Origin of the sequence: Citrobacter portucalensis, assembly GCF_023374935.1 — a bacterium.
GTDB classification, from domain to species: domain Bacteria; phylum Pseudomonadota; class Gammaproteobacteria; order Enterobacterales; family Enterobacteriaceae; genus Citrobacter; species Citrobacter portucalensis.
Genome location: NZ_CP092467.1, coordinates 171,940 through 228,628, shown reverse-complemented (window position 1 = coordinate 228,628; position 56,689 = coordinate 171,940). Strand labels below are relative to the sequence as shown.

General features: G+C 51.2%; 59 protein-coding genes and 4 pseudogenes (2 of these 63 running past the window's edge). 38 read left to right on the top strand and 25 right to left on the bottom strand.

Annotated elements, in window-relative coordinates; translation table 11 throughout:
- Together LY264_RS25860 and LY264_RS25855 are read left to right on the top strand one after the other, a co-directional pair.
- A protein-coding gene (locus LY264_RS25860; protein WP_032430841.1) for a universal stress protein crosses the window boundary here: on the top strand, positions 1-758 show its 3' portion. It extends 70 nt beyond the left edge of the window; 758 of the gene's 828 nt are visible here — the last part of the coding sequence; the start codon falls outside the window, past its left edge; its stop codon occupies positions 756-758.
- Between the two features lie 81 nt (positions 759-839).
- Positions 840-1,043, top strand: coding sequence for a hypothetical protein (locus LY264_RS25855; protein WP_022652307.1), 204 nt, complete (start codon positions 840-842; stop codon positions 1,041-1,043).
- A 277-nt stretch (positions 1,044-1,320) separates the two neighbouring features.
- Here the strand turns inward: LY264_RS25855 and LY264_RS25850 are convergent, their stop codons facing one another.
- The 4 genes from LY264_RS25850 to LY264_RS25835 all read right to left on the bottom strand — a co-directional run bounded on the left by LY264_RS25850 (position 1,321) and on the right by LY264_RS25835 (position 4,773).
- The gene (locus tag LY264_RS25850) at positions 1,321-1,551 is read right to left on the bottom strand and encodes a thioredoxin family protein (RefSeq protein WP_021314637.1); all 231 of its coding nucleotides are present in this window, start codon (positions 1,549-1,551) and stop codon (positions 1,321-1,323) included.
- 13 nt (positions 1,552-1,564) lie between these two features.
- On the bottom strand, positions 1,565-2,533 hold the full coding sequence (locus LY264_RS25845) for a permease (protein WP_225986354.1): 969 nt from the start codon (positions 2,531-2,533) through the stop codon (positions 1,565-1,567).
- A gap of 189 nt (positions 2,534-2,722) precedes the next feature.
- Positions 2,723-3,265 carry a sigma-70 family RNA polymerase sigma factor gene (locus LY264_RS25840; RefSeq protein WP_022652305.1) on the bottom strand — a complete coding sequence of 181 codons (543 nt, stop codon included), beginning with the start codon at positions 3,263-3,265 and terminating at the stop codon, positions 2,723-2,725.
- 557 nt (positions 3,266-3,822) lie between these two features.
- Positions 3,823-4,773 (bottom strand): IS110 family RNA-guided transposase, encoded by a 951-nt coding sequence (locus tag LY264_RS25835; RefSeq protein ID WP_249457703.1) that lies wholly within the window; start codon positions 4,771-4,773, stop codon positions 3,823-3,825.
- 187 nt (positions 4,774-4,960) lie between these two features.
- On the opposite strand from LY264_RS25835, the gene LY264_RS25830 reads away from it, so the two are divergent.
- The 6 genes and pseudogenes from LY264_RS25830 (at position 4,961) to LY264_RS25805 (ending at position 10,256) form a co-directional block, all read left to right on the top strand.
- Complete coding sequence (locus tag LY264_RS25830; protein WP_004393990.1) at positions 4,961-5,569, top strand: TetR/AcrR family transcriptional regulator; 609 nt, start codon at positions 4,961-4,963, stop codon at positions 5,567-5,569.
- A complete protein-coding gene (locus LY264_RS25825; RefSeq protein ID WP_022652304.1) occupies positions 5,566-6,717 on the top strand; it encodes an efflux RND transporter periplasmic adaptor subunit in 1,152 nt (383 codons plus the stop codon). Before LY264_RS25830 ends, LY264_RS25825 begins: the two co-directional genes overlap by 4 nt.
- Positions 6,714-7,919, top strand: a complete 1,206-nt coding sequence (locus tag LY264_RS25820) for an ABC transporter permease (RefSeq protein WP_022652303.1) — start codon at positions 6,714-6,716, stop codon at positions 7,917-7,919. The genes LY264_RS25825 and LY264_RS25820 overlap by 4 nt, the downstream gene beginning before the upstream one ends.
- A 1-nt stretch (position 7,920) precedes the next feature.
- A complete protein-coding gene (locus LY264_RS25815; protein ID WP_022652302.1) occupies positions 7,921-8,631 on the top strand; it encodes an ABC transporter ATP-binding protein in 711 nt (236 codons plus the stop codon).
- Positions 8,632-8,659: 28 nt separating this feature from the next.
- A pseudogene (locus tag LY264_RS25810) lies at positions 8,660-9,100 on the top strand (hypothetical protein); the annotation flags it as partial.
- A 151-nt stretch (positions 9,101-9,251) separates the two neighbouring features.
- Positions 9,252-10,256, top strand: coding sequence for an IS110-like element IS4321 family transposase (locus LY264_RS25805; protein ID WP_000427623.1), 1,005 nt, complete (start codon positions 9,252-9,254; stop codon positions 10,254-10,256).
- Positions 10,257-10,619: 363 nt separating this feature from the next.
- On the opposite strand, the gene virK is transcribed toward LY264_RS25805, so the two are convergent.
- The 9 genes and pseudogenes from virK to LY264_RS25760 all read right to left on the bottom strand — a co-directional run bounded on the left by virK (position 10,620) and on the right by LY264_RS25760 (position 22,762).
- Positions 10,620-11,576, bottom strand: coding sequence for a virulence factor VirK (virK, locus tag LY264_RS25800; protein WP_153754015.1), 957 nt, complete (start codon positions 11,574-11,576; stop codon positions 10,620-10,622).
- A 4-nt stretch (positions 11,577-11,580) separates the two neighbouring features.
- Positions 11,581-12,669 (bottom strand): putative hexosyltransferase CapU, encoded by a 1,089-nt coding sequence (gene capU, locus LY264_RS25795; protein WP_153754016.1) that lies wholly within the window; start codon positions 12,667-12,669, stop codon positions 11,581-11,583.
- A gap of 2 nt (positions 12,670-12,671) precedes the next feature.
- Complete coding sequence (locus tag LY264_RS25790; RefSeq protein WP_172694119.1) at positions 12,672-13,463, bottom strand: polysaccharide deacetylase family protein; 792 nt, start codon at positions 13,461-13,463, stop codon at positions 12,672-12,674.
- A gap of 367 nt (positions 13,464-13,830) precedes the next feature.
- A complete protein-coding gene (locus LY264_RS25785) occupies positions 13,831-15,072 on the bottom strand; it encodes an IS91 family transposase (RefSeq protein ID WP_153754018.1) in 1,242 nt (413 codons plus the stop codon).
- Positions 15,032-15,151: pseudogene (locus tag LY264_RS25780) on the bottom strand (hypothetical protein); the annotation flags it as partial. The gene LY264_RS25785 and the pseudogene LY264_RS25780, both read right to left, overlap by 41 nt.
- Positions 15,147-16,049 (bottom strand): annotated as a pseudogene (locus LY264_RS25775) (Tn3 family transposase); the annotation flags it as partial. The pseudogenes LY264_RS25775 and LY264_RS25780, both read right to left, overlap by 5 nt.
- Before the next feature lie 253 nt (positions 16,050-16,302).
- The gene (locus tag LY264_RS25770) at positions 16,303-17,580 is read right to left on the bottom strand and encodes a DUF2254 domain-containing protein (RefSeq protein WP_153754019.1); all 1,278 of its coding nucleotides are present in this window, start codon (positions 17,578-17,580) and stop codon (positions 16,303-16,305) included.
- 63 nt (positions 17,581-17,643) lie between these two features.
- Positions 17,644-19,641, bottom strand: coding sequence for a BCCT family transporter (locus tag LY264_RS25765; protein ID WP_153754020.1), 1,998 nt, complete (start codon positions 19,639-19,641; stop codon positions 17,644-17,646).
- Between the two features lie 499 nt (positions 19,642-20,140).
- Complete coding sequence (locus LY264_RS25760) at positions 20,141-22,762, bottom strand: TrlF family AAA-like ATPase (RefSeq protein ID WP_153754021.1); 2,622 nt, start codon at positions 22,760-22,762, stop codon at positions 20,141-20,143.
- A gap of 686 nt (positions 22,763-23,448) precedes the next feature.
- On the opposite strand from LY264_RS25760, the gene LY264_RS25755 reads away from it, so the two are divergent.
- Genes LY264_RS25755 through LY264_RS25745 form a run of 3 tightly spaced genes read left to right on the top strand, consistent with a single transcriptional unit; the run spans position 23,449 to position 25,455 of the window.
- Entirely contained in the window at positions 23,449-23,799 is a 351-nt protein-coding gene (locus LY264_RS25755) for a hypothetical protein (protein ID WP_115490264.1), read from the top strand.
- Between the two features lie 58 nt (positions 23,800-23,857).
- On the top strand, positions 23,858-24,679 hold the full coding sequence (locus LY264_RS25750) for a hypothetical protein (RefSeq protein ID WP_115490265.1): 822 nt from the start codon (positions 23,858-23,860) through the stop codon (positions 24,677-24,679).
- Entirely contained in the window at positions 24,679-25,455 is a 777-nt protein-coding gene (locus LY264_RS25745; protein ID WP_115490266.1) for a site-specific integrase, read from the top strand. The genes LY264_RS25750 and LY264_RS25745 overlap by 1 nt, the downstream gene beginning before the upstream one ends.
- Before the next feature lie 93 nt (positions 25,456-25,548).
- Here LY264_RS25745 and LY264_RS25740 read toward each other — a convergent pair whose 3' ends face one another.
- Both LY264_RS25740 and LY264_RS25735 read right to left on the bottom strand, forming a co-directional pair.
- A complete protein-coding gene (locus tag LY264_RS25740; protein ID WP_087879547.1) occupies positions 25,549-25,833 on the bottom strand; it encodes a ribbon-helix-helix protein, CopG family in 285 nt (94 codons plus the stop codon).
- Between the two features lie 47 nt (positions 25,834-25,880).
- Positions 25,881-26,534 carry an AAA family ATPase gene (locus LY264_RS25735; RefSeq protein ID WP_115490267.1) on the bottom strand — a complete coding sequence of 218 codons (654 nt, stop codon included), beginning with the start codon at positions 26,532-26,534 and terminating at the stop codon, positions 25,881-25,883.
- Between the two features lie 277 nt (positions 26,535-26,811).
- Here LY264_RS25735 and parM point away from each other — a divergent pair, with 277 nt between their 5' ends.
- Complete coding sequence (gene parM / locus LY264_RS25730; protein ID WP_115490268.1) at positions 26,812-27,783, top strand: plasmid segregation protein ParM domain-containing protein; 972 nt, start codon at positions 26,812-26,814, stop codon at positions 27,781-27,783.
- Between the two features lie 70 nt (positions 27,784-27,853).
- Positions 27,854-28,177, top strand: coding sequence for a plasmid partitioning/stability family protein (locus LY264_RS25725; protein ID WP_242514876.1), 324 nt, complete (start codon positions 27,854-27,856; stop codon positions 28,175-28,177).
- Between the two features lie 3 nt (positions 28,178-28,180).
- Here the strand turns inward: LY264_RS25725 and LY264_RS25720 are convergent, their stop codons facing one another.
- Positions 28,181-29,452: a Y-family DNA polymerase gene (locus tag LY264_RS25720; RefSeq protein WP_153754052.1), complete on the bottom strand. Its 1,272-nt coding sequence runs from the start codon at positions 29,450-29,452 to the stop codon at positions 28,181-28,183.
- Positions 29,452-29,880 (bottom strand): translesion error-prone DNA polymerase V autoproteolytic subunit, encoded by a 429-nt coding sequence (gene umuD / locus LY264_RS25715; protein WP_087879554.1) that lies wholly within the window; start codon positions 29,878-29,880, stop codon positions 29,452-29,454. The genes LY264_RS25720 and umuD overlap by 1 nt, the downstream gene beginning before the upstream one ends.
- 455 nt (positions 29,881-30,335) lie before the next feature.
- Here umuD and LY264_RS25710 point away from each other — a divergent pair, with 455 nt between their 5' ends.
- The 18 genes and pseudogenes from LY264_RS25710 to LY264_RS25625 all read left to right on the top strand — a co-directional run bounded on the left by LY264_RS25710 (position 30,336) and on the right by LY264_RS25625 (position 42,559).
- The gene (locus LY264_RS25710; protein WP_153754022.1) at positions 30,336-31,079 is read left to right on the top strand and encodes a hypothetical protein; all 744 of its coding nucleotides are present in this window, start codon (positions 30,336-30,338) and stop codon (positions 31,077-31,079) included.
- 354 nt (positions 31,080-31,433) lie between these two features.
- A complete protein-coding gene (locus tag LY264_RS25705; RefSeq protein WP_110498936.1) occupies positions 31,434-31,895 on the top strand; it encodes a hypothetical protein in 462 nt (153 codons plus the stop codon).
- Positions 31,895-32,233, top strand: a complete 339-nt coding sequence (locus LY264_RS25700) for a hypothetical protein (protein ID WP_110498935.1) — start codon at positions 31,895-31,897, stop codon at positions 32,231-32,233. Before LY264_RS25705 ends, LY264_RS25700 begins: the two co-directional genes overlap by 1 nt.
- Positions 32,234-32,597: 364 nt before the next feature.
- Positions 32,598-33,377, top strand: coding sequence for a hypothetical protein (locus LY264_RS25695; RefSeq protein ID WP_153754023.1), 780 nt, complete (start codon positions 32,598-32,600; stop codon positions 33,375-33,377).
- Positions 33,378-33,784: 407 nt separating this feature from the next.
- On the top strand, positions 33,785-34,291 hold the full coding sequence (locus LY264_RS25690) for an antirestriction protein ArdA (protein WP_115490274.1): 507 nt from the start codon (positions 33,785-33,787) through the stop codon (positions 34,289-34,291).
- Positions 34,292-34,333: 42 nt separating this feature from the next.
- Positions 34,334-34,522, top strand: coding sequence for a hypothetical protein (locus LY264_RS25685; RefSeq protein WP_048227667.1), 189 nt, complete (start codon positions 34,334-34,336; stop codon positions 34,520-34,522).
- A 15-nt stretch (positions 34,523-34,537) separates the two neighbouring features.
- Positions 34,538-34,690 (top strand): hypothetical protein, encoded by a 153-nt coding sequence (locus LY264_RS25680; protein ID WP_153754024.1) that lies wholly within the window; start codon positions 34,538-34,540, stop codon positions 34,688-34,690.
- A gap of 618 nt (positions 34,691-35,308) precedes the next feature.
- A complete protein-coding gene (locus LY264_RS25675) occupies positions 35,309-35,641 on the top strand; it encodes a DUF905 family protein (RefSeq protein WP_077223967.1) in 333 nt (110 codons plus the stop codon).
- Positions 35,642-35,708: 67 nt separating this feature from the next.
- Positions 35,709-37,697 carry a ParB/RepB/Spo0J family partition protein gene (locus LY264_RS25670; RefSeq protein ID WP_153754025.1) on the top strand — a complete coding sequence of 663 codons (1,989 nt, stop codon included), beginning with the start codon at positions 35,709-35,711 and terminating at the stop codon, positions 37,695-37,697.
- A 43-nt stretch (positions 37,698-37,740) separates the two neighbouring features.
- A complete protein-coding gene (gene psiB / locus LY264_RS25665) occupies positions 37,741-38,166 on the top strand; it encodes a conjugation system SOS inhibitor PsiB (protein WP_153754026.1) in 426 nt (141 codons plus the stop codon).
- Positions 38,163-38,897 (top strand): plasmid SOS inhibition protein A, encoded by a 735-nt coding sequence (locus LY264_RS25660; protein WP_115490308.1) that lies wholly within the window; start codon positions 38,163-38,165, stop codon positions 38,895-38,897. The genes psiB and LY264_RS25660 overlap by 4 nt, the downstream gene beginning before the upstream one ends.
- On the top strand, positions 38,894-39,130 hold the full coding sequence (locus LY264_RS25655; RefSeq protein ID WP_040231234.1) for a hypothetical protein: 237 nt from the start codon (positions 38,894-38,896) through the stop codon (positions 39,128-39,130). The genes LY264_RS25660 and LY264_RS25655 overlap by 4 nt, the downstream gene beginning before the upstream one ends.
- Positions 39,131-39,304: 174 nt before the next feature.
- Positions 39,305-39,454: pseudogene (locus tag LY264_RS25650) on the top strand (DUF5431 family protein); the annotation flags it as partial.
- On the top strand, positions 39,396-39,521 hold the full coding sequence (locus tag LY264_RS25645; RefSeq protein ID WP_228553300.1) for a type I toxin-antitoxin system Hok family toxin: 126 nt from the start codon (positions 39,396-39,398) through the stop codon (positions 39,519-39,521). The pseudogene LY264_RS25650 and the gene LY264_RS25645, both read left to right, overlap by 59 nt.
- A gap of 902 nt (positions 39,522-40,423) precedes the next feature.
- Positions 40,424-40,780, top strand: coding sequence for a hypothetical protein (locus tag LY264_RS25640; RefSeq protein WP_040231230.1), 357 nt, complete (start codon positions 40,424-40,426; stop codon positions 40,778-40,780).
- Positions 40,781-40,822: 42 nt separating this feature from the next.
- Positions 40,823-41,641 (top strand): N-6 DNA methylase, encoded by an 819-nt coding sequence (locus tag LY264_RS25635; RefSeq protein WP_087879592.1) that lies wholly within the window; start codon positions 40,823-40,825, stop codon positions 41,639-41,641.
- Positions 41,642-41,720: 79 nt separating this feature from the next.
- Positions 41,721-42,212 (top strand): antirestriction protein, encoded by a 492-nt coding sequence (locus LY264_RS25630; RefSeq protein WP_115490306.1) that lies wholly within the window; start codon positions 41,721-41,723, stop codon positions 42,210-42,212.
- Between the two features lie 44 nt (positions 42,213-42,256).
- Positions 42,257-42,559: a DUF957 domain-containing protein gene (locus tag LY264_RS25625; protein ID WP_040231226.1), complete on the top strand. Its 303-nt coding sequence runs from the start codon at positions 42,257-42,259 to the stop codon at positions 42,557-42,559.
- Here LY264_RS25625 and LY264_RS25620 read toward each other — a convergent pair.
- Positions 42,556-42,813: a helix-turn-helix domain-containing protein gene (locus LY264_RS25620; protein WP_040231225.1), complete on the bottom strand. Its 258-nt coding sequence runs from the start codon at positions 42,811-42,813 to the stop codon at positions 42,556-42,558. The two genes, LY264_RS25625 and LY264_RS25620, sit on opposite strands and share 4 nt — an antisense overlap.
- A 754-nt stretch (positions 42,814-43,567) precedes the next feature.
- On the opposite strand from LY264_RS25620, the gene LY264_RS25615 reads away from it, so the two are divergent.
- From LY264_RS25615 to LY264_RS25605, 3 genes are all read left to right on the top strand, one after another.
- Complete coding sequence (locus LY264_RS25615; RefSeq protein ID WP_048227658.1) at positions 43,568-43,714, top strand: hypothetical protein; 147 nt, start codon at positions 43,568-43,570, stop codon at positions 43,712-43,714.
- A 54-nt stretch (positions 43,715-43,768) separates the two neighbouring features.
- Positions 43,769-44,338, top strand: coding sequence for a DUF5983 family protein (locus LY264_RS25610; protein ID WP_115490304.1), 570 nt, complete (start codon positions 43,769-43,771; stop codon positions 44,336-44,338).
- A gap of 406 nt (positions 44,339-44,744) precedes the next feature.
- A complete protein-coding gene (locus LY264_RS25605; protein ID WP_115490303.1) occupies positions 44,745-45,578 on the top strand; it encodes a DUF932 domain-containing protein in 834 nt (277 codons plus the stop codon).
- A gap of 79 nt (positions 45,579-45,657) precedes the next feature.
- Here LY264_RS25605 and LY264_RS25600 read toward each other — a convergent pair whose 3' ends face one another.
- Entirely contained in the window at positions 45,658-45,966 is a 309-nt protein-coding gene (locus LY264_RS25600) for a molybdopterin-guanine dinucleotide biosynthesis protein MobC (RefSeq protein WP_115490312.1), read from the bottom strand.
- Positions 45,967-46,196: 230 nt separating this feature from the next.
- On the opposite strand from LY264_RS25600, the gene mobA reads away from it, so the two are divergent.
- The 4 genes from mobA to LY264_RS25580 all read left to right on the top strand — a co-directional run bounded on the left by mobA (position 46,197) and on the right by LY264_RS25580 (position 50,115).
- The gene (gene mobA, locus LY264_RS25595; protein ID WP_115490302.1) at positions 46,197-46,532 is read left to right on the top strand and encodes a plasmid mobilization protein MobA; all 336 of its coding nucleotides are present in this window, start codon (positions 46,197-46,199) and stop codon (positions 46,530-46,532) included.
- A gap of 21 nt (positions 46,533-46,553) precedes the next feature.
- On the top strand, positions 46,554-49,253 hold the full coding sequence (locus LY264_RS25590) for a relaxase/mobilization nuclease domain-containing protein (RefSeq protein ID WP_153754027.1): 2,700 nt from the start codon (positions 46,554-46,556) through the stop codon (positions 49,251-49,253).
- Positions 49,254-49,345: 92 nt separating this feature from the next.
- Entirely contained in the window at positions 49,346-49,579 is a 234-nt protein-coding gene (locus LY264_RS25585; protein ID WP_040231217.1) for a hypothetical protein, read from the top strand.
- A 20-nt stretch (positions 49,580-49,599) separates the two neighbouring features.
- Positions 49,600-50,115 carry a type II toxin-antitoxin system YafO family toxin gene (locus LY264_RS25580; protein ID WP_167335593.1) on the top strand — a complete coding sequence of 172 codons (516 nt, stop codon included), beginning with the start codon at positions 49,600-49,602 and terminating at the stop codon, positions 50,113-50,115.
- Between the two features lie 62 nt (positions 50,116-50,177).
- On the opposite strand, the gene LY264_RS25575 is transcribed toward LY264_RS25580, so the two are convergent.
- The 6 genes from LY264_RS25575 to LY264_RS25550 all read right to left on the bottom strand — a co-directional run.
- Complete coding sequence (locus LY264_RS25575; RefSeq protein WP_115490299.1) at positions 50,178-50,447, bottom strand: hypothetical protein; 270 nt, start codon at positions 50,445-50,447, stop codon at positions 50,178-50,180.
- 72 nt (positions 50,448-50,519) lie between these two features.
- Positions 50,520-52,820, bottom strand: a complete 2,301-nt coding sequence (trbC, locus tag LY264_RS25570) for an F-type conjugative transfer protein TrbC (RefSeq protein ID WP_115490298.1) — start codon at positions 52,818-52,820, stop codon at positions 50,520-50,522.
- A gap of 3 nt (positions 52,821-52,823) precedes the next feature.
- Positions 52,824-54,023: a thioredoxin domain-containing protein gene (locus LY264_RS25565; RefSeq protein ID WP_153754028.1), complete on the bottom strand. Its 1,200-nt coding sequence runs from the start codon at positions 54,021-54,023 to the stop codon at positions 52,824-52,826.
- 52 nt (positions 54,024-54,075) lie between these two features.
- A complete protein-coding gene (locus tag LY264_RS25560) occupies positions 54,076-55,284 on the bottom strand; it encodes a secretion/conjugation apparatus DotM-related subunit (RefSeq protein WP_153754029.1) in 1,209 nt (402 codons plus the stop codon).
- 310 nt (positions 55,285-55,594) lie between these two features.
- A complete protein-coding gene (gene excA / locus LY264_RS25555) occupies positions 55,595-56,227 on the bottom strand; it encodes a plasmid IncI1-type surface exclusion protein ExcA (protein ID WP_153754030.1) in 633 nt (210 codons plus the stop codon).
- Between the two features lie 61 nt (positions 56,228-56,288).
- Positions 56,289-56,689, bottom strand: the 3' end of a protein-coding gene (locus tag LY264_RS25550; RefSeq protein WP_153754031.1) for a DotA/TraY family protein. Its footprint extends 1,759 nt past the window's final position; 401 of the gene's 2,160 nt are visible here — the last part of the coding sequence; its start codon lies off the right edge, out of view; it ends in the stop codon at positions 56,289-56,291.

Sequence of the window (56,689 nt, the reverse complement as noted above, 5' to 3'; positions counted from 1 at the left end):
GGATTGCCGGGAAGCTTGACGTTCCTCTTGCCCTGCTGCATGTGCTTGAAAAAAATGAACAACCGGCAGTTTCTGACCTTACGGGGACTATCGGTATTGACAGCCGGGAGCAACTGACGCAGGACCTTGTCCGAATAGAAGGGGAGCGTAACCGCCTGCTGATGACTCAGGGACGCGCCATTCTTGCCGGATGCGCGGAACTGCTCAGCCAGATCGGTATCCCGGATGTTCAGCAACTTCAGAAACATGGCGCACTGGATATCATCCTGGCTGACCTGAAGGGTATTCGTATGATGGTGCTCGGTCGCCGGGGAGCACAGAACCCGGTTGGCAGCAATCTGGAGAGCATTATCCGCCTGCAGAAAAAGCCGGTAATGATTGTACCTGAAACTTTTTCTGTACCTTCAAGAGTCATGTTTGCGTTTGATGGCAGTGAGGAAAGCCGGAGAAACCTGCGTCGACTGACGCTCAGCCCTCTGCTGCAGAGCCTGGAATGTCATATCGTAATGGTTAACGGCGATGCTCATACCCTCGAAGAGGCAAAGCGTAGTCTGCAGTGCGCTGGCATCAGTGCGATATCCCGGTTAGCTGAAGGACGCTCGGTAACGGAGGCGCTTTGTCGTTACGCCGCAGACAACGGCGTGGATTTGATTGTCATGGGGGCATATGGGCACTCTTCCCTGCGACGTTTTTTCATCGGCAGTAACACAACTGCGATGCTCGAACAGACCAGAGTCCCGCTGTTAATGCTCAGATAAGTCGGAACCCGGAGGAAAATCCGGGAAAACTTAATTCCAGACTGGCATTAAAACCCTGAGTCGGGAAGAAAAGGCGACATTATGAAGAAAATCCTTATGATTGATGAAGTTCTTGCGCTTGCCCAGCTTAGCCAGGTTGCATTTGATAAACCCATAAAATATATGGATGACACGGATGCTGAACTCATCGCTCGTTTTAAAAAAACCATCACACCAGAACTTATTGAGCAGATGTGTCTCAGAATACTTGAGCTTGAAGCGAAGTTTCAGACTTTAAACGAATAAGCGTCAGGAATATGATAACTAAAGGCTGAACAGGGACTGCAGTAAGACGGCCAGCTGTCAGAGAGCAAAAAACGGACCTGAACTGACTGTGATAAGTGAGATATCAGAGTGTAAACTTTACCTGCTGTGGCGGAGCTCCGCGACAGAGATGAAGGTATACCTTCATCTCTGGGTCTGAACTTTTCATTAAAAAAGGGGCTGCCGGAAGTCCTCTACAGAGATCAGAGCTTGATATTTCAGGCAATGAACGAACAGGAATTATTTCCCTGCCTGCAGGTCAGAGCCAGCTTTCGATAATGTCTCTTGATGGTATTCCTCCGGTATGTACAACGATGTTATCAACGACAACCGCCGGGGTCGCCATCACTTTGTGTTTCATTATTTCAGACAGTGACTCCACTTTTTCAAGCTGAATAGCGACGCCTCTCTCATCAGCCACCTGCTGGATAAGGCGGATGGTTGTTTTACAACCGGAACAGCCTGTACCCAGTACTTTTACATGCTTCATTTTATAATCCTCTTCAGGGAATTAACGGGAATACAACGTTAAAAATCCAGCCAACCAGTGTGAAAGAGGTCAACAACAGCAACAGCAGGGTGCACAGTAATTGCCACTTCATCACCTGTTTGAGCAGAATGAACTCAGGAAAGCTGGCAGCCACAGTGCTCATGCAAAAAGCCAGAGTTGTCCCCACTGGCAGGCCGTTCGTGATCAGACTCTCCATCACAGGGATCACACCGGTAGCATTGGAATAGAGAGGTATGCCAACCAGCACAGCTACAGGGACAGTCCACCACTGACCGGCACCGAGATGCGACGCGATCCATCCGTCGGGCACAAATCCATGCAATGCCGCACCAAGTCCTACTCCGAGAATGACCCAGAGCCAGACACGCTTAAAAATGGTGAGAGTTTCCTCTTTAGCAAAGGCATGTCGCTTTGAGAGAGGCATATGCGGTGCCATGGTAGATTGTCGGATCTCATCAGTTTGATGTTGCTGCCCGTCTCTGAGGGCATCGGCGGCAAAATCGGCTAACCAGCGTTCGGCCTTAATCCGATCAAGAAAAGCACCGCCAGCCATACCAACAGCCATTCCGACAGCAATATAAATGAGCGTGAACTTCCATCCGAGCAGGCTGACCAGAAGCAGGACGGCGACTTCATTGATAAGGGGGGATGTGATGAGAAAGGCCATGGTAATCCCGAGGGGGATACCAGCCGAAGTAAACCCCAGAAATACCGGGATACTTGAGCAGGAACAGAACGGAGTAACGGCGCCAAAGCAGGAGCCCAGTAAATACCCCATTCCACGGTGCTTACCTGCAAGATAGTTTCTTACCCTCTCAATATCCAGCGAGGCCCGTAGTATGGCCACAAAGTAGATCATGACCAGCAAGAGAACGAAAATTTTGCTCACGTCTTCGACAAAAAAGTGGATCGCCTCCCCGAGTTTGGTTGCAGGACTCAGACTAAGGCATTCATAGACCAGCTAGGTGGCAAAATCAGTGAAAATCTGGAACATAACGGACAGGCCTCACGACGGTTGTTTTTCGGGAAGACGCTGTTTGACAGAAAAGGATGCAGTTTTTTTCGATTTATTTCATTTGCTGAGAAATGTTATTGAACAGGATTTCACTGCAATAGCTTATCGGTAACCCCAGAAGGGGAAACAGATTCTTCACTTGGGAGTGAAACAACATACCCGACCATACTCATCCAGTCTGATCTGGCAATTGCTGGAAAGTTTCCTATGCAGCCTATCCCTCGCCCGGGATAAACGCGATTTGGTTGCCGCAAGTGTCAGACCATTTCGGTCTGCAAAATCAGCCTGTTTCATCCCCTCAAGATCACAGAGCGTAAGGATAATCCGATCAGACTCTGCCATTTTATCCAGGATGCGGGGCAGACAACCAGCCAGTGAGTCGACAGTTTCAGGCGTATTATCCGGCAATGATAAATCATCGTGGAGAGGCATAAATGGACGCTGCTGGCGGCTTTTATCAATAAGCAGATGCCGGGCAACCTCAAACAGCCAGGCTCTGGCATTCACGATGGCACAGAATTTCCCATGTTGTCGTATTGCCCGGAGAAAGGTTTCCTGTATCAGATCATCAGCATCAGCCTCATTACCCACTTGTCTGAGTAACCAGCAAAGAAGTTCGTGTTCATGCTTCTTCCACGCCTTCATAAGGCAAGGCGGCGTGCCGTTCAGTTGCTCCATTTATGACTCTCTCGTTAAATACACCGCATAGCGGGAGGATATTGGTTCTGATGCTGTCGGGGATGGGGTCCGGGAACTGTCGGTGCCATGATGATGTGATGGACTGATAGCATCCGATCAGTTATCCACCTTTCGGAAACCTCTTCCTGCAACAGGGTATGCTGTCTTGTGTTCAGTATCATGCAGTAAACCGTCATGCGCAATACCATCAATTTCCGCGCATTCGGTTCCGGATAAAACGTCAAAAAAGCGGTCCGGAATCTGCCTGATAAGCCAGCTAGGGGACGTCTCAGAAAACGGAATCTATGGTCACTCCCGTTTTTGCAACACCGATTTTGACGACAAGTTGGCTTGCTTGAATCTATCCGGCGTCTGAATGGGATTTTATTCCCGCGCCTTGATGAGTTCCGCGCCTGATGAACCTCCAGAAAATATACGGCTTCAATGAGCCTTTCCGTTTTACAGGTTCCTCAACAGGCCGGTGGGCCGTTAGTATCATCAATATCAGTATTCGCAAAACCAGATCAGTAATTCTTTAAACCGGTGTATTTCTGCCGTTATGCTACATAAGTTTGCTGTCGTGCCGTTAGGGCCCAGGCTATTCTGGCCAGCTTGTTTGCCAGAGCACAAGTGACGACAAAGTTGCTTTTCCGGCACAGTAAATCCCTGACCCAATCGGCCAATTTGCCAGACTGGTGTTCCAGTTTTTGTATGAATACCCTGGCACATTGAACCAACAAAGTTCGGATCTTTTTATTACCTCGCTTACTAATTCCCAGCAATGTCGTCCCTCCCGTGCTGTACTGCCTCCCGTCGCCAATCTCAGTTGAAATAGTACTCGCTGTCAGTGTTCCGACGCAGGGAATGCTCAGCAAGCGCTGTCCAACCTCATCTTCGTCCAACTTTCGTTTCAACTGGGATTCCAAATCTTTAATCTGCTCAACAAGATAGTGATAATGCTGTTGTAATTTCAGCAATAACTGGCTGAGGTAAAGAGGCAAACTATTATCCTCAAGAATGGTACTCAGTCGGCTAATAACGGCAGCTCCTCGGGGAACGCTAATGCCAAATTCCAGCAGAAAAGCATGCATTTGATTGGTTGTTTTTACCTTATCCTGAACCAGGGATTCACGGACACGATGCAGAGCCCGCATTGCCTGCTGAGATTCCGTTCTGGGCTGCACAAAACGCATAGACGGACGCGATGCAGCTTCACAAATAGCTTCGGCGTCGACAAAGTCGTTTTTATTGCTTTTAACGAACGGGCGGACAAATTGTGGTGATATCAGCTTTGGGGAATGCCCCAACTCTTCCAACTTGCGTGCCATAAAGTGAGAACCGCCACAGGCTTCCATTGCGATGGTTGTAGCGGGGCATGTCGCCAAAAATTCGATCAACTTTGGCCGGGTAAATTTTTTACGGTAAACAGCCTTCCCGCGACGATCCTGGCAATGAATATGGAAAGAGTTTTTACCCAGATCGATACCAATGAGCGCAATGTTTTCCATGATAGTTCTCCGAATGAAAGCCTGTCCTCAGCATAGTACCGGGAAGGAGGGAGTGACCATCTCATTAAATAAAGCACGTTAAGCCCATTGCAGACTCTAGATATTGACGAGTACGTCGGGTTTTCTCTTGTTTGAGTTGCCTCTTGTGGTAAGATAGTAATCAATTACTATCTTACAAGGAGTGCTCGTGGACACCCATCCAAAGCATCTGCCGGCCGATGAACGTCGTGCCGTAACTGTCGAGTCCGTCGTGGCGCTTGCCGGTTCACAAAACCCAAGCGAGATAACCACTGCGGCTATCGCTAAACACATGAACTTGACCCAGGGTGCGCTGTTTCGGCACTTCCCGAACAAGGAAGCCATTTGGCAGGCGGTCATGGAGTGGGTAGCAGAGCGCCTATTAGCCAGAATCGATCGATCCGCACAAGGAATCGAGTCGCCCTTGGCAGCCATGGAGGCGATGTTCATGAGTCATATCGAATTCGTAGCTGAGCACCCAGGCGTGCCAAGAATGATGTTTGGTGAGCTTCAGCGTGCCGAATCGACACCGGCCAAGCGCATGGTGCAAACCTTGATTCAGCGCTACGGCGAACGTTTGCATCGTCTCATCGAGAAAGGCAAGGCCAGCGGCGAGTTGTCTCCCTCGCTTGACAACGAGGCGGCGGCAACGCTGTTCATTGGCACGATCCAGGGCTTGGTCATGCAATCGCTGTTGGCGGGTGATGTGGGACGTATGCACCGCGATGCGCCGCGCGTCTTTGCAATTTATCGGCGTGGCATAAGGAGTGCGCAATGAAAAAGTTACCCTTGCAAGGCCGCACCCTGGCACTGCTTGCCGTCATCATTCCTTTGCTGGTGCTTTTTATTTATGTCGGTCTGCGATCAGGGCCGCTCGCCCCGGTCGCTGTGACGGTGGCAAGCGTGGAATCACAGGCTATCACACCGGCGCTGTTCGGCATCGGCACGGTGGAGGCGCGCTACACCTACAAGATCGGACCGACGTTTGCCGGGCGCGTCAAACGCCTGGAGGTGCATGTAGGCGACCAGGTCAAGGCCGGACAGGTGCTCGGCGAGATGGAGCCGGTCGACCTTGATGATCGGGTGCGCTCACAGGAGTCTGTATTCAAGCGGGCGGAAGCGGCTTTGCGCGAGGCAGAAGCCCGGCAAGCCTACGCGCAAACCCAGGCGCGCCGCTATGAGCAATTGTTTGCGGTGCGCTCGACCAGCGAGGAAATCGTCACCACCAAGCGGCAGGAACTGCAGATCGCCGATGCCGCCCTATCCGCCGCTCGGGAAGATATTGCCCGGGCACGCTCCGACCGCGAAGCACTCGTCGCGCAGCGGAGCAATCTGCGCCTGATCGCGCCGGTCGACGGTGTAGTCGCCGTGCGCGATGCCGATCCCGGCACGACCATCGTCGCGGGCCAGGCCGTGGTGGAAGTGATCGACCCCAAGAGTTTGTGGATCAATGTGCGCTTCGACCAGATCAGCGCATCGGGGCTGGCTGGGGGGCTGCCGGCTCATATCGTCCTGCGTTCGCGTGGTGGCCAGACCTTGAAAGGTCGCGTGCTGCGGGTGGAACCCAAGGCCGACGCGGTAACCGAGGAAACGCTTGCCAAGGTGACATTCGATAACAAACCAGAACCTTTGCCACCAGTGGGTGAACTGGCCGAAGTCACGGTTGACTTGCCGGCGCTTCCGGCCGCTCCACTGATCCCCAACGCTGCCGTCCAGCGTGAAGGCGATAAAGTTGGTGTCTGGCAAATCGTGGATGGTGATCTGCATTTCTCCCCGGTCAAGCTCGGCACTTCCGACCTCAATGGTTACGTGCAGGTGCGCGAAGGGCTCAAGAATGGGGACCAGGTTGTGACCTATAGCGAAAAGGCACTGACGGCGCGCAGCCGCATCCATGTGGTCGAGCATATCCCGGGAGTTTCACGATGATCAGCCTGGCCGGCCGCGACATTCTCCATGCCTGGGGGAAATTCGTCTTCACCGGCATCGGTCTGGGTCTGCTGATCGGCGTCACCCTAGTCATGGCTGGGGTGTACCGAGGCATGGTGGACGACGGCAAGGCGTTGCTCGACAACAGTGGCGCTGACCTTTGGGTGGTGCAAAAGGATACTCTGGGTCCTTATGCGGAGTCGTCCAGCCTCAACGATGACGTGTATCGCGCCATTCTCGCCATGCCGGGAGTCTCACAGGCAGCGAACGCGACCTACCTGACCATGCAGGTACGCAAGGGCGAGAGTGATGTACGCACCATGGTGGTCGGCATCGCGCCCGGTGCGTTGGGGGCTACACCCGGATGGCCTCCTTATCTCGTCGCTGGACGCCAGATCACGCGCGGTCACTACGAGGCTGTGGCCGACATCGCCACCGGCTTCAAACTGGGAGATCGTCTTGCCATTCGCCGCAATCATTACACCGTCGTGGGGCTGACACGGCGCATGGTGTCGTCCAGCGGCGACCCGATGGTATTCATTCCGCTCAAAGATGCCCAGGAGGCCCAGTTCCTCAAGGACAACGATGCCATCTGGCAAAGCCGGCGTCGCACCGAAGCCAACCCGGTCTTCAATCGACCCGGTGATCCAGGTTTGCTGGATGCCGTGATTGCTTCACAGAGCAGCAACGCGTTCGTCAATGCCGTGCTGGTCACTCTGAAACCTGGTCATGCGCCGGACGAGGTTGCCGAATCCATCCAGCGCTGGAAGCGTTTGACGGTCTACACCCGGGCACAGATGGAAGACATCCTCGTCGGCAAGCTGATCGCCACCTCGGCCAAGCAGATCGGCATGTTCCTTGTGATTCTGGCCATCGTTAGCGCGGCCATCGTTGCCTTCATCATCTATTCGCTGACGATGGACAAAATCCGTGAGATCGCGGTGTTGAAGCTCATCGGCACACGCAACCGAACCATCGCCGCGATGATCATGCAGCAGGCGCTCGCCCTGGGCGTGATTGGCTTCGTGGTCGGCAAGATCACAGCCACCTTTTCAGCACCGGCTTTTCCAAAATATGTCCTGCTCACGCCAATGGATTCTGTCGCCGGTTTTTTTGCCGTGCTCGTGATCTGCGTTCTAGCTAGCCTCGTCGCCATTCGCATAGCACTCAAGGTTGATCCGGCCGAAGCCATTGGAGGTTGAGATGAGTAGCAAAGGGATACACATCGAAAGTTTAAGCAAGCGGTATGGCGATGGTGACACCGCTGTCTTTGCCTTGAGAGACGTGAATATGCATGTTGCGCCTGGTGAAGTGGTGGGACTGATCGGCCCTTCCGGGTCCGGCAAGAGCACGCTGCTCAAGTGTCTGGGTGCGGTGATCGAACCGACCGCCGGTCGCATGACGCTGGGCGATGAAGTGATCTACGCCGATGGCTGGAAAGTCCGCGACCTGCGCGCCTTACGGCGTGACAAGATCGGTTTCGTTTTCCAGGCGCCGTACCTGATTCCGTTTCTCGATGTCACCGACAACGTGGCGCTGCTGCCGATGCTTGCAGGCGTCGCGAATGGAGAGTCGCGCGCGAAGGCACTGGAATTGCTCACAGCGCTTGATGTGCAACACCGAGCTCGCGCAATGCCCTCGCAACTCTCCGGTGGCGAGCAGCAACGGGTCGCCATCGCGCGCGGACTGGTCAATCGTCCGCCGGTGATCCTGGCCGATGAACCCACTGCGCCGCTGGATTCCGAGCGCGCCATGGCTGTAATCCGCATCCTCAACGACATGGCCCGGAAGTTCGAGACCGCCATCATCGTCGTCACCCATGACGAAAAGATCATCCCCACATTCAAGCGCATCTACCACATCCGCGACGGCGTGACCCATGAGGAAGCTGGCGAAGGGCGGGAGTTCGAATGAGAGAACGATTGAATTACAGGAGAATTTCATGACCCACCGCAAACACAGCCACGCATTTGGAACTATCACCCTGACCGTTACGGCCTGCCTGCTTTTATGGGGTTTTCTGTTGCCAGCTTGGGCTGGTGACGCTACCCAGGTTGAGCCACTGGCGCTACGCAAGATCATGCAGGAACTCGGGCGCAACATGCAGGCTATTACCGGTGCGATTTCGCAGGAGGAATGGGTTCAGGTCGTTCAGCTCGCCCCAAAAGTTGCTGCACACCCCGAGCCACCGCTTACTGAAAAAATGCGCATCCTTGCTTACCTCGGCGCTGATGCGACCAAGTTCAGAAACTTTGACGCGCAGACTCACGAGGCGGCGCTGGCCATGAAGCTGGCTGCTGCGAGCAGCGACGGCAAGGCGGTGATCCAATCATTCGCCCTATCTGTCCCCGCTGGGGTGGGAGCATATCAACCTGACCGGCGATTACCTATGGCGCAGCAGTGCCAAGGTCGGTGCGGGGAAGTTCAGGCCATTGCGACCGCTGCCACCGGCTTAGCGTGCTTTATTTAATGAGATGGTCACTCCCTCCTTCCCGGTACTATGCTGAGGACAGGCTTTCATTCGGAGAACTATCATGGAAAACATTGCGCTCATTGGTATCGATCTGGGTAAAAACTCTTTCCATATTCATTGCCAGGATCGTCGCGGGAAGGCTGTTTACCGTAAAAAATTTACCCGGCCAAAGTTGATCGAATTTTTGGCGACATGCCCCGCTACAACCATCGCAATGGAAGCCTGTGGCGGTTCTCACTTTATGGCACGCAAGTTGGAAGAGTTGGGGCATTCCCCAAAGCTGATATCACCACAATTTGTCCGCCCGTTCGTTAAAAGCAATAAAAACGACTTTGTCGACGCCGAAGCTATTTGTGAAGCTGCATCGCGTCCGTCTATGCGTTTTGTGCAGCCCAGAACGGAATCTCAGCAGGCAATGCGGGCTCTGCATCGTGTCCGTGAATCCCTGGTTCAGGATAAGGTAAAAACAACCAATCAAATGCATGCTTTTCTGCTGGAATTTGGCATTAGCGTTCCCCGAGGAGCTGCCGTTATTAGCCGACTGAGTACCATTCTTGAGGATAATAGTTTGCCTCTTTACCTCAGCCAGTTATTGCTGAAATTACAACAGCATTATCACTATCTTGTTGAGCAGATTAAAGATTTGGAATCCCAGTTGAAACGAAAGTTGGACGAAGATGAGGTTGGACAGCGCTTGCTGAGCATTCCCTGCGTCGGAACACTGACAGCGAGTACTATTTCAACTGAGATTGGCGACGGGAAGCAGTACGCCAGCAGCCGTGACTTTGCGGCGGCAACAGGGCTTGTACCTCGGCAGTACAGCACGGGAGGTAGGACGACATTGCTGGGAATTAGTAAGCGAGGTAATAAAAAGATCCGAACTTTGTTGGTTCAATGTGCCAGGGTATTCATACAAAAACTGGAACACCAGTCTGGCAAATTGGCCGATTGGGTCAGGGATTTACTGTGCCGGAAAAGCAACTTTGTCGTCACTTGTGCTCTGGCAAACAAGCTGGCCAGAATAGCCTGGGCCCTAACGGCACGACAGCAAACTTATGTAGCATAACGGCAGAAATACACCGGTTTAAAGAATTACTGATCTGGTTTTGCGAATACTGATATTGATGATACTAACGGCCCACCGGCCTGTTGAGGAACCTGTAAAACGGAAAGGCTCATTGAAGCCGTATATTTTCTGGAGGTTCATCAGGCGCGGAACTCATCAAGGCGCGGGAATAAAATCCCATTCAGACGCCGGATAGATTCAAGCAAGCCAACTTGTCGTCAAAATCGGTGTTGCAAAAACGGGAGTGACCATAGATTCCGTTTTCCAAGCGGACCCCAAAATGACGAAAGCAGGTATGCCTGAAAGCGTGCGTATTGCCTGAAAACACAACCCGCTACGGGGGAGACTTACCCGAAATCTGATTTATTCAACAAAGCCGTCCTGATGTTCTGAGTTTACAGGATATGCATCCAAAGAGCGGATAGTAGTTTCATGGATATAATTCAGCAAAGCGTATCGTTTTCGGTACTCAGAGCGTTTTTTACTGGCTATATCGCTTAGCGGCTTTCGAACCACCTGTGTTGGTAATCTGTACCAGTCACCACAGGTTTTTCCTGCTACAGACTCCCAGAAATCACTGTAGACCGCAACAAAGGTTTTGCGTTTCTGATACCGGTATCTCAATTGCCGGAAAACATGACTGTGCTCACTGACTGCCAGACACTCAGAGACATTACAAGCTTTCATCAACGCACAAAATGCTTCAAAAATAATCCGTTTTGGGAAAAGCCCATAACAGGCCCGGGTTGCGCACCGAATAACATCAGGTCCGGTATTTTTAGGGGCTCCCTGCAATCCGCCAATAAAAGCGGTGTATCCATTTTGAGTCAGAATGACTGAAAATGTTAACCGGGCAATCACTGTTTTATTGAAAAACAATGACAACGTCAACTCTCCTTCCCGGTCAAAACCACTGGGAGAACACTGGATATCAAAATTCTCTCCATCTTTCCCGATGAATTGGACTAATGATACCGATTTTTGTGGAAACAAAAATTCAGAATATTTTTCTGGCAAATTTTGCACAAAGCGATAATGCTCAAGAATATATTGTCCCCGGGTCCAGGCGCTTCCCCCTTTATGCAAATAAGGGCGATGAATTCTTGCTGGCAACGTGGGGTGTATTGCCAGAATATCCTCAATGCACTGCAAGGAACGCAGTTCGTAATAATATCGAATACTGGCAACCGGATTTATAGCACATCGCAAAATGTACATGAACCGAAATTTTCTGTGTTCCCACTTCCCCGGTAGTGAATCTGAGGAAAAAGCAATCCTTTTAAGGAAACCGATAAATGATAAGTTACTTACAGAAAACATATTGTTACTTGTGCTTCGCTAATGTGAGAATTTTTAACGCAGTTTTATTAATATCAAACCGCTCTTCTATATCCTGTTTTGCCAGGCGAGCCATCTGATAAAAACGCCCAGGGTCATTAAAAAAATCATTCAGGGCGCACATCCATGCGTGCTTATTACCTGCTGGTAACAATGTCCCGGTCTGGTTGTTCTGAATAACATCAGGGATTCCACCAATCTGATTGGCCACTACAGGCACAGAAAATGCCGATGCTTCTGCCAGTACCATACCAAAAGATTCGTTTTCTGAAGGCAGAACCACCAGACTGGCAACCCGATATACGGGGGCGGCAGGAAAAACATTGTCAGCAATAAAAACATCATCATGCATGCCCATACTGCCAATCTGATACTGTAAATGCTCCCGCAGTTCAGGCGAACCAAACCCCACAATCAACCAACAGAACTGTCGTCCATTCATTTTTAAATGGAACAGTAAATTCAACATAAATTCGTGCCCTTTTTCCGGGCGCAACATTCCTACCAGAGCAATAACGGGGCATCCCCTTCGGGACGCCAGCCAGGAAAGAACACTCGGAGGCAAACTGTTTCGGGAATCAACGTATAATTTCTGGAAATCAAAGCCTGGAGGCACAACAGTAACCCGAGTTCGACATCCTTCCTGCTCCAGATGTGTCTTCATACTTGTTCCGGGAACAATCACCTCATCGCAAAAATGATTTATTGAAAAAACTTTTGTTTTTCGTGTCAAATATGTCTTTTGCCTGATAATTCTGAATGGATGTTTCCTGGTGAATAACCGTACCAAACCAACAATATTGCTATCATGTCCACTGTGACAAACGATTGCATCGGGCTGAAAACTATGAACTATTCCGAGTAATCTCCATACAGTAGGAATGTGAAGACTGTTTCGAAATAACGCGAATGTGATATCAATTCCAAACTTACTGGCTTCAAAAGCAATTTTGCTGTTTTCCCTGCAGACAAGCATAACTGAATGCCCCATTTTCTTCAGGGCCTTCATTTGAGCAACAGCCTGTAATTCCTGACCACCTATATTCGGTGATGATTCCGTAAATAGTATATTCATTATTAATCATCCGGTAATCTTGGCCCCTTATGAAGGGCCAGCAACGATGAAAAAAACGGTCTTGTATAATAAAAAAGTCGTCTTTTCAGCCATGCACAATTCTCCCGTTCCTTGGTGCTTATTCTTCCTATCCGAGCAGTTCCTTTAGCAGGAGCATTCATTCTTCTTTCTGTTGTATATAAATAATAGAATCCAAGTTCTTCAGCGACCTGAATATAATCCTTGTTATAATAACCTTCCGGCCAACACAAATGTTTACTGCATTTCCCTGTCATTTCTTTTAAATATTCTTTCCCGCTCAATAAGTCCTGTCGAAGATGTTTACACTGTTCTTCTCGTGAACTGAACTTTTTATCCCAACGTGTATGAGTATGCGTATGAAGATGAAATTCGACCAGACCAGATTGCAACATTTCGTTCACTTCAGACCAGCGAAGCATAACATTATCAGCATTCCCGGTTGCTATTTGATGTTCGCAATCGCGATGAGAATATTCCTTTCCAGGAGAGTGACGAACCGGACCATTCCCAATAAAACCGGTAATTAAAAAAATATGTGCTTTAAGATTAAACTCTTTTAATAAAGGATATACCTGAAACCAGTTGTCAAGGTATCCATCATCAAATGTCAACATAACGCTTTTACGGGGAAGTTTTCCACCCCGATAAAAAAACTCCAGTTCATCTGATGACAGTGTTTTCCAGTTGTTTTCAGCCAACCATTTCATTTGTTTCCGGAATGTCTCGGGAGAAAGTGTAACCAGCCCAGGGCAATGGCTGACATGATGATACATTAATACCGGAACATGATTTGCCTTAAACAAAAGCCCCCTCCGTTTAAAATTTAACGTTTCTGGAACCCAGCAAGCAGAGATAAAAGGAAAACCCTATAAAGCTGCTGGATTTCATATGCTACTAAATCAAACATCAACAATTTATAAACAATGTTATCTTATCATTTCTTTTAAAAACGGCTCACTAAGAACCTTGACGTATAGTAAATTGAAAAACTAGGCGATACTGCTGTCCGCAACTTATGCCTCGTGCGGTAAACCGTTTTTCCCATCACTCCGGTATTTCTCTCTACACGAGGTCGATTTTTATACCGCGGCGGGCTGTTTTTTATACTCCCCCCCGAATTACAGGCACATTTATTCTGCATCAGCCTGGGATATACCTCAGCAGACTGATATCCCGCGCATTTTTCTTCAGCCCTGCCACATTCAGCCCCGATATTGCACGACGGTAGACCATCCTGCCTCCACACAGCACGCATTCAAACGGGTCTCGCCGCAGGAACTGCTTACTCATCTGCGCATAGCACACCTTCGGCTCCGGTTTTTCCATCCCCAGCGCGCTGTAGACCACCGGCAGCTTTTCTCCGCACACCCGGTTGGCCAGAAAACCAAAATAGCGCACCATCCGTAAAAACTTCTCCGGGATGTGCTGTTTCAGCAGCGCCACGATTTCCCGCTGCGTCAGCGTTTCCGTGGCCTGCTTTCCCGTATTGTGGTCGTGGTAGCGAAAGATCAGCATGGTGCCTCCGGCATAGTGTGCCAGCCGCGAGCCTGCAATCGGCGGCTTTTTCAGGTAACGGCCCAGGTATTTCACGGTGTTTTTGCCCCCGACCGTCTTTTTTGACATGTATACATGCCAGTAATCGCCGCCGGTGGTCAGAACCAGGCTGCGCCACTGTGATTCGGTGGTGATATGGGTGAGAGAGGATGGTATTGCAATACTTTCAGACCAGACGCTCAGCAGCAACTGGCGGATATTACACATCCAGCGGGTGCGCATGGCATCCTTGCGGAAGCTGATTTTCTTCCACTTTCCGAGCGCATTGATGCCGCCGCAGGTGGCAGATACGTGGACATGAGGGTGCCAGTTGAGACGACGTCCATAAGTGTGAATCGCGCAGAAAATACCGATATCCAGCGCCCTTTTGCCGGCGGCATTCAGCAGGTTATCGACAGCGAGGCGGCAGAGGTCGTTGAGCAGCCAGCGGTTGACCTCAAACAGAGTCCACAGCGAGTCGGGGAGGGTGAAGACCAGGTGTATCCAGTCGCAGTCCGGCAGGCGGTTAAGCTGAGCGGCAATCCAGAGGTCAGTGGCCTTTTTCCCGCAGGAGGGGCAGGTACGGCTGTGGCAGGCGTTGGTGATATATTTAACATGGTGGCAGTCAGGATTATCGCAGCCATATTCCTTCACGCCGCCGATGCGGGTCCCGCAGGCGAGCATTTTGGTGACGGCTTCGACTTCGATACCGCGCAAACCACCGGCGTCGAGGAAAGACGTCCAGCACTGGTTAGCCGTGAACAGTTTTTTAAGCGGGCGGGGGCTGAAACCGGAAAACACGGGTAGATTAATCCCCGGCTTCCTGCAGTCGGGCAAGAGCTGGAGCATCGTGGCGGTGCCCGAGAATGGCGCTGGCGACCATCGCCGGTGGCGGGTCCATGGGCTTCATCAGCTTAATCCAGTACCATTATGGCGCGGGCAAGCACTTGACGACTTTCACCTTTGTTAAGGATGGCATGCGATCTGCGACGTAAGCGGGTATCAAGCAGCCAGTCACAGATAAAAATAGAGCGTTCAATACGTCCCATTTCACGCAGGGCTTGGTTGAGCCTGTTTTGTCTGGGGGAGGCAGCCAGCTTTTTTAGTATCAACGACGGTGGCATCAGACCAGCTCCGATCGAAGCCTTAAGCCGCAGCACTTCATCCCAGCGTTGCTCTATAACATCCATCCTGGCCCTTCCGGCAATCAGAGCATCAAGTGGCCTGTACTCCTCTGAGGGCGTAATGACGTACAGCCTGCGACTCCCGAGGTTGTGAATGCGGGGTATGAGCCTGTAGCCAAAGGAGTGAAACATCGAAAATGTTGTTTCAGTCGCACCGGCAGTATCAGTGGCATGCTCATGAATCTCCACAGAACTTTCGTTGTGAAGCAAACCGTCGAGTACGTAAGGCGCCTCACTCTCAGAGGCCAGGATCATTCTGGAGAAAAAGGACGCAAACCAGTTCGACAAAAAGCCATAAATCGACGCGCCTGGCCGCTTGCCGTATTTTGCATTGTATTCAAGGCTGGCTTCACCCCGTCCGCCAGCCGGGAAGAACTGTCCGTCCGAGGATGATACGTGACCATCCCCCCAGATTGCGGCAAAAGGATGGTCCTGCTGCGCGTCGACTAGTACCGAGGTGGTAGATGCATAGATTGCAGCGCGTAAATGACGCTCCACCATGACCATCATCCGGTGAATGGTGACATCCCGTGAACTCTGTGCCATTCGTTCAGCTCCGGCATTCATTGCATCTGCAAGGATCGCTGCCATAAGCGCTGCTTCGTCTTCTGCCTGTTCTCCGGTGCGATAATGGGTGAAACAAATTCCCGGCAGCGACAATGTGGCTTCATATGCCACTGGACTGGAGTATTGCCTGTCGCCATGACACCATTGAAGGCTGGATTCTTAAATTTTCTAATCGAGGGCTGTGCAAAATTAGCTACGTCCGCTTCACGCTGTGAGTTCAATAATTGTGTTGCGTCCATCAGTTGAAATCACAGCTCAAAGTAGACGCTCATTCTCACTGGAATGCTTTGCTTTCACCTTGCCAGAGGACAAATCCTTTGTCCCGCAACTATGGTTTTTTATTAGGATTTTCGCCACTGAATAAATTATAATAAATTGATTTTATAAGATATTCGTCATGGGCTATATGATCAGTACGAGTTGCATGCTCTAATGTTTCAGATGCCAGTATATGTGCGGCTTCAGCAAACATCCCAGGCCAACCCTTACTCAGCATAGACAGTCCTTTAAGGACTCTTATCTGAATCTCCCTCATACTCGCACCATCACGTGCAACAGGTAAGAAAAAGTCTTCCAGTAGGTCTTTGATCTGAAGTGGCGCAACATGTACTGAAGGATATATCACTTCAGTTTCATCTATTTTATTCTGCGCGTAAGCGGAGAGTATTCGAACACCTCTGCCAATGACATCAATCGCAGTACCGGGATCGTTTACTGCGGGCGAAAGGGCCCTGCAGGCTATTTCGGCCATGACGCTGAGACAGAATCGGGGATCCTGAGCAAATGAACGCACATCCGAGACAATGATCGTTTCAAGTAAATCGGTACAGATTGATGACTCCTGACCAGAACTCAGGTACAAAACTGGCATCGATGGATGTATGAAACTGCCTGGCTGCGCCACAAGATATACATGACGAGGATCATTGCTCAGCAGACTGCCGAGCTTGACCATGTCAATATATTCAACATAGCCAATTTTCTCCGGATATACGGCAACAGTTCCTTTTGGTTGTTCATTGTTCTCAAGCCATGGATATCCGCCAAGACATGGACTTTTTGCTCTCGCAATAAATGTCTCGATCGCCGCCTGTTCTACTTTTGCTGTTGTCTCACCTACCCTGCCCAGAGAGGTCAAATGCTGTATCCAGCGAAGCAATGTGATGATTATTAAGGCAATGACAACCAGTGTTACAATGAATAAAATGACTCTACCCCTTTCTCCGTAGGCTCCCATATTGAGGGCAATAATCCCTACCAGGCTGAAGAGAAAAGAACCGATAAAAGTGGCCAGTACATTTTGTGTGGTTACGTCTTCTACAACTAAACGCGTGGCTCTGGGCGTCACATTAGTAGTGGCTGAACCGTAAGCGGTGACCATGATACTCAGTGAAAATGTGGTCACCGCCAGCATACTCGATGCCAGTATGTTCAGAATATTATCAACTGCTTCCGCACCAACCTTCACTGATACTGACTCTGGGATCATTGATCTAAAAAGAATAGATAAAAGGGCCGTTATTATTGCTACCATTGCGAATAACGTTGCCCTGAACCATAGCTTTTTAAGTGTCTGCCTGAGAATCCATTGCCAGCGTGAAATCATTCAGCATATCCTTGTATTAAGTTCGGGAAAATAAATGCCGCCCGGCAGGACGGCATTTTTGTATTAACGAACGAGGTGCAGGAAGTGCAGGTGTTTTTCGTACTGGTCCAGTATGTCATTAATCAGCTGTTCCTGATTCCAGCCCATCACATCATAGTTTTGACCGCCTTCTTTCAGATAGACCTCAGCGCGATAATATCGATGTTGCTCAGCTTGCTGCTCGTCATTGTCCATTGCAGCCATGGCGAAAGCCGGTGAGTTATAGCCACGAAGTCTCACTTCATAAATAAAGTTCAGCTCATTGCCCAAATCGACTTCAAGCCGAATTCGTTCGTCATCAGTATCACTTATATGGCTTATCGTTCCCTGTTTATTCAGTTCTTCCTGAACCAGCGTCATGGCGGGCTGGATAACGTCGCCCATAAAGCGTTTCACAAGAGAGCGCTTTGGCAGATAAGCGATATTGCGCAAGCGTCTCTGCCATGGAATCGGGTTACGCGCTGCAGTCGGAGCAATAGTCGCCATGCTCAGGCTTTCACGCTTGGTCAAATCCCGACGCAGGGCTTTTAATAATCCGTATATGGATATCAGTAAAATCACTGAGAAAGGTAATGCGCTCGCTATTGTCACGGTTTGCAGCGCGCTCAGTCCCCCCGCAATCAGCAGTGCGATTGCCACAATCCCCATGAGCGAGGCCCAGAAAATTCGCTGCCATACAGGCGTGTTAGCGACGCCACCCGATGCCAGCGTATCAACAACCATTGCCCCGGAGTCAGCCGAGGTGACAAAGAAGACAATGACCATCGCCATTGCAATAAATGACAGCACGGAAGAAAACGGGAAATGCTCCAGGAAATTAAACAGGGCCAGCGCGACATCCTGCTGAACGGTATTGGCGAGATCAGCCGCCCCCTGGTTCATAATGAGATAGATTGCGCTGTTACCAAACACCGTCATCCACATGAGCGTGAAGCCGGCGGGAACAAACAGCACGCCGGTGACAAACTCGCGAATGGTTCGACCGCGCGAGACTCTTGCGATGAACATCCCCACAAACGGCGACCATGAAAGCCACCATCCCCAGTACAGTAATGTCCAGCCCCCCAGCCAGTTGCTCGACTTAGGTTCATACGCATAAAGGTTAAAAGTTTTACTCACCAGTTCAGAAAGATAACCGCCCGTATTTTCCACAAATGACTTCAGCAGAAGCACGGTTGGTCCCAGACACAGGACCAGCGCCAGCAGCAGCACTGCCAGGCCCAGGTTGAGCTCAGACAGTATACGTATTCCCTTGTCCAGGCCGGACACCACCGAAATCGTCGCTAAACCAGTGATGACAACGATTAGAATCACCTGCACCGTTTCATTAATAGGCACCCCGAAAAGATGATTCAAACCAGCATTCACCTGCAAAACACCGTACCCCAGCGATGTCGCAACGCCAAAGACGGTGCCAATAACGGCGAAAATATCAACCGCATGGCCTACAGGTCCGTATATGCGCTCGCCAATAATGGGATAAAGTGCGGAACGCAGCGTTAAAGGCAGACCGTGACGGTAACTGAAAAAGGCCAGGATCAGTGCCACAATGGCATAGATTGCCCATGCGTGCAGGCCCCAGTGGAAGAACGTCAGGCGCATTGCTTCCTTCGCTGCCGCAACGGTCTCTGGAGTGCCGACAGGAGGTGAAAGATAATGCATCACAGGTTCAGCAACGCCAAAGAACATCAGGCCGATCCCCATCCCTGCCGAGAAAAGCATCGCAAACCAGGAGTGATAGCTAAAATCAGGCTGTGCATGGTCCGGACCCAGTTTGATATCACCGTAGCGTGAGAGTCCCAGGAACGAGACACTCAGTAGAATCAGGGCCACTGCAAGGATGTAGAACCAGCTGGCATTCGTGAAGATTTGTTGCTGAAGTAGTTTAAAATTTTTGTCGGCGACATCCGGGAATACGGCGGCAAAGGCGACAAGAAGGAAAATTAACAAAGCAGATGTAAAGAATACCGCTTTGTTAATCTGGCTTTTAGACTTCTTTTGGATTGTATCATTTTCACTCATAATCATTTATTCCATTAATTAAAATCCGCACTGTATAGAGGGTACTACATCTCAAAGATTAGCAAACTTCAACTTACGATGCGGCGTCAATCGGAATGCAGAGTGCAAGAGTGGCCATACAGATATCCTGTTGATAGTCTGCCAGCCGTCTTCTGGAGCATTTGATTTGCATAAATTGCATCAGATCTGGGGATTCACTTTGATTAGAGCAATATTGAGAATGACTTACTAACGTCTGATGTTGCGTAAAGCGGGCTTTAAGGATGGTCGCAATGTCAGAGGTAAGGACAGACGTTCAGGATGCAAATAATCAGTGCCGGTTCGTCGCTGATTTTCCTTCAGGCTGACTTGTCCAAAACGAGTAACAATCGTCTACCTATCCTCTCCAAAATGGAAATAATTCTTCTCAACTCTCTCGCAGATCCGAAAAGCGGTATAATCGGAAAATTGAAAAAGCCGCATTTGCGGCTTTTTCTGCATGCCCTTAAGCATGATGGAATCAGGTTTTGCTGAGCCACGAGCCATAAACTTCCCTGCGTCGCTCGAAGGCCTCACGCCCTCCCTCCATCACAGAAATGATGTGCTGTTGTACAGGCGGGGCATCCACGCCGCCAGCGGATGTCTGGATCTTTCCGCCTGCATATTTACAGGCACAAACATTCTCTGCATCTCCCAGCACCGGGATGTTGGCATTATGAGTGGCAAAGATAAACTGGGTACGGGGTTTCATTGCCCGGATGATTTTAATCACGTCGTCATAAATCGTCTGATTGTCCAGGTCGTCTTCGGGCTGATCGATGATAACCACATCATTATCCTGCTGATTCAGAACAAACAGCATTAAAGCGGAGGCGCGCTGACCCAGCGAATGTTGTTCAAGGGGCTTACCCCGGAATTCAATGGTGTAGGTATTCGGGATCTGCCAGACAATCAGCGATTCTATCTGCTGTTCCAGATACATGCTGAATGTCTCTGCAGAACCGCTGATAATCCCCGGCAGTTTATCCCTGTTCAGCCAGAGCTCGCCAAAATCTCTGAAGCTGTCAGCCACGGTCTGGTAGGTACTTTCCCGCAGCCGGCTGCCGGTGAAGGCCTCTTTCAGAACGGCCTGCATGGCTTTTTTGTCGTTTGCAAAGCACGGCACGATCTTCAGAGGCGAACCGGCCTGGCTGATGCCGGCCAGTACGGCTTCAATTTCCTGATATTCTTCCACCCACAGTTCATGTAATCGGCTCAGCGCTTCTGTCAGATTTTTCTCCAGTAACGCCTGACTGCTTTTAGCCCGGGTCAGCTCGGCAATTTTCTGTTGCGCAAGTTCCAGCCCGGCCTTCAGCTTCAGAAAGTCAGCCGGATCGGCTTTTTCCACGCCTGCCAGCCGCAGCTCTTCAGCTAGGCCACGCTCTATTTCGGCAAATTCCTCCGTCAGCGCCAGCTTTTTCTCCAGAAAAGCCTGCTGCTTCGTATCGAGTTCTCTGAGAAGCCGGCGGGCGCCGTCCACGATGGTGTTCAGGGAGCCGAGATGCGCGGTAAAGCGGTCATATCCCTCACGATAATCATCAATATCCGCCTGGTTATGGGCGGACTCATGTTTCTGATCCTGCTTCAGCTCATCGAGTTTTTCCCTGATCACGTCCTGCAGACTGTCCAGCGCCCGGGTTGCCCGTGCAGTGGTACTGCTGAGGTAGCGCTCATCCCGTCCGAAGGTGGTCTGACGCGCCAGTTTTTCTTCCATACCGTGCTGGGCATAAAAGCGCAGGCGAAACTGCGCATCCTTCTCTTTCGCCTGCCATTCACAGAGTGTTTCTCCTGATGTTTTCAGACGACGATACTCGCGTAACCTGTCAAGGACGGCGTCTTCCTGCTGGCGGATTTTGTTCCGCACGGCGGCCAGGCGCTCCCCGACCAGTTTTTCAATCAGGTCATGTTCAAATCCGGCACCGGTATTGGACAGATCTTTCTGGCCAAAATACACCGGCTTGTGCAGCACCGTTTCCCGCAGCGCCACCCCGTGCCGGGCCTGTCCGTCAAAAATGACCTGCGGCTCCTGACCGAAGATACGGACTATCTGATAGGCCCGCCCGTGACGGCATACGGCCTCAACGGTAATCTTCCCCCCGCTTTTGAGTAAATTACTGACCAGATTTTCTTTGTAATCGCGGTCAGAAGCCTTCTCGCCAAAGGGAATGTCCAGGGCATACCGGATCCCTTCAAGGATGGAGGATTTGCCGCTGCCGCGGATCCCTATCAGGGTGTTCAGCTCCGGAGATAATTTCACCACAGTTCCGCCCAGCGAACCGGCTCCCTCGAATGCTATCTGGCGGATATGGCTGTGGCTCAGTGCCGGTTTCTCCCTGCTGACGCGGTGCGGGAAATCCTGCAGCGCAAAGCGGACAGCCTCAAAACTGTAATCCCCCAGTTTCAGATAGCTGGCGACTTTTCTGACACCAATGTTATCCAGCGTTTTGGCATCGCATCCCTGGACTTCGGCAGGATAGCGTTCACCGAGCACGCCCTTAATTTTGATCCGCAGGTCGTGGGTCATCACCTTCTGAAATCCCGTCACGCGCCGGCGGATAAGCTCGTTATCAAAAAGCTCCCCAATCCTGCCAGGGCTCAGCCCGCCCCATAATCCGTTAGGGGCCTCCACGTGGGCAAACACAATAAAGTAATCCCGTTCGTACCGGTCAAGGCGCTGGATGGTCTGTGTGATATTTTCTGTTGAACGGGCATTTTCGTTCTCAAAATTATCAACGCCCGCAAACGTGGCCGTCAGGAAACTTTCAATATGGTTTGTCTGCTGCGGATTGATAAACCACTCATCAGCAAACACCACGAGCGTATGCACACCGGCCTGGCCATCATTAACGGACAGCTCCACGCCGGGAAGCAGCTCCATACCTTCACGGCGCGCGGCTTTGCGCAGTGCCTTAAACTCACCGGGATCGAATTTATTGTGATTGGTGATCACGCCGACGCCCACTCCAGCCGCTTTCAGGGCACTGACGTAGTCGCGAATATATCTGTCGGACTCTCCGGCATAGCGAAATTCTTTATCTGCACGGGTATGAAGATGAAAATCTACCTTGACCCAGCAGGAGCCATTCTCAAATACAGGATACATTCCTTGATACCTTTATTCAGTTGCTGATGAATGCCCGAAGGCTTTGAATAATTTTATTCATATTACGGCGATCCCGTACCGGCTTCATTTTATTTCCGTCAAGGGTTAATCAATATTTGATCTGAACCCGAAGCGCATGTAACGGGTTACGCATGAGAGGGGCGGCTTTCTTTTTCGGTGTGCTGATTTCTGCAACAGAGTGTGATGATTGTTGCCTTTCAGGCAATAATGTAATTAAAGCAACAATAACTGATAATTATTGCTCCAGTAGTATTAGTTTCTTTCTCTTCTCGCAGAGATCCGAAAACCCCTGGTTCCGGATCTTCCTCACCCGCCCCTCCGCGCGGCGGCCCACAGACACAAGATGTAGCGGTGTTTTCAGCTGCTAATGACGCTATATGTTGTGTTTCCGCACTCCCCCGTGACCCGGCGCGCGGCAGCGGATTTTGGCGCTTTGCTTATTCCGTGTGCGTGGTACACTTCCGGAAATATTGCTATAGCTAAAAAATCGGATCACTGGAAAACAGGTATCCGGTAATTTAATTGAGTGGCTATAAGCTTGGTTATTATTTCATTATGTGAAATTTAGTTTTGTGAAAGTCACTTGTGCAACAGAGTGCCTCTCATCCGGAGATGATTAAGGTGTGGTAAAATTGCACAGCTAATTAATCAACTGAGGAAAGAACATGTTTACCGCTCTGAACGATAAAAATACTTTCAGTTACGCGTTTGAGAAGATCCGTAATGCTATCGCTGTACCTAGCGAAAACAATATTTATGCTGCCACCAGTCTCGGCCTTGAAGTCCTCGGCCGGAAGTATGACGTCTTTCGCCAGGAACTGGATGCGGTCGGGGAACTGGGCGACTGGGAATACGATCTCGATACCTACAGTCACTGTATTGCGGTGCTGCAGCATTACTTCACCGGCAATCCATCAAAACTGACAGAACGTGATGCCCGGATTTACAGTCATTACCTGCAGACTGAGCACAAAGGGTTTGTGAAGCTGGCTGAAGAACTGGCTGCCGATCGCTGAATACATACGGAAGGCAGGATTTCTTCTTTATTAAGACACTATAAGAGGTCACAGCAATATGGGTAGCATGAAGGAATATATGCAGGATCTGGAAGCTGAACGGTTTAATGAATGGCTTGAGGAGAATTACCCGGATGTTAATCCCAACTCTGAAGAATGGGAGCAGGCCGCGAACCTGTACTGCTGGGAGCAGGAAGCGATGGCCGATCAGGCTCAGTGGGAACATGAACACGGGCTCTTTGTGGCTTCCCTGAACAATGTTCATCAGCGTTACATACACGCAAAGAAGGAGCTGAAGAAGCTGTATATCCTACTCGATAAGGAGCATCCTGAACTGGTGTACAGGATGTCTTTCGTCCATGCCGTGACTGTAATGGAGGCGTACCTGATGTACTGCGCCAGGGCTCTGCTTGAGCATGACTGGCCCCTTAAACGTTTCCTTAATGAGTACTATCTGAAATCCGCACCTAAGGTCACTAATAAAGATAAAACCGCCGCCCGCACAATGGATGTTGAACTGTTCAGGCCTGCAGCCCGAAATTATGTTTCCCGAATGACATTTCATAACGTTAAAACCATTGAGCGCTATTTCGGGGCCGTGCTGCACATCCCTCCCGTCTGGCCAACTGAGCCACTGGGCATCATCTCAGACTGGCGAAATGATCTTGTACACCGCAACGGCGTGGATGAACATGATGTGCCACGGGTGATATCAGCACAGCAGCTGCAGAATACCCTGCAGAAAATATCGAACCTGATAGAGGCTGCTGACATATCCCTGCGTCAGGAAGTTGACTATTTCGGTAACTGGCGTAATGAGGAAAACCGGGAAATCATCGCATCAGCACTGAATATATCGTCAGCCGGAGAGTCACACTGATGACCGGACTCGTTACCCTGGGGCAGCAGCCAGGAACGGTAGCTCAGTTGCCTGTGTCCATCGACTATCCGGCGGCGCTGGCCCTGCGTCAGATGGCTCTCGTTCAGGACGAACTGCCCAGATACCTGTTGGCTCCGGAAGTGAGTGCCCTGCTCCACTATGTTCCCGATCTGCACCGCAAGATGCTGCTGGCAACACTGTGGAATACGGGCGCGCGTATTAATGAGGCACTGGCGCTGACGCGAGGGGATTTTTCTCTGGCATCACCCTACCCGTTCGTGCAGCTGGCCACACTCAAGCAGCGGGCGGAGAAAGCGGCCCGAACGGCCGGCCGATCGCCTGCCGGCAGTCAGGTGCATCGCCTGGTTCCGCTTTCCGATGCGAACTATGTCAGCCAGCTGGAGATGATGGTGGCCACGCTGAAAATACCTCTTGAACGACGCAATAAGCGAAGCGGCAGAACCGAGAAGGCGCGTATCTGGGAGATTACCGATCGGACGGTCCGCACCTGGCTCAGCGAAGCAGTTGAAGCGGCAGCGGCCGACGGGGTGACGTTCTCCGTGCCGGTGACACCGCACACGTTCCGTCATTCCTACGCCATGCACATGCTTTATGCCGGTATACCACTGAAGGTACTGCAGAGTTTAATGGGGCATAAGAGCATCAGCTCAACTGAGGTGTATACGAAGGTGTTTGCTCTCGATGTCGCAGCAAGGCACAGGGTGCAGTTTCAGATGTCTGGGGCTGAGGCTGTTGCGATGATAAAAAAAATCTAAGATAACAGTAAGAATCAGAAAAGATTGATTTGATGTTGTTTTAATATTAAAACAACATCAAATAGATATTGCTTTCATTGTGTTTTGATGTTTTTAGTCGCTGATTTTCTTCTTGCCAGCAATTTGCAAACCATAGTCCAGTATGTTTATGCATGACATATTAATGAAAGCAGCGCGGGATTGCCCGTTCTCTGCAGCTGCTTCATCTATACGCTTAATCAGTTCAGGGTCCATCGTGATTGTGATCTGCTGTTTTTTACCTTTAACTACTCCCTTCGACGCGGGGATTTTTGCATCGGGGGCTGAGTTTATGAAGTTTTCTACTGCCTCATTATTTGAAACAGATTGCTGGTTTTTGGGTTTTTTTTGGAGCGCCATTTCATATCACCTATACATTACTTTAATATTATTTTGATTGCATTTAACTATTCAAATAGTGTTGATATGAGAGTATCTAGCTCTTGTACTGCAATCTTTTCATGCGAACGTAATTTCAGTTCACTTACGGTTCTTCCACTGCCTGCAGCATTGGCGTAGACTTTTCTTTGATAGATGACTTTGTCGAGGATTGGGATGTCCTCTTTGTACTCTTCCATCATTTCCAGCATATCTCTGTTGTAGGAGGATCTGGCTTGAGTATCTGCTTTGTTCAAAAGCGAATAGCAGACCAACCCATCTCTTATGCTCCGCGCTTCTTTGATTAGCTCGGCGTTGGCATCCATAGCCCAAGCTTCGAAACTTCCCGGTGCTGAAGGGACTAAAAGGACGTCTGTGATTGTCAGAGCTGCCCTCATAGCAGTGGAATCTCGGCCCCCGCATTCGATGATGATATCGTCATAGTTATCTTTCTGTTGTAAAACCTGGCTCCTTAATACCGGACCTTCAGGGTAATGCGAGCAAGCAATACCTGGCTCAACACCGTCCTCTGAACGAACCAAAATAGCTGTTTGCGACGAACCCTGTTTATCACCATCGACTAACCAAACTTTTTTCCCCTGAAGGGCTCTTTTTACGGCAATGTTGACCGCGAGCGTAGACTTACCTACGCCACCTTTTGTGTTAGCTATCGTAAGTATCATTGCAATCCCTTTTTAATATTAAAACAATATCATGATAATAGTTTTTTTGGCTGTCATGTCAACCGATAGCGATGCTTTTTGGTGAAAGTCATCTCAACTCACTTTGATGTCAAAGTAATATTAAAATAATGTGTTTTCGATGTTCAAATGATTTGATTATGAGTTTGTTTTGATATTATCATGCTCGAAGGAACTCAAAGTGAGTAGTTGCACTGCCGTGAGAATATTTGTTAATACTCACTTTGAGTGTTATCGATGTCTGGGCTAAGGAATGATAATGAATATTTTCTGTGATGACGGATCAACAAACGTAAAACTTGCCTGGTATGCCGGGAAGAAGCTGCAGACGTCAGTATCTGCGAACTCATTCCGTACCGGCTGGAAGGTAGAGGGGCTGGGAAATCGACAGACTTTTAACTACGAGCTCGATGGCAAGAAGTACACCTATGATGAAGTCAGCAATCAGTCTATCCTGACGACTCATATTGAGTATCAGTACACTGATGTGAATGTTCTGGCTGTACATCATGCATTACTTAACAGCGGGCTGAAGCCACAGGCTGTTTCACTGACGGTGACACTGCCTATCAGTGAGTTCTATACAAAAGAATGCCAGAAGAATGAGCTCAACATTCAACGCAAGATCGACAACCTTATGCGGCCGGTAAAACTGAACAAAGGTGAGACGTTCAGTATTGAACACGTTGAAGTTATGCCGGAATCCCTGCCTGCCGTGTTTACCCGTCTGGTAAAAGACAGTGTCGGGCCTTACGAGAAATCGCTGGTAATCGACCTTGGCGGAACGACTCTCGATGTTGGCGTCATTGTCGGGCAGTTTGATGCGGTCAGTGCCATTCATGGTAATTCGGGTATTGGTGTGTCAATGGTCACTCAGAGTGCCCTCAGTGCGCTTCGTATGGCTTCAAGTGATACCAGTGCCATGGTGGCTGATGAATTGATAAAACACCGCCATGATATGGATTTTGTCCGCCAGGTGATTAATGACGAGAGCAAAATCCCACTGGTGATGGATACCATTGAAAGCGCAATCGTCAGTCTGGGGGCTAGAGTGGTGGATGATCTTGCCGATTTCCGTCATGTAAACCGGGTTTATATTGTCGGTGGTGGTGCGCCGCTTATCGAAACGGCAGTCCAGGCGGCATGGCAACATCTGGGTCCGAAAGTGGTTATGATGTCCTCTCCACAGACCGCACTGGTAGAAGCGATCGCCGTATTTAAAGGGGAGTAATGAAGTGAGTGAGGAACGGAAAAAATTCACGTTATATCTGCATCCTGAGAGGGATGCAGACAGACAGGCTCTGGAAGTCATTGAAGCCGTTCCCCGTTCTGCCCGGGGCGAGTTGTTCCGGAATGCGTTTATTTCCGGAATGGCTCTGCAGCAACTGGACCCTAGATTGCCCGCGCTTCTGGCCGCAATGCTGAACAAGGAGTTTACAGCTGACCAGCTGACCGGGCTGCTCAGTCAGACTACCGGATGGAAACCTACGCAGGCTGATATTCGCTCAGTGCTTCAGGAACTGGGAGCAGGGCAGTTTGCTCCTGCAATCAAGCCCGAAGTCGTAGAGGATGATGAGCAGCAGCGACTGGAAGAAGCCCGAGAAAAAATGAAGAGCTTCCTCTGATACTCAAATTGAGGCGCACGGTATATCAGTCCATTTAGTTGTGTATGCCGGCGACAGCATTTCTCTTTTCATCTGCCAGTCCGGCGCTATTCCGCGCCCAGCAAACCATACCTTCCCGAGCCCTGAGTGGTTTATGCCATCCAGGGCTTTCATTAGCTCCTCGCTTCGTTCCTGCGGCTTAACGTCATCGAAAAGATTTAACTGTGCTACCCCCGTAGGAGTGAAGTCATTCAGCATTACTCCAGCCTTTGCATATCGATGCCCGTCGAGCCAGATACAGTCCAGGGCTTTTACTGAGGCTTTAATGATGTCCCGGGTGTCGCGTGTGGGTACTAGAAGCTTTTCACTGGCCACGTTGCCGTAATACGGTTCGTTGACTGCGAAAGGGGAGGTTTTGATAAAGACCGATATGTGCCGGCAGAACTGATGTTCTCCCCGCAATTTTTCAGCCGCGCGTTCGGCGTACTGGCAGATAGCCTGTCGCAACGCTTCGTAAGTCGTGATGCGCTCTCCGAATGATCGGCTGCAGACAATCTGCTGCTTCGCGGGCGGGGCCTCTTCAAGAGATATACAGGCCTCACCGTTCAGCTCGCGTACGGTCCGCTCCAGCACCACGGTAAAGTTCTTGCGTACAAAGGCAGGGTTCATGCGCGCCAGCTGCAGCGCAGTCGTCACGCCGTATGTATTCAGCTTTTTGCCTATGCGGCGACCAACCCCCCAGATTTCCTCCACTGGCTGCAGTGAGAGCAGTTTCTCCGTCCTACGGAGATTGCCAGTAGTCAGGGCCAGCACGCCACCAAATTGCGGCCACTCCTTAGATGCCCATTGCGCTGATTTTGCTAAAGTTTTTGTCGGTCCCATCCCGACGCCAATTGTCAGTCCGGTTCCTCTTAGGACATGCTCGCGCAGCTGCCGTCCGAAATCTTCAAAGTCAGTACAGCCATCGATGCCGCGAATATCCAGGAACATTTCGTCGATACTATACTGCTCAACGCGGGGCGCCAGTTCTTCCAGATGTGCCATGACCCGGTTGCTCAGACTTGCGTACAGCTCATAATTACTGGAAAACGTAAGGACTTTCTCCGGGAACTGCATTGCTTTTAGCTGAAACCAGGGGATCCCCATTTTGATTCCAAGCCGCTTCGCTTCCTTCGATCTGGCTATAACACAACCATCATTATTGCTAAGAACAACCACTGGTTTATCACGTAAGTCAGGACGAAAGACCTTCTCACAACTCGCATAGAAGCTGTTCACATCTGCCAGGGCGAACATCATTCATGTCCCCGGGTTTTGTGTACAAAGGCAGTTACGACACCGAAAATTTGCAGGTTCTCCGGGTCTGGCCATAGAGTTGGGTAGGCTGGGTTCATCGCCTGGAGTCCAGGCCGTGGCCTCAGCAGCAATCTCTTAACCGTGAACTCTCCCTCTATCTCAGCTATGACGATGTCTCCGTGTTGAGCCTGTTCGGCTTTATCGACGATCATCAAGTCGCCCGAATGCAGGCCGATGTCGGTCATCGAGTTGCCGATAGCTCGTACAAAATAGGTTGAGCTGGGCCGCGATATACAGTACTGGTTCAGGTCTAGTTCGGCCTCCACGTAATCCTGGGCCGGTGAGGGGAACCCGGCCTGGCAGCGATCGCTATAGAGAGGGATGGGCGTCAACTCAGGATTGCTGTCAGCACGTATAAACTCAAACATAACCACCTCAAATAATACTGTTTGCATATACAGTATTATTGCCTTATTGAAGACACTTTCAAGTATTGATTTTTTGCTGCCTTTAACCCTCTGTAGTTCCTGGAAAAACTCCACCGGTGATGTGGTATCTTGCTCTCGTTGAGAGCTGGGTTACTTATCCACAGAATCGGGGGATAACGATGTGGGTATATCCAATGAAGTCACTTTGCTGCTCTATTGCAGTCAGATTATCTCCAGCCATCGCTTAAACAGTTGCACCGTGCCGGCAAAAATAAAGTCGCCTGCAACTGCACCCGTTCGCACTCCCTCTGGTCGCTTGCGCTGCGGCTTTGCCTCCGGAACTTGATTTTTGCCTGATGGCACGTTGCCGCCTGTCACTTATGGCGGGAGACATCCTCCCGTACGTAAAAAGCTACGGCAGAAGAAGCCTGGTAAATCAAACGAAGGAGCACCCTATGAATCTTTATATGACTCTTGCACCAACCCGCAGCCGTCAGATCCTGTCAGAAAACAACTGGCCGTCGTCAGTCGTTGTCCAGCCTGATGCGAACTGTTATTGCTTCACTATTTCGGGCCATATCACTACCGAATCTATTATGGCGATGCTGCCGGCAATTGCTTCACGTGGCCATCTTGATGTCCGTGCGGTCCATGGCCTGCAGCAGATGTGCAGTGATCTCAATCTGTGTGCAAGCGTCAGCGGCGAAATCCTGAAAGGTGATCCCTGTTTTCGGATTGATTTTGAGGAGGCGAACCCGGTCGGTATTGGCCTGGCTGAAGCGATTGAAGCCGATTTGATGGTCCTGTGCCGTCAGATCTTCATTGATGCCGGCATTATTAACGACATGACCGGAGCCCAGTATGAAGGGATCAATATTTTTGAACGCCAGACACGCCACTTCTGGGTTTTTGGTGAAGCGTGGAATGATATGCCGCCGCTGATGCGCCCGGATGCTGAACAACAGCAACTATGGCTGACAGAAATTTTTCACCATGGGGCCGCAGTCGTTGCCGTTGGCCTCGCGATTTACCGTGATTTTGACATGGTCCGTGAAGGTGACCGCAGCGCCGGCATTTGCATTATTCGTCCGGGAGCGCCAGTACGCCATTGGCTACCTCTGAACGTACTCCATGATCTGGCTGATGAGGTGCGCCAACGCATCATCCACGACCGGGAACTTAGCGCTAGTTTTTCCTGAATATGTCCCCGGGAAACCGGGGCTCATCATCTCTCCCCAGCCATCCACTGCCGGCATTGAACCGGCAGCGTCTGGTTATCCCATCTTCAGGCATGGGTGCGCCGTGCCTTCACTATAGCCCGACTGTGGTGAATGCAAGGGAAGCTGCGCCGCCAGCTGCGCCCGGCCGCCTAGGATTTAACGTCTTATCGCCGTTCCTTCCGTCGGTTTTCCGCTCAATTTTCACGGAAAACCCGTCCGGAACGCCTCTGCTATTACCGGCTACCGGCCTTGCTGGCGCCCTTGCATTAACCACTGATCGTCGGGCTGTCGTGTCGGCACGGCGCAGATGGGTGCCGGGTTAAGGAGGGAAATATGTTTAAGCTGACGTGTATTACGCTGGATGATGGCCAGCATGCGGTGTTTCTCAATGGCCACTGTCTGGCCAGTGACGATGTAAGTGGCCATAAGTTTTCCCTGGGGGAGATCCTTGAGCGTCTGTCCCGGCTACCAGGCGTTCAGACCGAAATGGTGAAATGGCCGGTACCGCCAGGAGACTGGGAGTGGTTTGATGTGGCCAACGCAGTTTTCCCGGCACCTGGTCTGTGGCGTCGTGAAATGACTGTATCGGGGATGATTGCCAGATTGCAGCAACATCCTCTGGATGCACTTTGTACAGGGACGTTCTGGCTGGCCGACGATTTCCTTTCGCTCGATAACACGCTGGACAACGAGACGATTGAGGCTGCGATGGCACTCGCTGATGAATGCCATGATGCCAATATCGGTTTCAACTGGGATCACCTGCAGTGGGCGATTGAAGAGGCAAAGAAATAATGAATACCTGGTTGATTGGCGTCGATATCGAAGTTTCTGATCTTGAGTTTCCGTCATATTTCCTGATCCAGGCGGAGAGTCTGGCGCTGGCGGAAGCCGGGGTTGTTTATATGGGGAGAACCTGGTGGCAGGAATGCCTGGAAGAGAGTGATGGCTGCCGATGGGCTTATCGTTCCGGAAAGTCGGTCTGGTTTAACAGCATCACACTGCTTGATGATGTTGAAAGTTCTATCCTGCAGGGGCTTAAATTCCTGGATGCCTGGGTTGTTACCGGTGATCTGACAAGCCCGCGGGTTCAGAATCAGTTCAACGAACACTGGGACGAATTCACCCGCTAACCGTGGCCGGGCTGCATTGTCAGCCCGCCAAATCAGCCATAAGGATGTCGTGGACTCCGCTTTTTATGCCGCGCCGGTGTCGCGGCGGGTGTCAACGCCGTGCCTCCACTATAGCCCGACTGCGGTTAATGCAAGGGACATGGCCGGGCCATCTCCACCATCGCCCGGTCGCAGTAAATTTTTTATGTTTTTCAACGTTCTTCCCGTCGTTCTCTCGCTCAGGTTTCGCTCGATAACCGTCCAGACCGTTTCTGCTTTTTATCTGCGCTGCGGCCTCCGGTTCCGCCCTTGCATTTCCCGCGGATCGTCGGGCTGTCGTATCGGCACGGCGAAGCAGTCGCCGCGTCGAGACAAGGAGAAAACTATGACCACCGCTTATCGCTTTATGCACCGTCACACCCGTAACACGCTGGTTGCCCGTGGCTGGCCAGCCACGATGGATATCGATACCAGCCTGAATTATTCGCGTGGGGAAGGCGTCGCTTTCTATGGCCAACTGGGGGCGTCCGATCTGCTGCGCCTGTTGCCTGAAATTGCGCTGCGTGGCCTGATGCCGGATAGCGCACTGAATGAACTGCTGCCATTAGTTAGCGGGAGCGATCTGATTGTTCGTCTTTACCGCAACTCGCTGGGCCACCGCAAAGCCCACGCTGGCACGATTTCGCTGGAATACGATAACTGTCCTGCCGGGATGTCGGTAAAACAAATCCTGTGCCTCCTGAAAGCCCTGCGAGACGAAATCAACCATGTCTGTAGCTGTGTCGCCGCTGCCGGATACCGCCTGACAGAAGCCCTGCGTCCTGCTGCTGATCCTCTGGTGTTTACCCGCCGGACGCGCAACTTCACGCTCTCCGTGATTGAAGTGGAAGCCGGAAGCGATGATACCGAGTGGGATAACGACACTCTCGACGCGCGCCTGAAAGCCGTCCTCGACGGGCAGGAAACGTTTCGTCGCCTCCAGATCCGTCTCGAATGTCACGGTCGCGTTGTTGGTGTCACGGACGTACCGTTCGCGCTGCGTCACCCGGACAGCCCATCACGCGTATGGTTTGAGCGCCGCTGGTTACGTGATGCGGTCAGCGAGGCCCGCGTCGAAATTGACGCGATGATGCGGTCATTCTCCGGAATCCGGATTGCTGCGTGACCGACGGGCGGGGCAGATTGCCCCGCAGTTCTGTACAGGAATCGGATGTCGCGCTGCTCCGCTATACCAGCGCGACCTCCACGCTGTTACGGGCGCGCGGGGGATGAGATTTCGTGCGGTCTGCGGCTAACGCCGTGCCTTCACTTTAGCCCGACCGCTGCGTATGCAAGGCACGTGGCTGGCGCCACCTCCACCGTCACCCGGTCGCAGTTATTTTTGATGATTATCGGCGTTCTTCCCGTTGTTTTTCTGCTCAAAAATTCGCAGAAAAACCGTCCAGACCGCCTCTGCTTTATCTGCGCTGCGGCCTCCGCTTCCGACCTTGCATCCTCCGCTTTTCGTCGGGCTGTCGTGTCGGCACGGCGTAAGCCGGTACTCAGATAACCTGGACTATGGAGGGAACACCCATGAACACTATCACCACCACCCCGGCGGTATACGTTGGCACTTATCACAAATACAACTGTGGCAGCCTGGCCGGAAAATGGTTTGATTTGACCGATTTCGACGAGAAAGAAGACTTTCTGGAAGCCTGTCACGCGCTCCACGCGAATGAGCATGACCCGGAACTGATGTTTCAGGACTGGGAAGGCATTCCTTCTCAGTTTGCCTCTGAAAGCTCTGTGGACTGGGATTTCATCGATGCCTACAAACAGGCGAAGGATGTAGGTAAGGACGCGGCATTTATCGCGTGGGCCGAATACAGCGGCGAATGCGACTTTGACGCGTTCGAAGACGCCTACTATGGCGAGGCCGTGAGCGAAGAAGATTTTGCTGTGGACTACGTGAACGAACACAGCCTGCTGGCGGCTATCCCTGAGAGCCTGCGCGGCTACTTTGACTATGACGCGTTTGCCCGTGATTTGTTTATCGACACTTTCAACTTCATTGATGGCTATGTTTTTCGTCGCTAATTCTGATAAGGCAGGGGAAACCCTGCCGGAAAAAGGTTCCCTATGAAAATGACACCTGAAACACGCAAAATTCTGAAACACTACAAAACTCTGGTAAACGAACGCCGCAGGGAATTAGGCCTCAGACCCATAACGACGCCAATGCTCCTTGACGATATTTGTGATTTGTTGACTCGTCGCGAGCAACTATTTATCGGCGGCCAGTTTATCCAGCAAAAAGTTAAATATTAGTCCCGGAGGCGGCCAATGAGCCGCCTGTTCGCGCGCGGGAAAACCCTGTCATCCCTGCGGGATGACGGCAGGGGAAAGCGCCTGCGGCGCATTCCCTCCGCCGGTGAAGCCGGTGATGAATCAGTTCTGAAATCTGCTTTTCCTGCTGTCGTTTCTGAAACATGCTGACCTGCGTGGGCGTGGGCGTGGGCGTGGGCGTGGGCCGCGTGGCCAGAACCATAACCAGAACGATAAAAACCGGGGCTTTCAGATACTTTTTTTCCACGGGCTGGTTGACCCGGGCGACTTCCCTTCGGGAACCGGGGCTGTCATGCTTCGCACCGAGCCAGCTGCGCTGTCTCTGCCCGGCCCTCCGGTAAACCTTCGGGCAGCGGGTTTCCATCCCAGGCTGTCGCAACGTCAAAGGCTGGCTTGCAGCGACCGTTCCGGTCGCGCCGCCCTGTCGCGCCGTTCCTGCGCTCGATGCACCCCGTTCCGGGGTGTAAGGGGCAACGTTGTTGACGTTGCCGTCTCTCTCCCGCCACTTCCTCTGCGTTCATTCCCTGCTGAGTGCCTTTCCGGTCGCTGATACCGCCACAACCCGTCTTGCTGGCCAGGACCGCCGGGGCTTTATCAGCAAATTTTTTCCGGACGAGCCGGAATAAATTTCCCGCTAATCCTGGACAGCTTCACCGGGCCGTGCCCGTTACGCTCTCGCGGAAAGGTCCTCCGCAGAGTGTGAAAACACCAGAAAGAGGACGGCAGGAGAGGCTTTGCCTCTGAAAACCAGACCAGAGGGGTTTTGTGATGTGCAAATCGTTGAAGGATTTTCTGAATCAGCCTGAGTCATTACGGCAGCCTACGGCTGAGGATCATGCGCTGGCGGCGCTGCTGAATGGCGAAGTCGTCAATGCTCCTGCGCCACTGCTTCCGTTGGGCGCTTTTACACGCGAAGACGCGAAAAACGTGTCTGCGTATTACTCCAATGTGACGTTAGAAAACGACCAGTCATCGCATTTTCAGTTAGTTATGCGTGACGAACATGAGCAGTTGATTGAACGGGTCTGGAATTTCCAGCCGGATGCCGGACAGGTACTGAACGGCTACCTGAAAAGTCACGGCAGGGCAGTACAGCAGTAAACGAAAGGTGTTCTGCGGAGATGCACCTCCGCAGAACGCGACAATCATTAAAATGGAGGAAATAACGATGTCAGTAGCAAATGTTAAAGCAAAATCAGCCAAAAAGGCCAATCCGAAGAATAAAGTTATCAGCGCAGAACTGAAAAGTGCGCTTGATTCCGCTGTTATCACATACGTTCCGCTGTCCGATCTTATTAAATCTCCGCTGAACGTGCGTACCATCCCTTACACCGCTGACAGTGTTAAACGTCTGGCTAACTCGATTGAAAACCTCGGGCTTCTGCATAACCTCGTGGTTCACATGCTGCCGGAGGGCAAATCCGGAGTTGCTGCAGGTGGTAGACGTCTCACCGCACTGAATCTGTTGTGCGAGACGGGACGTATTGGTGCCGATTATCAGGTTCCGGTTAAGTGTGTCAGTGACGAGTTGGCTGTTGAAGCGTCTTACGCTGAAAACAATGAACTGGAGGCGATGCACCCTGCCGAGCAAATTATGGCCTTTGGTAAGCTGGCGGCGCAGGGCAAAACCGCTGCGCAGATTGGTGATGGTCTGGGCTATGGTTCCCGCCATGTTCAGCGCATGTTGAAACTGGCAAACCTTGCCCCAGCACTGCTGGATAAGCTCGCACAGGATGAAATCACTGTTGAGCAGTGTCAGGCTCTGTGCCTCGAATCCAGTCAGGAACGTCAGGTTCAGGTGTTTGACAGCGTCTACGCGCAGTGGGGATCTGTTCAGGCTCATTTACTTAAACGTGCGATCACAGAAACCGAAATTTCTGTTACCAGTTCAGCCTTTCTCTTTGTGGGTCGTGAAGCATATGAAACCGCTGGCGGTGTGGTTCGTGAAGATTTGTTTTCCAAGGAAGAGGGGGCTGGAACGGCTGACAGCGTACTGGTTCAGCGCCTTGTACAGGAAAAACTGGACACGATTGCACTGCAACACGAACTGAGCGAGGGCTGGTCGTGGAGTATGGGGCGTCCGGAAACGGTAGGTCGTTATGGTCAGGACGGGCAAGACTACCTGCTGCTGGAAAAACCAGAAACCGTCTATACCGATGAAGAACAGGCGCGTCTGGATGAACTGAAAGAGAAATTTAATACGTTTGACAGTGCCTGTGATGAAGCTGACGAGCTTGATGCCGAAATCTGTCGTATGCAGGAAGAAGCAGGACAACGTGCCTGGACGGATGGGATTAAAGCCTCTGCGGGTGTTGTGGTCAGCTACCAGTATGGCGAACTGGTCATTCAGCGCGGTGTCTGCCGTATTGAAGACCTTCCGACAAAAGAGAACGGAGAAACGGAAAGTGGGGAGGATCCTGTACCTGCGGTGACTTCGATCAAAAAAGATATCACCGAAGGGGTTACCGCGCCGCAACTGCTGAAAATGTCGTCTGAAAGGACGCTTGCTGTTCAGGCAGCGTTGATGAACCAACCAACCAAAGCCGTGGCGCTGCTGGCATGGCGTATGTGTGCTGAGGTCTTTACGGGGCGTGGAGAGCAGGATAATCCATTTGGTGTTCGCGTGACTGTCGGTCATTACTCACAGACCATGAATGCGCCGTCGGGCAAGGAGGGTAAAGCATATACCGCAATCCGGACCGAAGGTGAGCGTCTTGAGGCGCTTTTACCAGAGGGCTGGCGACAGGATTTAACCTCGTTCTTCTCGCTGGATGGTGGTGTGCTCATGTCTCTTATGGCGTTTTGTACGGCCTGTTCCGTTGACGGTGTTCAGACTCGCGATAACGGTCATACCTCCCGAAGCAAACTTGACGCGCTGGAGACTGCGATCGATTTCAACTTTCGCGACTGGTGGCATCCAACCAAAGACGGATATTTCAAAGGCGTTAAGCATGACCAGATTGTCGAATCCCTGAAAGAGGCTGGAATGGAAGGGGCAGCGTCCGATGCGGCGAAGATGAAGAAGGGCGATGCTGCCGAGCTTGCCGAGGATCGTCTGAAAGACAGTTGCTGGGTTCCTTCGTGGTTATGCGCTCCGCAGCCGAAAGCGATTGAAGAAAAACAGACTGAAACTGACCACTCGGCATTAGCCGCCTGATATGGAGAGCCGCCCCGATGGGGCGGCAATAAGGAGATACCCTATGAGTATTCATCATTCCCGTCTTGCCGCGATGACCGCCGAAGAGTTTGAAGCCCATCGAGCAGCGGGTTTTCAGTATCGCAGTGAACTAACTAATGCCGTCATGAATGCCTTCGCACTCCCTGACAAATGGGACATGAACGGAGAATTCCGCAGTGAGTTCGGCGGCTTGTTTCCGGTTCAGGTTCGCTTTACCCCTGAACATGGCCGCTTTGACGTGGTGGTATGCAGCCCTGGTGAAATCAGTGATTACTGGCTTGTACTGATTTCCATGTCTCAGGGAGAGCGTCTGGCCTGTGTTCACCAGTCCTCGTTCTTCGATGCCAGTGAAATCAGCCGCATTTTGTTTCAGATCAGTGGACTTCACTGGGATGGATACGGACTATGCGACATCATGTCGATTCTGAAAGAGGAGATACCAGTATGAGCATTCCACGCCATCTCTCTCTTGTGACGCAACTGCCAGAACGTGAAGCTGCACTCCGTGCGATTATGCACGTTGAGGAAACAACCCAGAAGGACAGGCGGTTCGGTAATCCGCCGCACCCTTATGCCCGGGCCTTTTTCCGGTTCCTGTGTGGGAGCAGCAAAATTAGCGGTCGCGCCATTAACCAGGTACGCGGCGTATACTGGTACAAGGACGACAAAGTCCCGCTCGCTCAGTATGAGGAAGCATTTGATACTCTTATTCGCTCGCGGGGTCGGCATTGTTATTCGCCGCTTGATACCTCGATGGTGACATCGCTGTTTCCGGAGCAGGCATTCAGTGTAGGGGAGCGTCAGGCAAGTCGTTACCAGCGTGAAGATGAGCTATACAGTCGTCAGGAGGCACGCCGCGACAGAGACCGGGAAGATAAGTATAACAACCTGACCGGGCAGGCCGAAATCGACCTGGCATTTCACACACCGGAGACTATCCGCACCTGGTATGCCCACTGGTCACAACAGGATATCCGGGACTACGATCTTGAAAAAATGCTGTGGGCGTGGACAGAACGTTGCCCGTCACTGGCAGATCTGGTTCGCGGGTATAACCTGTCGGCGCTGGAGGTTGTGCTGGATGTTCACGACGTGGCGGCGGTCAGTTCGCCAGAAGAACGCGAGCTTGAGCGCTGGATGGTACCGAACAAGATCACCCTCCGGGAGGTCTGGCCGTGAGAAAACGAAACCCATTCCGTGAGGAACTGAAACTCGCACGCAGTCAGCGTAAGAAGCTGCAGACCATCGTCGACAAACTGAATGATATGTCTGCCGAATGGGCCGACTGGCATGGCGGACTGGAGACAGATCTTTATCTGTTGGCTGAGGCGGTATACCCGCAACTTGCCGTGCTGGATGAGCAGATTACTGAGTGGGCCAGAGGGGAGGGCGATCCCCGGGAAGACGGATAAGCAGGATAAATTAAGACAGTTAGCTGCCATACTCCTGGGCAGAAAGAGGGATGAACGGTATAATGGCGGTGGCGCTTGAGGCTTTTTGCCTCAGGATGTTCCGGTGGTTTGTTCCTGTGTCGTGAGGCAGAAAGACAAAAGCCCCAGTTAATTTTCATTAACCGAGGCCCCTGCATGAATCGACACCATCAGGATAGCCTCTTAGATGCCGTAAGGCAAGGAGAAGAAGGCCATGAAACTGCCGCGAAGTCCCGTTATCTGGTGTGTGCTGATAGTGTGTTTAACACTGCTGGCATTCACATACCTGACCCGAAAATCGCTTTGCGAAATCAGGCTGAAGGACGGAGAACGGGAGGTCGCTGCATTACTGGCTTACGAATCCGCTAAGTAGCTAACCCCGGCGGGGGGAAACCCCCGCCACTCAGGGGATTGATGTTGTTGAAACATAACCGCAAGCGCTTTCAGAAGGGCTTCCCTGTTTGCGGGGAGGCCCTTTTCCCCATCTTGCTGGCATGAACACCCTGAGTGGGGAGCCCGAAAGGGCGGGGGAGAGGCGCTGTGCGCCTCCAGTCCTCCTCTCCGTCTGTGTTCTCTTTCTGGTCCTGCTGTAGTATTCCGCTTTCTTCCTGCCTTTTGTTTCTCTCTGCTCATTTCTGTTCCACTTTCCCTGATGGCTGTGCCATTTTCTCCCGGATTCCTCCTGTTTCAAACCAGAAAGGCGAAGGACCCGGCCACCTTCGGCTCCCCGTCGCGCCAGCGCGCCAGGTCGTCAGGCCACACTCCGCCAGGGCAGCTGCTGACGCACCCGCCAGGCTCCGCCGAACCCGCAGGCGGTTTCGGGCTACTCGCTAGTGTCCGATGGAGAAGGTCAAACACCACGCTTGCTGCGGCCGTTCCGGCCACGCCGCTCTCACCATCCCGTCGCCGGCGACGGGATTCTACAGGGCAACATCGCTACGCAGCCGCGTATCGACGTTGCGGCGGGTCCCGGCTCGTCTTCTCCGTTGTGCGTTTCTCCCTTTGAGTGCCTCCTCCTGGGTGCTGAATCACGCCACAGTCCTCCTTGTCATCCAGGGCCGCTGCCGCTCTCCAGCGAAAACTTTTTCCAGGTAAAAACTTTGCGCTTCCGCCCCGGATTCCGGCGTCGGCCGGTGGCGTGCTGCACCTGCGGCGAAGGTTCTCAAACGGGTGAAGTGAAACAACCCGGGAAACTTCAGCAGGTTCCCGCAAAACGTCAAAACCGCGGCTCCCGTAACTCAACGGGTGATGTGATTAAAAAGAAAGGAGATCCCTATGCACGTATATCAGACTGAACCGACCCACACGCTGGACATGAACGCGACCGCCGAGGCCGAGCGCGCCTACTGGCTGACCCGCGAAAAAGCGGCTGTCACTGCCCCCGTCGAAATCGACGTGTACAAGTTCCATGACGCGGCAGGGATGATGCCGCCAATGAACTGGCGTAGCGACACCGCGCAGGACACTGAAACGTTCATGATGCAGGAAATGTATTGCGGGAACGTGACTGATATTTTCGTGCGCTGCGGCAAGCGTTATTTCCGTCTGCGTGATTACAGCCACCTGAATCACGCCGTCATTGTGGCGAAGGTCAAAGCGACCTTCATTCCTGAAAGCCAGAAAACACACTGATACACGGAGCCGCCCCTGAGGGGGCGGCAAGCAGGGGGAACTATGTCACAACTGAGTTTTGCAGAATTTTTCAACCAGGCGCGTGAGTCTGACAACGTTATTCCAATTGTTCCGGTTTCCAAAAAGAAGCCGATTATCGGGTTGATGCACGTCGATGCAGCACGTAAGCAGTTTATCCGCCTGTTTAACGATACCGCGCGTTATATGCGCCGCTGGGATGTGTTCTGCGATTTCATCACGCTTTCTGCCAGTGAGCTGGATCTGGCGCGGATTCTTACACCGGAGAATATCGAGCGTAGCCGCAAAATCTGCGAGCGCTACGAGGCCGCAGATATTCAGAAAATGCATGAGCTGTTCATCCTGATGGTATGCGCGCTCGATGCCAAATTTCATGATTTTCTCGGCGCGATTTTCATGGAGCTGGAGCTGGGATCTAATGGCATGGGGCAATACTTCACGCCGTATTCTGTTCAGTCGATGATGGCGCGAATGATGATGCCCGGCGTGAAAGAGTCGATCCGCCGCGAGGGTTTTGTCACCGTCAGTGACCCCGCGAGCGGCGCGGCGGGGATGATTATCGCCTATGCCGAATGCCTGTTAGATGCCGGATATGACCATTCGAATCACATGTTCGGAAGTTGTATCGATATTGACCCGATCGCCGCCGATATGGCGTTTGTTCAGCTTTCGTTACTGGGTATCCCGGCGGAAGTTATCACAGGCAACACGCTGACAATGAACCTGCATCGTGTGCGCTATACCCCGGTTTATTACTGGAACGACTTTAAAAACAAGCTGGAGTTCCAGAGGCGCATGAAAGCAATGAAGGACTTTATGTACGGCCTCGATAATGCCGCCTGACACATAGCGTTTGCAGCTGCCGTTCCGGCAGCGCCACTTAAACTGGCCGCCACTGGCGGCCGCTAAGGAAAGCCGAATAATGATGACTTCCACAATGATTGCCCCGACTGCCAGCATTGAAATCACTGACCCGCGCCAGCGTCTGGCCTTTATTCCAGAATTATTCTTCACGCCGCAGGGCGACCAGCTGGTCGCCTCCTGGTTACAGGTACATAGCCAGTATGAAGGAGGTTTCTGGCGTTACTTTGCCGTTCCGCGTGGTATCAGCGGTCGAATTGACGGATGGACTGAGGACTGTATTACCCGCCCGACCGGATATCTGGTACCGCCGGAAGGGGTGTATCACGTGACCATGCCGGGAAATTACTTCGATGCTGAGGTTTCAGCGGAGGCCACCGGGATCATTGCAACCCTGATGTGCCTGAACCGCCTCAACTGGCAGGTTTTCGAGATGGGGCCGGAGATGGCCAGAGTCTGTCAGGGCCTTGTCGACCGTCAGGACGCGCTGAAGGACTATATCAGCATCATCAAACACCCGGAACGCGATCTGATTTACCGGGCCATTGACTGAAAAATCAGGCCCGGCGATTGCCGGGCCACACCGAAAGAGGACGTATGAGCAAACCCCACAAACTGGAAATCCTGCTGGCGTGGCTGGAGGATAACGTGGCGATGGGCACAGAGATAATTTTTGATGAAGGGATCGATTCGGGTGATGTGCTTCCGTCAGTTCGCGCGGCGGTTGAACTGCTGAATATGCCCAAAGCTGTCAGTCATCCGCCGCCATGGGATGCTTACTATACTTGTGAAGCCATTGATTCAGAGGAACTGAGCAAAGATGAAGCGCGAGTCTGGAATATGGCGCAAAAATATGTGCAGGACACGTTGCAGGGGAGGCCCGCAGGGAAGGGCCGTTAATCCGGATGGATCGCATCATCGATCATCACATTGAGCATTTCACGCATTTTGTCGCCGCTGGTCCGGTTCTGTCTGAATCGGGGCAGCTGGTCCTGTAGTGATAGCGTCACTGTTGCCAGCGCAATGCTGCGTTTCAGGCGGGGCGCGTTTTCGTAGTCTTTATAGGTTCGCAGGCTGATATCCAGTTGTTCAGCCGCCTTGTCACGGCTCCAGCCGAGGCCTTTTCTCCAGAGTCGAAGCTCGTAACCTGTCATTATTTATCCTTAAAAAAGTGCAGAAATTGCACTTATTTTATAATGAAATTATGGTTTTTTTGAAGGTTAAAAGGTGCAGATATTGCACTTTTTTTGATGTTGAAATTGACAGCGAAAAGAGAAAGGAAAATGCGAAAGGCGCGCCCCCTTCGGCTCCCCGTCGCGCCAGCGCGCCGGGTCGTCAGGCCACACTCCGCCGGGCAGCTGCTGACGCACCGGCCAGGCCCCGCCGAACCCGCAAGCGGTTTCGGGCTATTCGCTAGTGTCCGATGTCGAACGGCAACCCCGCGCTTGCTGCGACCGTTCCGGCCGCGCCGCTTTCACTGGCCGCCGCTGGCGTCCGCTAAGGAAAGCCGGCTTCACCGGCTTCTTCTGCCGTCCTTTTTCCCCTCCGCACGCACGAAAGCCTCTCATTGCTGATGCAGACTGGCATCTCCCGTAAGCGTCTGAAAGGGTCGCAGCAGAGCTGCTTAAGGCCTGATTTTTTCCGGTGTGACACAGAAAAAATAAGTCCTTAACCCTTGCAGCCTCTTTCGGGCGCTGCCGGATCGTCTGCGCAATGAGGGCGTTTCGTTCTGGCCCGGAAGCCGAAGAAAAAAGAGACGGCAGAAGGAGCCGGGGGTGAACAACTGAAGGCTTGCGTCATCGACGCAGAAAGGATTGCCGGATCACAGGCAATAAAAAAGCAGAGCGCGAACTCTGCTTCTTCCAGACCAGATGCAACTGGTCCTCATCAAAACCAAAGGAGTTAACTATGATTTTCGACCCGCAAATAGTCGCACAGGCGAAGGCGTTTGTAAACGCCCTGAAGAGTGGCCGCCGCGCGCATGTACCTGCGCTGCGATTTGAATACTGGCAGCAGTTCATGACTACCGTGAACGCCGAGTTGGGCTACATCTGACAGCCGCCGCCCCGCAACGGGGCGGCTTTTGAGCGCCATAGCGGAGAATAACCAATGACAAAATATTATCTACAAAATGCGCCACTCGGTGTAACAGCTATTCAGCTTGATAACGGCGAGGAAGCCATTTACCTGAACGGTGAATTTATTGCGTGCTGTGACCTTAATGAACGTGATGATCCTGTTATCGGAATGGGAGAAATTCTTGCAGAAAAAATTGGTGTACCTTTCAGGTTGCTGACGCTTCCCGTTCCTGATGATGAAGAGTGGTCATGGAACGATGTTACCGACTCTCTGAAATGGGGACCTCGTGTTGTGCTTTCACGCATGATGATGCGCCCTGTCCTGGAGTGTTGCATCAATCACATCACACTGGAAGATCATAATATTCTCGACAACATCGTGTTCTGGGATGAAGACAGCGGGTGGTTAATGAATACCGGAGTGGGCTACCTGATTCGGCTCGATGCTGTTACTAACCCGTTACACAGACTGAAAAAAATGGGTATTTCGAGAACCACACGTGCATTCATCTTTTGCGCAATTCGTCAGGCCGATGTCAGCATGATCCACTTCTCTGCCGTGGGCGATCATGTGGAAGGCGCACCTGTTTTTGAATGGTAAGTATTCGCCCGGAAGAGCCGGTCATAATTCCCCATCTCCGGCGCACGGGCTTGCAGCTGCCGTTCCGTCAGCGCCGCCCTGACTGGGGCCGCTACCGGCCCCAGAAAGGAAACGGGCTTCGCCCGCTGGCTTAATTCCAGCTTCACCTTTTGAGTACTTTGCTCACCGCGTGCTGCCTTACCCGTGAAAGACTCTGGCCCGACCCGGAGTCTATGAAAGGGGACATCACTCACCCGTTCGCACTCCCTCTGGTCGCTTGCGCTGCGGCTTCCTGCTGCACCCTTGCATCTCCTCCTTGCAGGTCAGGCCGTTCGCTTTATCACGGGAACGGCCACCCGCGATGGTGAATCATCATCAAAAAGGCGACGGCAGAAGCAATTTTTTTATCATCATGAGGAGAATCACTATGGCCCGTTTAGCATCTCGTTTTGCATCAATGAATGTCATCCGTCGCGAGCGTCCACTGACGAACGATGAACTGATGCATGTTGTTCCGAGTATTTTCTCCGAGGACAAACATGATTCACGTAGCGAACGCTACACGTACATTCCAACGATTACCGTTCTGGAAAAATTGCGCGAAGAAGGTTTCCTGCCGTTCTTTGCCTGCCAGACACGTACCCGCGATGAGGGTAAACGGGGTCACACCAAACATATGATGCGTCTGCGTCGGGCCGGGCAGATTACTGGTAAAGAAGTGCCGGAAATTATTCTTCTGAACAGTCATGATGGCAGCAGCAGCTACCAGATGATTCCGGGAATGTTCCGGTTCGTCTGCACCAACGGGATGATTTGCGGGCAGACGTTCGGGGAGGTCCGGGTTCCGCACAAAGGTGATGTCGTGGGACAGGTCATAGAAGGGGCATACGAGGTTCTGGGGATTTTCGACGAAATCACCGAGTCGAGAGAAATTATGAAAGGTACAGCGCTGACACGCGAGGAGCAGGAAATTTTTGCACAGACAGCGCTGGGCTGGCGTTATGATGAAAATTCCGAAGGAAAGCACATCCCACTGGCACCATCCGATTTACTCAACATTCGCCGCAATGAAGACAAGTCCAATGACCTTTGGACGACGTATCAGCGTGTTCAGGAGAACATGACGAAGGGTGGCCTTCTGGGGAGAACGGCGCAGGGGAAAAGGCAACGCACGCGTGCTGTGACCGGCATTGACGGGGATGTCAAACTTAACCGTGCTTTGTGGGGAATGGCAGAAATGATGAAAGAACTCAAATCCTGACCGGGATAAAATGGTGCAGACAGGTATCGAATCTGTCTGCACAGGATCGTCCGGCAGGTAACAAAATATTCTGCGCCTGTTACTCCTGAAGAGGTTCCGTCTTTACGGCCGGTTTTCTGGTTGCTTTCCTTCCGTCTTTCGCTTTTCCTGCATCGCGGATTAATTCACGCAGCGCCTTTTCACTGATTTCATAACCACTGGATTTTAATGTCTCTTTAATGTCAGACACTGTGTATCCTTTTGTTCTTATCAGTGCCAGAAGCATATCCTTAATGCCGTCCAGAAATTCTTTCTGTGTTTTTCTCTGAGGCGTTAAATCAGGAAGTCCGGAAAGCGCCTCTCTTGCCAGTGCAATATCTTCGTCTGAATAAAAATTCTTCCTGCTCATAGAAAACCTCATAAATATTTAAAATCCTGAAAATCATATCAGTTCTTCCATAAAAGTGGCAGTGCTCCGCACTGCCGATGCCGTCAAATTGCCACTAGGCGAAAACAGCAGCGAAGCGTATACTGGGTCTAAAGACGGGACAGGATGTGTGTTTGTAATACCGCGCGCGCACGATATTACAAACACCACCTGGTCAGGGCTCCGCCCCGACACCCGAGTAAGGAGCACGCATGAGCGACAAAGTATCCCGAAGGGGAAGTGATAAACGGCAGAAAACCGTGATCAGAACCCTGAGATTCACGCCCGATGAAATCGAAGAGATTGAACGGAAAGCGGAAGCGACTGGGCAAAGCATCTCGGCTTATATCCGAAATGCTGCGATGAACAGAAAAGTTACTCCGGTTATCGACGACAGCTTTATGACGGAGCTACTGAGGCTGGGAAGACTGCAAAAGCATCTGTTTGTTGAAGGAAAAAGGGTCGGGGATAAAGAATACTCCACGGTTCTTGTCGCAATAACAGAACTGTCCACCACGCTCAGAAAAAAGCTGATGAGCAACGACTAGAGCGGAGAGAAGAAGAGCATCATGATCCCGGTTATTCCACCGAAACGGCAAGACGGAAAGTCCTCCTTTGGGGACCTGGTGTCTTACGTTTCCGTGCGTGATGAACCGCGCGATGATGATTTAATGGACGCTGTGAAAGCCTCCGGTACCAGACCGGAAATGCCGCACAGTAGCCGATTTTCCCGTCTGGTTGACTACGCCACCAAGCTGCGCGATGAGTCGTTTATCTCGCTGGTTGATGTGATGCCGGACGGCGGGGAATGGGTGAATTTTTACGGTGTAACCTGCTTTCATAACTGTACGTCTATCGAAACAGCTGCGGAAGAAATGGAATTTACGGCACGACAGGCAAAGCATTCTCGCAGCAACTCTGACCCGGTTTTCCATTATCTTCTTTCATGGCAATCACACGAAAGTCCGCGTCCTGAACAGGTTTATGACTCAGTCAGACATTCCCTGAAAAGACTGGGTATGGGCGACCATCAGTTCGTTGCTGCGATACACACAGACACCGATAATCTTCATGTCCACGTTGCAGTGAACCGTGTTCATCCTGGAACGGGCTATCTTAACTGGCTTTCCTACAGTCAGGAAAAACTCCATAAGGCCTGTCGTGAACTGGAACTGAAGCATGGCTTCGCACCGGATAATGGTTGCTATGTGATCGCGCCTGATAACCGTATCGTTCGCCGTACTTCTGTTGAACGCGATCGTCAAAGTGCCTGGACCCGGGGGCGTAATCAGAGCCTGAAAGAGTATGTTGCCGATACGGCAATTGCCAGTCTGCGGGAATCCCCTGTGACCGGCTGGTCCTCTCTCCATCAGCGTTTTGCGAAAGAAGGTTTGTTCCTGTCAGCGGATAACGGTGAGCTTAAAGTGAAGGATGGCTGGAACAGAGAACGCCCTGGCGTTACGCTTTCTGCATTTGGTCACGCCTTCGATACCGATAAACTTATTCGTAAAATGGGTGAGTTTATTCCACCTGCACAGGATATTTTTGCGCAAGTTCCGGCTGTGGGTCGCTACGAACCAGACAAGATTATTGTGTCGTCGCGTCCTGAACGTATGACAGAGAAAGAATCCTTATCTGACTATGCGATTGCCCGTTTACGTGCACCGCTGATTGCGCTTGATCAGGACCCGTCTCAGCGAACTATACAGTCTGTACATACGCTTCTGGCACAGTCTGGTTTGTATCTGAAAGAACAACATGACCGACTGGTTATCTGTGATGGATATGATCCAACGCGCACCCCCGTCAGGGCAGAACGTGTGTGGCCAGCGCTGACGAAAGCAGTCCTGAACTCGTATAAAGGTGGCTGGCAGCCGGTACCGAAAGACATTTTCCAGCAGGTTCCACCTGCAGAGCAGTTCACCGGCGGCGGTCTGGAACCCACTCCGGTTTCCGATCGGGAATGGCGTAAACTGCGTACAGGTTCGGGCCCGCAGGGAGCACTGAAACGTGAGATTTTCTCCGACAAGGAAAGCCTCTGGGGCTATGCGATTTCGCACTGTCGTCAGGAGATTGAAACGCTGATCAGCAGTAAACATTTTTCCTGGGAACGCTGTCATGAGCAGTTCGCGAAACAAGGGTTGCTGTTAGTGCGTGAGCAGCAGGGGCTGGTAGTCATGGATGCTTACAATCGCGAACAGACGCCTGTTAAGGCAAGTCATGTTCATCCTGATCTGACGCTCGCGCGTGCGGAACCTCATGCAGGTTCGTTTGTTCCGGTTCCGGCAGACATCTTTAAACGTATTAAGCCAGTAAGCCGTTACAACCCTGAGCTGGCCGTGAGTGATCGTGATATTCCGGGCATGAAGCGTGATCCTGAATTGCGTCGCCAGCGCCGTGAAGCGCGCGCAGCTGCGAGAGAAGATCTGAAAGCCCGCTATGCTGCCTGGCGGGCTAACTGGCAGCGTCCTGATTTGCATGGTCGTGAACGCTACCAGGTGATTCATGATGAATGCCGGATACGTAAAGCGCGCATCCGCATCGAACATCGTGACCCTCTGGTGAGGAAGCTGCATTACCATATTGCAGAACTGCAACGCATGCAGGCACTGATTACGCTGAAAGAAGCTATGAAGGCTGAACGTGCTGAACTCATTGGACAGGGGAAATGGTATCCGCCGTCTTACCGGCAGTGGGTGGAAGCAGAAGCGGTGAAAGGTGACAAGGCTGCGATATCGCAGCTGAGAGGATGGGATTACAGGGATCGTCGTGGTAATGCGGTGAAAGCCACGACAGACAGCAGATGTGTTGTTATTTGTGAACCTGGCGGAACACCGATATATTCCGGTGTTCCTGGCCTGCAGGCTTCACTGAAGAAAAATGGTCGCGTCCAGTTCCGTGATCCGGAGACAGGTCGTCACATTTGTACCGACTATGGCGACAGGGTTATTTTCCGAAACACCGGCGATTATGATGCGCTTAAGCGGGATATGATCAAGGTCGCACCGGTTCTCTTCAGCCGTTCTCCGACCGTCGCGATGGCACCAGAAGGGAATGATGAACAGTTCAATACGGCATTTGCCAAAATGGTGGCATGGCACAATGTGAATCACCGTGATGAAGGTGAATACCAGATCTCGCGGCCGGACGTCGACCAGGTACGTGTTGAAAGTGAAATTCGTTTTTCTGAAACGATGAGTCAGGTTAGTAATTCGGAACCCGCGCGTAATGAGCCTGGGTCAAGCTGGAAGCCGCCTTCACCGCTGTAAAGATTAAAATTCCTATCTATTTGTGCGTAAGAGCCCGCCCTTTAGCGCGTAACGTATGTTTCGTAAACAGCTTGATGCCTGGAGGGGGAGGTATGCTATTATTAGTGCATAAAAGAACTTCATCTCTTGAGGTTAAGTTCTGTCAGGCCAGCCTGATAGCCGTAAAAAACGGCAAGGAGATAGTGAAAATGGCTGTTAAACAAAGACCCGGTGTCGGTGACGCCAGTAATGAAAAAATGCTCCGCTTAGCTGCGGCTGTTCGTCAGTTGCGAGTTCCTTCTGCCCAGGGGACTATCAAACCAGAGCGAAAATTGCACAAGGCATAAACCTCATGGATGTAAGTTGTATGAGAATGGAATCAACTTCAGGTGATGGGCACAAGCTTGTCTTTGCCGTAGATGCTAAGCTGGATATTCCTGAAGAACGCCTTAATGACTTTCAGGACATTTACAAAGATTTCATTGAATACAAAACAATAAGTGCGGATCTCGGTAATATTCCTCGCCCTCAAGACCATGTGCAAATGGAGTTTCTTACTGCAGTTGACTTGTTTGGTAAAGATTTGCCTAATTTTTTCCCCAAGCCGATAGCGAAGCGTGAAAAACTCCATCATTTGCATGTCTTTGACGGCACGAATGACTGGGATATCAATCGCTGGAAGCAGAGTGAACAGTCTAAAAGAAGTAGTGATAGCCTTATGTTTTACTCCTACTTTGAGCATCAAAATGTTCACTATTTTTATGTCCTTAAATTTATTGAAGAACCTGATGGTCATTCTTTTCAAAGTGAAGAAAACACTAAAGGAACGCTTTCCAAACGTGCTGAGGGCTATCGACTTCAAACTACTGGCGTAAGAAGCTGATTTTTTTTAGTAAAAACCTGTTCATTTGCCAGAAACAAAAAAGGCCGCTTTCGCGGCCTTTTTTAGTTGAATACAATGCGCGGGACGACTTCCCATTCAGCATGGTCATTCTTTAAAACACATTTGTATTCCGAACCGTCATGTTTTATGTGCAGTCCGACAGTATAAATTTTTTCGCCATCCGAGCAGGAGTACACTTTCTGCTGGTTCGAGAGGAGGATGCTACGGATTTCAGTCAGTTGCGCCACGGCATTGGCGTCTACAACAGGTTGGGGCGCTGCAGCGGCAACGGCTGAAAAACCAAAGAGTGCGGCAAATATTAGTTTCTTCATTTCATTTCCTTTCATGCTATATCATTTTGATTATCGGCAGCAGTTCCTGAAAGCCGACAAATTTTTGATCTGTCACTCTGGCCATTCCATATCTGGCTGTGGTGAATCTGTCTGTTTAGGGGGGATTAATGGCTCGTTTCGATGCCGGGCCGGAGGAACACTCGCGGGTTGTGGGAGTGTCAGGTTTCTCAATATTGCATCCGGTGCCAGCTGAATGTCTTCTGCGTTTACTTCCGCCGATTCCGACTCAGGTTTATTGAGCGTGATGTAGCGGATTGTACGTTCCGCCATCGTGGTTGTGCTGATTATCTCCAGCGCTTCTGCCCAGAGATTTTCTTCCCGCCCGCGGTGGTCCATGTCATATTCTGTCATCAGGTTGTGCGCTTCCTGGCGATTGGCCAGACGCTGCTGAAAGGTATCGATTATCTTCCAGGGTTCAGTTCTGGCCGCTTTACGCCGGCGTGACGGCTTTTCTGTCAGAACACCTATGATTCTGCTGACGTTCTCCGGTGCCGGAAGACGGCGCTGTGCGGTACGCGGGACAAGTCTGCGCAGGTGTTTTAGGGTCGGTGGGTTAATCGTGATATACCGGTTGATAATGACGGGCGCATTGCAGGTTTTGTCCTGAGGCTCGATGTAGAAAGATGCTCCGGGAACCGGATCGCCCTGAAACACCGTGTAGTTCTCACCCGGCTGCAGCTTAATCAGATCCTGCACATTGATTTTGTTCTCCATCTGGATATTGATGTGGTCGCCATCGATCCAGGAGGTGCCAATGATACCTTCCTGTCGCTGCAGACTGACCATGTTCGCCCGGGCTTCCTGTCCTGCAGCATTACTGATTGTTTTTGCCGTCTTATCATCACTCACGATTTTACCGGCGATTTTGGTGCCTGCGTTCTGCATAAGGGTTGCAACGTTGGCCGCTGAGGTCTGGTTTTCAATTCGCTCCTGGTCCTGACTCATCATTACTAGTGCGAACTCAAGAGAGCGTACCTGTGTAGCCTGAACGGCTATTCGCTCAGTGTAGTAGGCTCCCACCTCATCGAGATAATTCATGTAGGGGAATTTGCCTTTGTATTTGGTGATTTCAAGCGCTTCGGAGTCCAGTCCCTCCAGCTTGTGTCCAAGGTCCCGGGCCAGGATCATGCTCTGCTGGGTAACAAACATTCTCCCCAGTGCAGAGGTTGTGTGCTGCGACGTGTTCATGGCCGGGATCAACACCAGGAGTATGCGGTCGCTGTGAATACTGTCACGAATATCGATGTCGCCGGCATCCTCAGCGAAGATATTGCCGAACGTTTCGGTGAATGTGTTGAAGGTTTCCAGAAACTGGCCCGTCAGGTAGCTGTGCTGCTTGCGCGGCTCTTCTGTCCAGGCTGAAGGCTGGCGCACGGTGGCCATATCGAAACCCGGTACATCTACCAGATAATTATAGAGTGGAGAGACAGCTTCTTCTGGCCACTGATCATCCACGGCACGGCAGTAAAGCCCGGCCAGTTTCTCCAGCGGCATAAACTCGCGGAGCAGCTGCAATGACATGGTTTTGTTTTCACGGACACAGTAAAACTTTGTGCCAAAGACCAGCGCCTTGTTCATTGCAATAGCTCTGGACTGCCATTCTCCACCCTGTACGTTGGTTGGCAGCATTGATTGCATCGTCTCAGCAACAAAGGCCTCAGTGCTATAGCAGAAGGGGTTCCACTGGTGAGACTGTGGCCGACTTTTATCTCCGTTCTGGATCATCTCACTGCGGGACATGCCGCTGTTCATGAAGTTGATGTACTCCACATCGTCCTCACGCCCAAAGCGGCGAGCCAGATAGTAGCAGGTGCGTGCCGTGTCGTTCTGCGCCTTGCCGTCAACAAAGGTGAATCCCCGTCCCCAGCAAAATGAATTAAGCATCCACGCATAGATGGTTTCGGTTTTCCCGCCACCGGTCGAGGCAAAGAACATTACATGGCGGGTCAGATCATCAAGGGTGAGCCACAGCTCGCGTCCGATATCATTCATTCGCTTATAGCCAATGTAGAATATCCCCTTACCTTTGCTTTCCTGCGTTGTTTCGTACTGAAACAGTGAGGGAAATGCTCTGAAAAAACTGCGTCGTACCTTCCTGTCTTCAGACGGATCTACTTTATTGAGGTGGACTGGCATTCGCATCGGCATGCGCCAGCGGTGGGTACCGAAGCTGATGCTGGCCACTATGGCCAGCAAAAGAAAGAGCGGTATGGCGAGTGGCCAGATAAAACCCGCCACTACACTTCCAGCCATAATTCCGGCATACAGCAGGTGGTCGCGCATAAGCTCAAGAACAGGGGAATTCCAGGCGTTGCGCTTCATTAGCGCCTGATTTACGGGCGTATTATTCATGGGTTACTCCTGGATGCTAAGGGAACTCACAAAACGGTCGACCTGTTCTTGTGTCATTGGATCGGTAATTTTCATGAAGTGAGCAATTTTATCTGGTGCGGCCAGCATGCCTGTTGCCAGGCGAATGCCTGTGTCAGTCAGCACTGTCGGCGTACCTGAGAAACCAAATGCGCGGAAGCCTGTATCGTTTACGGCCACTACGGCTTGAGACGACACGGAACAGTCTGAACTCACCTGTTGAGAGGCCGCCTGTCCAGGAACCTGCATGCCAGCGTCCGGGCGGAAAAGATCGCTCCATGCTACAGCACGGGCAGTCAGGTCTTTCTCGCACAATACCGGAACGATTTTATCTACGGCATCGCCACCGTCATTGACTACAGATACAGGAAAAATGATCACGTTGTAATGTTGTGCCAGCTGTTCGATCTCTGGTTCCATGCTTTTGCAAACCGCACAGGTTGGATCGAGGAATGCATACAGCGTACGTTCATGCCCGGTTGAGAGCGGGATTGTGAACAGACCCCGATCGGCGCTGCGCTTCAGTATGGCTACCATCTTCTGTCGGGCTGACTGTTCCGTCGCTTCTGTTGTTACTGGCGTGGGTGGAGTTATCGGTGTTGCTGCCGTCTGCAATGCTTCAGCAGGAGAGGCCGGCAAGGATTCATGGCTTTCCTTCATAATATTCTGCATGTTGGCGGATTCAGCCTGTACAGCGTGGCTGACTGTATTGTCAGTCGACGGGAGAACCGTCATTTTAGGTTGTCCCTGAATAGCGGCAGACTGTCGTGGCTGAACAGGGACAGGCCCTTCAGGTATTGTCAGTTCTGTGCCACTGAAATTAAGTGAGGTATGGTTGCTTGTACCCATGAACCATAACGAGGACGCAATCAACGCACCGCCAACAAACAGGACAAGGGCTTTAATTCGCCGTTTTATCACCGCCTTACTCTGAGTTTTGAGTTGCAGTGCAATGGTGTTGAAGACTTCTACCGCATCGTGCATCGGGTCATCAAGAAGTGTCACGGCTTCTTTTGAAAGCTCATAAAAGGCAATGAGTTTTTTATCATGAATGGCCATACGCTGTGGTTCGCGGAATATGAGCAGGGCCTGAGGATCGCCGTCTCCGCTTTGATGTAAAACCACAATTGTGTCGTAAATGAAATCGTTACAACGAAAGGTGGTGTAGGTGCTTTTCTGTGACATAAGGAGACTCCAGTAGACGGTATGTTAATTCGCGTTAGATATGTTCGGATTTTCAGAAGATGGGATCATCGTCGCCTCCCGGGCGAGTGATGACATCTTCCGTCAGTGACCAGTTGGTCCGGATGCGACGCTTGCGGTCTCGATCTGGCTGAGGTTCATCCCAGATTAGACCCAGGGACAGCATATCGATGCGCAGCCCCTCAATGGCTTCATCGACGCAGGCTTGCGGGCAGGGCAGGCCAAGTCGTATAGCCTCACTCTCGGTGCGGGCGACGGCGACGATACCCGCTCCTTCAATAAATCCTTTGGTGGTGTTTGCCCGGTGCAGGGCATAGAAGAGGGGGCGGTCCACTCCCTTGAGCCATAACCAGTTAGGTGGTGTCAGTCGTAAATCATGTGCGTACAGCCAGACCATGCCACTTCTGACGTAATGATGTTCATGCAGCCACTGTTTCGCTCCTTCACTCTGGATGACACGCTTAAAGGCTGTTCGGGCCAGCGCATAGACTGGTACTGAAAATTTACCCTTATCGCGGCGACTTTTGAGACGGCAGGAACGGTTCAGGTCATCCATCAGCGCTGTTGCGGCCGGGCGATCGTCCAGGAAAAACTGAAGGCCGAAGATTGCGAACAGCGTTTTTTCGTGAGGCGCGAGGCTTTTCCATCCATTCAGAGGGCGTCCCAGCTGCGCCATGAAAACCGCGCGGCAGCGGGCAACATCGAGCTGCATGTTACTGATGAGTTGATGTTCTTCTGCAAAACCCTCCGGGGTTTGTGCCGGACGTCTTTCCGGACGACGTTTATCCAGTAAGAGGCGACTGGCATCTCCCTCATTAAGGATGGGGGCAATTGCAGGAGAAATAGATTCCATGGCGAACGGCAATGTACTTATGTTGAGTACCCGTCGTGTTTGCCAGTTGCGGGCTGGATGGTGTAACCAGCTCCACAGGGATGCGGTGGACAGGGGAATGAGGAATATCATCAAGATCCCCGTCGTTTGCTTCATCACATTGATCCACTGATCGTACGTGACGTATTCGGCATTGTTGGCGGTGACGGCCAGCAGGTTATAGCGCGGCGCGGCCCAGGTGTGGAAGGGGCCAAAGTCCGCCATCCCCCACAGGATATGCAAAATAAAACATGACCAGTACACAAACTCGGGCAGATACAGCCATGCGACAAGCAGAATCATAATACCCAGGATGGCGAGGGCGCCGAGAAATTCAAGCGGGTCAGTCATTCCCGCGCGAGCGGATGTCATGGATAAACTCCCTAAATAAGAACGATGAAGACTAACTGAATAAAAGAGGGCAACAACGCCTGGGCTTATCTAAAGTCTGCAGGCGTGTTTACTGGTGACAACGGAAGGTGAAAATATATTGATTGGTCAAATATTAAATTATTGTGGATCTGATATGGATCTCCTTTATTTGAGTGGTGATCAATAAGGAGCTTGATTGTTGTTTTATTATCATTGTCTGTTTTATGGTGAATTTTCAGGGCAATGATCTACGCAAATAAAAATAGCCGGTAATTAAACCGGCTATTTATTGGAGGGTGGTTGATGTGTTTCAGGCAAGAACGGGAACTGGTAGTCCTGTCAGAGCTTCGATCTCGGCACGTTTTTTATTCACGACATCGTTGAAGTTAAAGTTATAGCTGTACCCTTTATTGTTCATTGCGTGCAAATGGTTAGCAATATTGGATGCAGCGCCGGTATCAATAGGAATCATCGGTAACGATGTGAACTTTGTGAACAGGCGCAACTTTGAATCTTCAACCTGTGTACTGGTAAGGCTGTAAGCATCGAAACCAATGACATCCATGACGTTACCTGGATAGATTCGGATGAACAAAAACGTTCCCTGCTGGAAGTCGAAACCCAGGTAGGTACTCTGCCAGAAGAGCCAGACTTCTGAACTGCTTGCTGGGTTAAAGTGCCCTGTTTCCTTGATTTTCTCAATAACAGCAAGGATCTTTTTCTTACGTTTATTGGCTATAGCATAATTGATAGCAAACGGAGTGACTAACAGAAAGCAACTCGTTAATGCGTATAGATACGCCTCTGCACGAACAAACTCATCCATTGATATAGAAAGTGAGCAAAGCAAGAAGATCAGCACGAATGAGATAATGCCAAACTTCAAAAATAATGATTTTGCTACAGAGTATAAAACCCACCACTTAGGGAATCTATCTTTCATAGTCAACCCTCCTTATGTTTTGTTATCTATATTATAGCGATACTGTATAGATGTCCACTCATTAGCTTTTTATTCCATCATTATTATTTTCACCAGGACCATTCATTCCCTTAGTATTAACTCCAGGTGTATGGCGTATATTTCGCCCACCGGCTACAAACATATCTTTCACTGAACCTGCCATACTTCCAAGGGTATTGGCAGCATCCCGACCACCAAGGAAGGAAATGACGTAGTCAGGTAAATAGGCCTGCAATGCAAATATACTAGATACAAGTGTCGTGCAAATTCGAGCATAAATCATTAAAAAACCGGCCATGCTGAATAACCCTGTCAACGAGTTGGCTTGAACATTGACCAGCGCGGCGCCAAAGAGTGCATGAAGGATAGTTCCGGTCGCAACAATAGCAACGGAAGCAAAGAAAAATCCAAAAACCATGAGTGAGGGACGAATCATGGTAT

Coding starts and splice junctions, on each gene's coding strand:
- LY264_RS25855 (WP_022652307.1), top strand. CDS start 840: ATGAAGAAAATCCTTATGATTGATGAAGTTCTTGCGCTTGCCCAGCTT.
- LY264_RS25850 (WP_021314637.1), bottom strand. CDS start 1,551: ATGAAGCATGTAAAAGTACTGGGTACAGGCTGTTCCGGTTGTAAAACA.
- LY264_RS25840 (WP_022652305.1), bottom strand. CDS start 3,265: ATGGAGCAACTGAACGGCACGCCGCCTTGCCTTATGAAGGCGTGGAAG.
- LY264_RS25835 (WP_249457703.1), bottom strand. CDS start 4,773: ATGGAAAACATTGCGCTCATTGGTATCGATCTGGGTAAAAACTCTTTC.
- LY264_RS25825 (WP_022652304.1), top strand. CDS start 5,566: ATGAAAAAGTTACCCTTGCAAGGCCGCACCCTGGCACTGCTTGCCGTC.
- LY264_RS25820 (WP_022652303.1), top strand. CDS start 6,714: ATGATCAGCCTGGCCGGCCGCGACATTCTCCATGCCTGGGGGAAATTC.
- LY264_RS25815 (WP_022652302.1), top strand. CDS start 7,921: ATGAGTAGCAAAGGGATACACATCGAAAGTTTAAGCAAGCGGTATGGC.
- LY264_RS25805 (WP_000427623.1), top strand. CDS start 9,252: ATGGAAAACATTGCGCTCATTGGTATCGATCTGGGTAAAAACTCTTTC.
- virK (WP_153754015.1), bottom strand. CDS start 11,576: ATGTTTTCTGTAAGTAACTTATCATTTATCGGTTTCCTTAAAAGGATT.
- capU (WP_153754016.1), bottom strand. CDS start 12,669: ATGAATATACTATTTACGGAATCATCACCGAATATAGGTGGTCAGGAA.
- LY264_RS25790 (WP_172694119.1), bottom strand. CDS start 13,463: ATGTATCATCATGTCAGCCATTGCCCTGGGCTGGTTACACTTTCTCCC.
- LY264_RS25785 (WP_153754018.1), bottom strand. CDS start 15,072: ATGCTCCAGCTCTTGCCCGACTGCAGGAAGCCGGGGATTAATCTACCC.
- LY264_RS25770 (WP_153754019.1), bottom strand. CDS start 17,580: ATGATTTCACGCTGGCAATGGATTCTCAGGCAGACACTTAAAAAGCTA.
- LY264_RS25765 (WP_153754020.1), bottom strand. CDS start 19,641: ATGAGTGAAAATGATACAATCCAAAAGAAGTCTAAAAGCCAGATTAAC.
- LY264_RS25760 (WP_153754021.1), bottom strand. CDS start 22,762: ATGTATCCTGTATTTGAGAATGGCTCCTGCTGGGTCAAGGTAGATTTT.
- LY264_RS25755 (WP_115490264.1), top strand. CDS start 23,449: ATGTTTACCGCTCTGAACGATAAAAATACTTTCAGTTACGCGTTTGAG.
- LY264_RS25750 (WP_115490265.1), top strand. CDS start 23,858: ATGGGTAGCATGAAGGAATATATGCAGGATCTGGAAGCTGAACGGTTT.
- LY264_RS25745 (WP_115490266.1), top strand. CDS start 24,679: ATGACCGGACTCGTTACCCTGGGGCAGCAGCCAGGAACGGTAGCTCAG.
- LY264_RS25740 (WP_087879547.1), bottom strand. CDS start 25,833: ATGGCGCTCCAAAAAAAACCCAAAAACCAGCAATCTGTTTCAAATAAT.
- LY264_RS25735 (WP_115490267.1), bottom strand. CDS start 26,534: ATGATACTTACGATAGCTAACACAAAAGGTGGCGTAGGTAAGTCTACG.
- parM (WP_115490268.1), top strand. CDS start 26,812: ATGAATATTTTCTGTGATGACGGATCAACAAACGTAAAACTTGCCTGG.
- LY264_RS25720 (WP_153754052.1), bottom strand. CDS start 29,452: ATGTTCGCCCTGGCAGATGTGAACAGCTTCTATGCGAGTTGTGAGAAG.
- umuD (WP_087879554.1), bottom strand. CDS start 29,880: ATGTTTGAGTTTATACGTGCTGACAGCAATCCTGAGTTGACGCCCATC.
- LY264_RS25710 (WP_153754022.1), top strand. CDS start 30,336: ATGAATCTTTATATGACTCTTGCACCAACCCGCAGCCGTCAGATCCTG.
- LY264_RS25705 (WP_110498936.1), top strand. CDS start 31,434: ATGTTTAAGCTGACGTGTATTACGCTGGATGATGGCCAGCATGCGGTG.
- LY264_RS25700 (WP_110498935.1), top strand. CDS start 31,895: ATGAATACCTGGTTGATTGGCGTCGATATCGAAGTTTCTGATCTTGAG.
- LY264_RS25695 (WP_153754023.1), top strand. CDS start 32,598: ATGACCACCGCTTATCGCTTTATGCACCGTCACACCCGTAACACGCTG.
- LY264_RS25690 (WP_115490274.1), top strand. CDS start 33,785: ATGAACACTATCACCACCACCCCGGCGGTATACGTTGGCACTTATCAC.
- LY264_RS25685 (WP_048227667.1), top strand. CDS start 34,334: ATGAAAATGACACCTGAAACACGCAAAATTCTGAAACACTACAAAACT.
- LY264_RS25680 (WP_153754024.1), top strand. CDS start 34,538: ATGAGCCGCCTGTTCGCGCGCGGGAAAACCCTGTCATCCCTGCGGGAT.
- LY264_RS25675 (WP_077223967.1), top strand. CDS start 35,309: ATGTGCAAATCGTTGAAGGATTTTCTGAATCAGCCTGAGTCATTACGG.
- LY264_RS25670 (WP_153754025.1), top strand. CDS start 35,709: ATGTCAGTAGCAAATGTTAAAGCAAAATCAGCCAAAAAGGCCAATCCG.
- psiB (WP_153754026.1), top strand. CDS start 37,741: ATGAGTATTCATCATTCCCGTCTTGCCGCGATGACCGCCGAAGAGTTT.
- LY264_RS25660 (WP_115490308.1), top strand. CDS start 38,163: ATGAGCATTCCACGCCATCTCTCTCTTGTGACGCAACTGCCAGAACGT.
- LY264_RS25640 (WP_040231230.1), top strand. CDS start 40,424: ATGCACGTATATCAGACTGAACCGACCCACACGCTGGACATGAACGCG.
- LY264_RS25635 (WP_087879592.1), top strand. CDS start 40,823: ATGTCACAACTGAGTTTTGCAGAATTTTTCAACCAGGCGCGTGAGTCT.
- LY264_RS25630 (WP_115490306.1), top strand. CDS start 41,721: ATGATGACTTCCACAATGATTGCCCCGACTGCCAGCATTGAAATCACT.
- LY264_RS25625 (WP_040231226.1), top strand. CDS start 42,257: ATGAGCAAACCCCACAAACTGGAAATCCTGCTGGCGTGGCTGGAGGAT.
- LY264_RS25620 (WP_040231225.1), bottom strand. CDS start 42,813: ATGACAGGTTACGAGCTTCGACTCTGGAGAAAAGGCCTCGGCTGGAGC.
- LY264_RS25615 (WP_048227658.1), top strand. CDS start 43,568: ATGATTTTCGACCCGCAAATAGTCGCACAGGCGAAGGCGTTTGTAAAC.
- LY264_RS25610 (WP_115490304.1), top strand. CDS start 43,769: ATGACAAAATATTATCTACAAAATGCGCCACTCGGTGTAACAGCTATT.
- LY264_RS25605 (WP_115490303.1), top strand. CDS start 44,745: ATGGCCCGTTTAGCATCTCGTTTTGCATCAATGAATGTCATCCGTCGC.
- LY264_RS25600 (WP_115490312.1), bottom strand. CDS start 45,966: ATGAGCAGGAAGAATTTTTATTCAGACGAAGATATTGCACTGGCAAGA.
- mobA (WP_115490302.1), top strand. CDS start 46,197: ATGAGCGACAAAGTATCCCGAAGGGGAAGTGATAAACGGCAGAAAACC.
- LY264_RS25590 (WP_153754027.1), top strand. CDS start 46,554: ATGATCCCGGTTATTCCACCGAAACGGCAAGACGGAAAGTCCTCCTTT.
- LY264_RS25585 (WP_040231217.1), top strand. CDS start 49,346: ATGCTATTATTAGTGCATAAAAGAACTTCATCTCTTGAGGTTAAGTTC.
- LY264_RS25580 (WP_167335593.1), top strand. CDS start 49,600: ATGAGAATGGAATCAACTTCAGGTGATGGGCACAAGCTTGTCTTTGCC.
- LY264_RS25575 (WP_115490299.1), bottom strand. CDS start 50,447: ATGAAGAAACTAATATTTGCCGCACTCTTTGGTTTTTCAGCCGTTGCC.
- trbC (WP_115490298.1), bottom strand. CDS start 52,820: ATGAATAATACGCCCGTAAATCAGGCGCTAATGAAGCGCAACGCCTGG.
- LY264_RS25565 (WP_153754028.1), bottom strand. CDS start 54,023: ATGTCACAGAAAAGCACCTACACCACCTTTCGTTGTAACGATTTCATT.
- LY264_RS25560 (WP_153754029.1), bottom strand. CDS start 55,284: ATGACATCCGCTCGCGCGGGAATGACTGACCCGCTTGAATTTCTCGGC.
- excA (WP_153754030.1), bottom strand. CDS start 56,227: ATGAAAGATAGATTCCCTAAGTGGTGGGTTTTATACTCTGTAGCAAAA.